The organism is Cribrihabitans pelagius (assembly GCF_048820915.1).
Lineage (GTDB): Bacteria > Pseudomonadota > Alphaproteobacteria > Rhodobacterales > Rhodobacteraceae > Cribrihabitans_A > Cribrihabitans_A pelagius.
The window spans coordinates 1-57,671 of sequence record NZ_JBMERR010000026.1 but is presented as its reverse complement, the minus strand read 5'-3'; the positions used below and the strand labels follow the sequence as shown (position 1 = coordinate 57,671).

Below are 57,671 nucleotides of genomic sequence, written 5' to 3'. Positions count from 1 at the left end.
GGTCGATTTCTTCAGCCCCGAAAAGCTCGCCGGTCAGGTTGCGGATGTGCTCGCCAATCCCGGCGATTACGCCCATCTGGGCCCGGCGGCCCGCGCCCATGCGGTGGAGAAGTATGACTTCCTCAGCCGCTGCCTGCCGGAGCATATCGCCCAGATCAATGCCCTCGTGCCGGAGGCACGGAAAATAAGACTGTAGCCGGAGGCACGGAAAATAAGTCTGTAGCCGGAGGCACGGAAAATACGACTGTAGCCCGAGGCACCGAAGATCAAAGGCTAGCGGGAGGCGCACAACTCCAGGCCTTGGCGCGGGCCGTGTCCCCATGCGCCGGGTCAAGGAGGCCGCCAGGCCCCGCAAAGCGGCGTGTCCTTGACGCGGAGGCTCCAAGCACATTTGAAAACGGCCTTGAAGACAGACCTGCTTTTCAAGGCCGTCTCAGCCAAAACCGCCGCGTAGCGGCGCCCAAGGCTTTTCGAAAAGCCTTGGCAAAAGTTTTCCGCAAAACTTTTGCGCCCCGCCCGTTTCCCCCGGTCCGCCCACCGGCCGGATGCGGGCAGGCCCCGGTCCCGCCCGCATCCGGCAAGCGGCGCGCCGCGGCCCGTGCCGCCGCCCGCCTGTGGCATTGTCCTGGCCCGCTCCTGGCTGGCATTACAGGCCGCCGGTTCGGGACCCGGACCCGGTCCCGGCGGCCGGCGCCGGCAGGTCTGATCCGCAGGCCGGCCCTAGAGGCCGGCGCTGCCAGGTCTGATCCGCAGGCCGGCCCTAGAGGCCGGCGCTGCCGCGGGCCGGGCCCGGGTCCGTCCCGGCGGCGGGCGGCGGCAGCTGTTCCGAGGCCCAGAGCGCCGCCTGGGTGCGGTTCTTGGCGCCGATCTTGCGGAAACAGGTGCGCAGATGCACTTTCACCGTGGCCTCGCAGATGCCGAGCTCATTGGCGATGCTCTTGTTGGTGGCGCCTTCGGTCAGCTTGGCCAGGATCAGCTGCTCGCGGTCCGACAGCCCGTGCGCATGCGGCGCGGGCGCAAGCCGCGGCCCCGGCGCGGCAGCAGCCTCCGCCGCCGGCCCGGCCCCCGCGCCGGTCCCGTTCTGCGGCCCGCCGGCGCCATGCAGCAGGATGCGGTAGCCGTCCTGCACCACCTGCAGCGCCGCGATCAGCGCATCGGCGGATTTGCGTTCCGGGATCACCGCCTCGGCATAGGCGCTGAGCCCGGCCTGGGTGGCGGCCGGGCAGCCGTCGCCGGTGACCAGGATCAGCAGCGCGCTGCCGTTGCGGGCGCGGAAGCCGCGCAGCGCGGCAAACAGCGCAGGTCCGGTGTCATGGCTGTAGTACAGCACCAGGTCGCTGCCGGGCAGTTCCGGCAGCTCCTCCAGGCTGCCGCGGCACAGGCCGGTCTGGTAATGATGCGCTTCACAGATGGACAGAAACATGTCTCTGAGAAGCCTGCTCTCCCCCACGATATGCACAGGCATTAAAAAACTCCCTTACTCGCAAATGCCGGATGCATGCATCCGGCCTGTCCCCCGGGGCCTGTTTCCCGGACGGCCGCACCCCTGCCGGCCGCCCTGCAGCGCTGCCACGCCCCATTCACACAACAACACCCTGCCGCCGCCCTTCGGGCCCCGGCCGCTGCTGCGGCCGTGTCCTGATCGTAAAAGCTAACATTCCGCGGCCCGGAGAAACCGCCCCGCCCCGCAATCCTGGGGAAAGGGCCTTGGGCCTGGCAGCGGCGGACGGGTGTCAAACACTTCTGATGCGCACTGCTGGACTTAAAGCGTAGCGAATCTGCCCATTCTTGTTAAGGAGCTTGACCAGCCCGGCCTGCCCTTTTCGGCTGCGGGCCCCGGGTGTGCGGCGCCGGATCCGGCTTAACCTCTGTTTTGCAAGCATTAAGCTATCGTAAAATATGCTGCGCCGCATTGTCTCCAAAGGAGAAACGCAGTGTTTCCCGCAGCCCGCTTACAATTTTAAGAAAGTCTCAACCAAGATCAACACAACCCCAGGTTTTTTAGATTCGGCGCCCCTGCCCCCTCCCGCTTACACCTATGGTGGTAACACCCCGCGCCCGGCCGCCGCTTCCGCGCCCGCCGCGCCGCCTTCGGCGTACCTCCTCTGCCCGATTTGCGGCAGCCTGCGCTGTGCTACCTTAAAGAGCATTCATTGCGATATGCCGGGGGGCAATAATGGTTATGTTGAGCACGTCCGCCAGTCAGGCGGGCCGGTTACTATTCTCTCAGTCTCTTCAACGACAAATCTCTTCTCTGAGCGCCACCGCACTGGTCCAGACCGGCAGCCGCACGGCGCCGGTGCTGACCATTTCGGACAGCGCCCGCGGCAGCGCCGGGCCGGATCCGCACCAGGCGCGGCTGTTGCGGCGCCAGCTGCGCCCGGGCGCGCCCTGCGGGCTGCGCAAGCGGCGGCGCCAGGGGGCGGCGGCGGCACAGCTTGCCGCCTGCCTGCCGCAGGAGCTGCAGCAGGAGTTCCTCGGCGGGGCCGGCTGGACGCTGTTCTCCTGCGCCTTCGAGGACGGCAGCGAGGATTTGATCGCGCTGAAGCTCGAAGGCGGCCCGCATGATGCCCATTGCGGCGACATCCTGCAGGCGATCTGGCCGGTGCTGCGCGAGGATTCCCTGCGCGAGCTGACCGGCGAGACCCAGGCGGCGGTGACCAGCGCGCTGCTGTGGACGATCTCCGAGAAGACCGACAGCGCGGTGCTGGTGCTTTCGGCCGAGGGCGCGCTGCTGCATTGCAACGGCAGCGGCCGCGACGTGCTCAAGAGCGGCCACCTGCTGCAGGAGCGCGGCGGCCGCCTCAGCTGCGCCAGCCCGGGCGAGACCGCGGGCTTTTACGCCGCGGTGGCGGAATGCGCCCGCAGCCGCCGCGGCGGCGCCCGCCAATCCGGGCCCGAGAGCCCGCCCGGCCAGCCCGGCCAGCCCGGCCAGCCCGCCCGCACGCGCGAGCTGATCCTGTTCCTCGAGGACCGCGAGAGCGGCATGCGGCTGCCGGTCTCGCTGACCCGCTACCGCTGCGCCGGCGCCGATGCGCCGCTGGTGGTGGCGATCCTGCCGCGCCAGCCCGACCGCACAAGGATCGAGATGCTGGCCCAGAAGATGGGGCTCTCGCCCGCCGAGGCACGGGTCGCGGCGCTGATTCAGCTGGGGCTTTCGAACCGCGAGGCGGCGCATATCGCGGGCCTCAAGGAGCAGACCTTCAACACCTATGCCAAGCGGGTGCTGGCCAAGCTGCAGGCCGCGGGCCGCGCCGAGATGGCGCAGCGGCTGACCTGGCAGGCCTCGCTGGGGAGAGCATCATGAACACGTTCAGCTCCGGCGCCCCCGTCCAGGGCCCGCCCGCCCCGGCCGGACAGCCGCAACGGGCGGGCGCCCGGAAACCGGGCCAGAAACACGGCCAGGCCGCAGGCCGGACACAGGGCCTGACAGGGGCCCAGGCAGGGGGCAACCCGGACGCAGCGGTGCAGCCGCCGCGGCTGAGCCCGGCGGTGCTGGCGCAGATCGCCAATGCCCTGCGCCAGGGCGGCGCCTCCGGACCGGCGCTGGCGGCCCAGGCCGATCTGGTGGCGCTGCACAAGCGCATCGCGGAGATGTTCACCACTTTGAACGAGGGCCTCGGCGCCCAGACGACCCGGAAGGCCGCCGCCGACCGCGCCGCGCTCGGCGCCCGCCTCGACCAGCTCGAGGCGGCGGTGGACCGGATGGAAGGCGCGCTCAGGATCGAGTTCGAGCCGGTGCTGAAGGCGGCCCTGGCGGAAGCGCTGTCCGACGCCGCGCCCGCGCCGCACCGCCGCTGGCGGGGGGGGCTGGCGGCCGCGCTTCTGGCCGCGGCCGCCCTGGCGGCCGGCGCCTGGTGGCACGCGCCGCTGCAGCAGGCTGCGGACACGGCGGCGCAGAGCCTGGCCGCCTGGCTGGGAAGCGCGGGCTGAAGCGCTGATTTTGTCCCCATTTGGGGGCAGCGCCGGCCTTGGATCTGCGCTGCAATACAACAGGAAGGCAACACGACGCCTTTTTGCGCCAGCCGCGCTCAGCGGCGGTGGCGCCGGCGGGGGCCTCACCCGGGCAGCAGCTGCTGCCCCGCCCTGAACAAGTTAACGAGGAGGAAGTTTACCATGGGTAAAAAAGACCAGAACCCCGATTGGGAGGTCTGCGATCCGACCTGCGATATCCGCTACAGCGATAACAAGTTCGATCCCGACTACAATGACGGCACCACCGAATGGGGCGGCACCGACGGCAATGTGATCGATCTCAACGACCACGATGCCGGCGACAATGCCTCCGCCGGGGCCGGCGATGACGCGGTCTACGGCAACGAGCGCAACAACCGCATCGATGGCGAGGAAGGCCAGGACTACATCGAAGGCCAGAACGGCCATGACGACATCCGCGGCGGCTCCGGCGACGACTACCTGTTCGGCGGCAACGCCGACGGTATCGGCAACCCGGCCGACCCCCGCGATGACGGCGACGACTGGATCGACGGCGAATCCGGCTGCGATTACATCGACGGCGAAACCGGCGATGACACCCTCCTGGGCGGCAAGCACAGCGACACCGTGTTCGGCGGCGACGGCGATGACCAAATCTTCGGCGACGATGCCGACGGCGACTACAGCTACAAGGACGGCGACCGCGGCGACTACCTCTATGGCGAGCTCGGCGACGACTGCATGGACGGTGAAGGCGGCGACGACTGGATGTGGGGCGACATGGGCCAGTCCGGCGAGACCCGCCAGGACGGCGACGACACCATGTACGGCCGCGACGGCGACGACCGGATGAACGGCCAGGGCGGCAATGACCGCATGGCCGGCGGGCTCGGCGACGACCTGGTGATCGGCGGCTCCGGCGACGACGAGATGTTCGGCGACGAGCGCCAGTCGCAGAACGACGACCTTGATTTCGGCGCCGACAACGGCACCGGCAACAAGACCGAGCAGGTCGACGGCGACGACTGCATCCTGGGCGGTGACGGCAACGACAGCATGGACGGCCAGGGCGGCGACGACACCATGTTCGGTGAAGACGACGACGACCTGATGCAGGGCGGCCGCGGCAACGACCTGATGGACGGCGGCGCCGGCCGCGACGACGTCAACGGCGGCGCGGGCATCGACACCATGCGCGGCGGCTCCAACAACGACGTGCTGGAAGGCGGCGCCCAGGGCGACCTGATCTTCGGCGACCATGGCGCGGTGAAGGGCTACAACATCGACTGGAGCTGCTGCGACGACGACGAGGAGAACGGCGCAGAGACAAACGGCCATGCCGTGCCCGACGGCCTGAAGGAAGTCGACTGCCCGGACTGCTACACGCCCATCGACGAGGGCCCGGAAGGCAATGACCGCATCCGCGGCGGCTCCGGCAATGACACCATGTTCGGCGAAGGCGGCGATGACGTGATCGTCAGCGGCCGCGGCGACGACCTGGGCTTTGGCGGCACCGGCAATGACCGCCTGTCCGGCAACCTCGGCAATGACACGCTGTTCGGCGAAAACGGCGACGACTGCGTGAATGGCAACGCCGGCGATGACGTGTTGTTCGGCGGCAGGGACAACGACACCGTGAAGGGCGGCAGCGGCGACGACACCATGGATGGCGGCAGCGGCAGCGACATCATGAAAGGCGGCACCGGTGAGGATGTCATGGACGGCGGCACCGGCAACGACCGGATGTACGGCGGGCGGCACAATGACGTCATGCGCGGCAACGACGGCAACGACACGCTGAAGGGCCAGGGCGGCGACGATTTCCTGGACGGCGAAGCCGGCAGGGACACGCTGGAAGGCGGCTTTGGCAACGACGTGCTGGAAGGCGGCACCGAGAACGACAAGCTGTTTGGCAACAGCGGCAACGACTGCCTCTACGGCGAGGAAGGCAATGACCGCCTGGACGGCGGCAACGGCAACGACTTCCTCGATGGCGGCGCCGGTGACGACACGCTCGCGGGCGGCTTCGGCACCGACTTCCTGAAAGGCGGCGAAAGCGATGACTGGCTGATGGGCGGCAACGGCAAGGATGTCTTCATCGTCGACCTGACCTGGGACGGCGCCAGCTTTGCCTCCACCGATGGCAGCGACGATATCAAGGACTTCGATATCGACCAGGACCACGACGTGCTGCTGTTCCGCGTCACCAACGTGGGCGGCGGCCTCGGCACCTCGGCGCAGGATGCCTTCGAGGAGCTCAATGAAAATGGCGGCGCCACGGTCACCGACAACGGCGCCAACACCACCATCGATGTGGGCGGCGCCTCGGTGAAGATCGTCGGGCTGACCGGCCGCGAGGCACCGTTCACCTCGCTCGGCCAGGACGCCATCCCGATCGGCGGCGTCGGCATCAACGCGGTGACCACCGGCGATGCGGGCTCTTACGAGGCGATCCGGGTGCTGGCATCCGACACTGGCTTCGATGACAGCTTCGACAACATCTGGGGTCACGCAGTCTGAGCCATAGGAACGGCGGGCCCGGGGCAACCCCCGGGCCCGTCCAGCCCTGGTTCAGGACAGCGATTTGGTCCCCGGCCAAGGATTGCCTCCTTGGACCAGGGCGCTGGTTTCCAGATTCATAACTTCACAATCGTGCAGCCGGGGGGCTACGACAATGAAGGTAAGACGGGTATTTGACGGCCAGAGGGGGGTGATCGCCGCAATTTTCACGGCGAGCATGTTTGTCAACCTCCTGGTGCTGACAGCGCCGCTTTATATGCTGCAACTGTTTGCCCGGGTCATGGCCTCGGGCAGCATTCCCACATTGATTGCTTTGACCGCCGGCGCAGCGATTGCGCTGGCGTTTTTCTTTCTCTTCGACATGATCCGCCAGCGCCTGGTGGCGCGGCTTGGCGCCCGGCTCGAGGCGCGGCTGAGCCCGGCGGTGCTGGAAGGGCTGATCAGCGGCCCGCCCGCCCTGCGCGGCGGCGAGCCGATCCGCGACGTCCAGGAGCTGCGCGGCTTTGTCACCAGCCCGCTGTTCATCGCGCTGCTGGATGCGCCCTGGGCGCTGCTGTTCCTGGCGCTGATCTTCGTGTTCAGCCCGGTGCTGGGGCTGGTGGCGCTGGCCGGGCTGTCGCTTCTGTTCGGGCTTGGCCTGCTGAGCGAGCTGCTGGCCCGGCGGCCGATGGACGAGGCCGGCAAGCATGCCGCCGAGACCAATGCCGCGGTGGAGGAAATGCTGCTGAACGCCGGGCTGATCCGCGCCATGGGCAAGACCGGCGCGCTGATCGGGCGCTGGCAGCTGAAGGCGTTTTCGGCGCTCCTGTTCAACACCGCCGCCACCGACCGCACGGCGCTGATCTCCTCGCTCGCCAAGGCGCTGCGCATGGGGCTGCAGATCGCGGTGCTGGGGGTTGGCGTGGTGCTGGTGATCAACAACCAGCTGACGCCGGGGCTGATGATCGCCGCCTCGATCCTCCTGGGCCGCGCCGCGGCGCCGGTGGAACAGTCGATCGCGGGCTGGCGCGGCTTCCTGAAGGCGCGCGCCGCGCACGGCCGGCTCAACGCCTTCCTGGCCCGGCTCGGGGAGACGCCGGAGCGCATCGCCCTGCCCGATCCCGAGGGCCGGCTGTCGGTGGAGGGCGCCAGCGTGCTGCTGCCCGGCCGCCCCGAGCCGCTGCTCCTGGACATCACCCTGAAGCTGGAGCCGGGCCAGTCGCTCGGGCTTGTCGGCCCCTCCGGTGCCGGCAAGACCACGGAGGCCGATGCGCTGGCGGCGCTGCTGCCGCTTGCGCGCGGCCATATCCGCATCGACGATGCCGCGCTCTCGGACTGGGATCCGGAGCAGATCGGCCAGCACATCGGCTTCCTGCCGCAGCGGGTCGAGCTGTTCCGCGGCACGGTGGCGGAGAACATCGGGCTGATGGACCCGGACGCCAAGCCGTCCGAAGTGGTGGCGGCGGCAAAACTGGCCCAGGTGCACGAGATGATCCTCACCCTCCCCGGCGGCTACAACGCCGAAGCGGGTCCGCGCGGCGAGTTCCTCTCCGCAGGCCAGCGCCAGCGCATCGGCCTTGCACGCGCCTTCTTCGGCAACCGCAAGCTGATCGTGCTGGATGAGCCCAACGCCAATCTTGACCCCGAGGGCGAAGAGGCCCTGGCCCGCGCCATTGAAGCCGCCTGCGAGCGCGGCGCGGTGGTGGTGGCGGTGACCCACCGGCTCAGCCTGCTGCGCCGGGTCAGCCATGCCGCCCTGCTGCAGCAGGGCCGGCTGATGCGCTTCGGCGAGGCGCGCCAGGTGATCCAGGCGGCGCTGCCCGACAGCGCGCGCGCCCACGGCGATCCCAAGATCGCCCCCTTCCGCCACCGCGGCGGAGAGGCCGGCGCCGGCAGCGGCGCTGCGGCCGCCCAGCAAGGAGCAGAGGCATGACATTGCAAGCGCATGATCCCAGGACCCCGGCCCGGCAGAGCGGCTTCCGCGACCTGATGCCCGCCGCCCGGGACCGCGGCGTGGCCCTGCCCGCGCGGCCGCCGGAACGGGTGCGGCGCCTGGTGCTCTGGCTGGTGGTCTGCGGCTTCGGCCTGTTCGGCGGGCTGGTGTTCTGGGCCACCCGGGCCGAGCTGACCAGCGCGGTGGTCGCGGGCGGCGCCTTCAACGTCGCGGGCGACCGGCTGGCGGTGCAGCATCTGGAGGGCGGCATCCTGCGCGAGATCAACGTCTCCGAAGGCGCCCGGGTCGCGGAGGGCGCGGTGATCGCCCGGCTCGACGGCCGCCGCGCCGCGGCGCAGCTGGCAATCCTGAACGGCCAGCTCGCAAGCCTTCTGGCGCAACAGGCCCGGCTCGAGGCCGAGCTCACCGGCGCGGCGCAGATGCAGATCCCGGCCGAGCTCGCCGCGCTGATCGCCGAGGTGCCGGAACTGGCGCAGCTGGAGGCGGTGCAGCGCGATGTGTTTGCCTCCAACCGCGCCCTGCACGAGGGCCAGATCGAGATCATCCGCGGCCGCATCAGCCAGCTCGGCGACCAGATCGCGGGCCGCGATGCCCGCATCCGCGCCACCGAGGAGCAGCTGGCGCTGGTGCAGGACGACCTCGCGAGCCTCGGGGCGCTGTTCGAAAAGGGGCTGGTGCCGAAGACCCGCATCAGCGACCGCCAGATGCAGCAGAGCGGCCTCCTCGGCACGCTCGGCGCCCTGGAAAGCGACCGCGGCAACGTGCTCGAACGCATCGGCGAGATGGAAGAGCGGCTGCTGCAGACCGGCCGCGACCGCTCCGCCCGCATTGCCGCCGAAAGCCAGCAGGTGCAGGAAACGCTGCTCGACCTGCGCCAGCGCATCGGCGCCACGCGCGACGTGCAGGAGCGGCTGGCGATCCGGGCGCCGCGCAGCGGCCGGGTGGTGGGGCTCAACGTCAACACGCTGGGCCAGGTGCTGGAGCCCGGCCAGACCGTGCTCGAGCTGATGCCCGAAGGCACCGGGCTGATCCTGGAAACCCGGGTGCCGGTGGCCGATATCGACGAGGTCGCCGAGGGCAGCCGGGCGCGGGTGCAATTGACCGCCTACAGCTTCCGCTCCACCCCGCCGGTCCAGGGCGAGGTGGTGATGGTGGCGGCGGGCAGCAGCACCGATCCGCAAACCGGCCAGTCCTACTATCCGGTGCACATCCGCATCGACGACACCGAGCTGGCAGCGCTGCCCAATGTGAAGACGCTGCCCGGCATGCCCGCCCAGGCGATGATCGAGACCGGCCGCCAGACCCTGGCCGACTACATCATCGGCCCGGTGCTGGCGAGCATGTCCCAGGCCCTGAAGGAGGGCCGCGGATAAAAGGCTGGAAGGAGGGCCGCGGCTAAGGGGGGATGGCCGCAGCCCGACCGGGCCCGCCCCAGCCTTGCGAGGCTGGGGCGGGCCTGTTGGTGTTTGCAGCCCCGCCTTCTGCCCTGCCGTGCCTCCGGCCCGGTTTCCTGCCCTGCACGCCGCCCTGCCCGCTGCCTCCCTGCCCGCGCGGGCCCGGCCGGCAGTCTCCCCTGCCCCCCCCTTTTTTTGTCCCGCAGGCCTGTCTCCGGCCCGCCGCTGTGCCCCCTCCGCGCGCGCTTCTGACCCACAGCAGCGCCGCCGCCGCCTTCCGCACCTTGCGGCTATCCTTTTGGCCAGCAGCGCCGGGCCGATGCCGCTGCTATAAACAAGACAGACAACAGATCAGACAGCATCAGCCAAAGGAGATCCGCATCATGGCCCTGATCAGCGCAGTTTCCGGTGCCGCCGCAGGCGCCGCCGCCGCCGCCGCCGGCTACTTTCTCTTCGCAGCTCCGCTGATCGCCCTGGTGGTGCTCTACCCGGTGGTGGGCGAGCTGGTCAGCCGCGCCGTGCAATGGGCCCTGGACCGCAACACCGCGGCAAGCCCGGATCACGCGCCCCGCCTGCCCTGCCCCTATTTCGGCTGACCCCGCCCGCCCGCTCCAGTCTCTCTGCCCGCCAAAGCCGCCCTGCCAAACGCTCCCCAGCCTCTCTCTCTCTCTCTCTCTCTCTCTCATTCTTCTCCTCTGTCCGGATCCCTCCCCCGGGTGCCCGGTCCGGCCTGCCGCCTCCCCCCCGGCGGCGCGGCCGGACCGGCAAAAAAGGACCGATCCTGCCCCGATGTTTCGCGCGCGAAACATTAGGGCAATACTGCTTACCTAAATCCGGAATCCTCAAAACAGGCTCTAACACGGGCTTTCAGCCCCTGCCCGCCCAGCACCGCCAGGACGTGCCACCGCCCCCGTCCCTTTTCCTGTCACGGCCCCTGACACGGCCCCTGGCCACTTTCTGGCCCAAAATACCCAAATCCCGCCGCCGCGCCGGGCGCGGCACCCGCGGGTGTGCGGCCAGCCCTCCGCGCGTCTTCCGGCCCCTCTTCCGGCCCGTCTCCCGGCGCAGCGCCCGCTATCCGGCGGCGCGTTTCCTGACCCAGCCGAGGAAGGCGGCATCGGCCTGGCGCAGCCGCGGGCTGCCGGTCCGGACCCACATGGCGCGCCATTCCGCCTCCAGCGCATAGGCATCGGCGCCGGGCATCAGGGCGCAGGCGCGTTCCAGCGTCCCGCGGCGCAGCACCGGCAGGTTCAGCGCCGCATGTCCCCCGCCCGCCTCCGCCGCCGCCTGTTTCTGCGAGAAGCGGATCAGATCGTCCGGCAGCTCCTCCAGCGCGTAGCCCGGCAAGGGCTGTGCGGCGATCATGTCGCGCAGCATCTTGCGGAACACCCGGCGCGGGCTGGCGGAGCCGGATTTCTTCAGCAAGGTCTCGACCGAGATCTGCCAGCCCTCCTGGCGGCCGCAATGCTTGCGCGCCAGCTCGTAGATGCGCCGCTCCAGCGGTTTCCTCAGCCGGAAGTAATCGCGGCTGAGCGTCAGCACCGATTTCGACAGCACCGCGCGGAAGAGCCATTCGGACAGCGTCACTGCGACGCTCACCATCCGCCCGCCCCGCGCTTTCCTGACGATCTCCCACGTCTCGATCAGCCCGAAGCCGGTGGTGACTTCCTTTCCCCCGGTCACGATATTGGTGGTGATGCGGGTGCCCGCGAGCCGCTCGAAGGCCTCGCGCAGGCGGCGGTAGGCATCGCCCGAGGTCTCGCGGTTGGTTGCGACCAGCAGGTCATGCGCGGTCAGATGCAGCGTCCGGCTCACCTGGCGGCCTGCGTTCAGCGCCGCCATCAGCTGGCTGATGCAGAAGATCAGGATGTCCTTGTCGTGGATCGTCGCCAGCCCCTTGACGCTTGGCGTCACGGTGATCTCGGCGCCATTGTGCTCGTAGTTGAGAATGCGCCGGTCCGGCCGGGTCCCGAGCGAGAACAGCGGATGCTCCATCGAGGCGAGGTCGTTCTTGGGGATTGCCCCGAAGATATCGCAGAGGAAGAAATCCCCCTGCCCCTCGGGAGGGAGGCCCCCCGCCGTCAGCTCTGCCGCCATCTGTCTGCCCGTATCCTGCCCCGGTTCCAACACGGCGCGCCGCCGGATTTCTCTGCGCTCCAGCCGACTCGCGGTATCGTGGTTTTGATTACACTCACCCTAGAGTTATCCCCAGCCCCGCACAACGGGGGTTCGGAATCGCCGCTTCGGGGGTTCAGAGTCGTTTGATCGGGGTTTCAGATTCACCGGCCCGGAAAAGGCGCAGGCTTTCGCCAATGAAAAAAGGGCTTTGCGGCGCCCCTCCTGCCCCTGTAACTAATAAATAACTCATATTTAACAGAGCAGAAAATTTTCCAGCGCTCGGAAACCTGCCGGTCCGCCCCCTGCAACCCCCGGATTTGCTTAGAAAAAGCAGGCGATGTGCGCATAATGCTTCCATGTGCCGCGTTTTTTGTTATTCTGCCCGAAACACCGCACATCAACGCGGGGCACACAGTCACAACAGGCCGGGCCGCAAGGTCCGGGGCAACAGCGGGCAGATCCTCATGGCCAGAGATATCCACAGGAAAGACCCCTTGAAGGGCAGCAGCAGCCTGCCGCCCTATTTCAACATCGACCCGGACGCGGCCCTGGCCGAACTGGGCGCGCCTGCCGACACGCCGGGCTTTGCCGCCATCGCCGAGGCCTGCGCCCGCGGCCGCGCCGATCTTGCCAGCCGCGGCCTCAACGAGGCCGGCCGCAAGTCGCTGCGCCTGTTCTCCACCTGGGAAATCACCCGCTACCTGATCCCGGTGGCGCAGGCGCATTTCCGCCGCGTGCTGAAGGCCAACCCCGATCTGCCCCAGGGCCGCAGCGAGACCGAGGGCGGCGCCAAGTGGTTCACCCTGGACGAGGTGCTGACCTTGCGGGCGCATTTTGCGGCGCAAGGCTCCAAGGCCAAGGACTACCGCCCCTACCGCCCCGAAGGCCTGCCCGCCAAGATGGTCGCTGTCGCCAACTTCAAGGGCGGCGTCGGCAAGACCTCGACCGCGGCGCATCTGGCGATGTCGGCGGCACTCGACGGCTACCGGGTGCTGGTGGTGGATCTGGACAGCCAGGGCTCCATGACCTCGATCTTCGGCGGCCGGGTGGAGGACGAATGGCAGACCGCCTTCCCGCTGCTCGCCCGCCACTACGGCACCCACCTGCGGCTGGAGAACCAGCGGCGGCTCGACCGCGGCGATCCCCCCCAGCCGCTCGATGCCGCCCTCGACGCGGCGATGGAGATGACGGCGGCCGACGTGATCCAGAACACCCACTGGCCCAATATCGATCTCATTGGCGCCCAGCTGAACCTCTACTGGGCTGAGTTCCAGATCCCGGTCTGGCGCATGGCGGCGCGGTCCTGGAAGCTGTGGGACGCGCTGACCGAGCGGCTGGAGGCGGACGGGGTGCTGGAGCAATACGACGTGATCTTCATCGACACCCCGCCCGCCCTTGGCTACCTCACCATCAACGGGCTGTCGGCCGCCGACATCCTCTTGGTGCCGATGGGCGCCTCCTTCCTGGAGTTCGACTCGACGGGCCGCTTCTTCGACATGCTGCATTCCACCTTCGCCTCGATCGAGGAAGGCGAGAACCTCGCCGCCCGCGCCCTCGGCCGCCCCGGGCTGGCGTTTGAATGGGATGCGGTGCGCACCGTGATCACCCGCTACGACAGCGCCCAGCAGGGCGAGCTGGCGGGTTTGATGCAGGCCTACATGGGCCCGGTGCTCAGCCCCCACAAACAGGATTACACCGCCCTCATCGGCCAGGCGGGCGAGCAGGTCTCGGGCATCTACGAGGCCGACTACCGCGATTTCAACCGCGAGACCTACGCCCGCGGCCGGGAGACCTTCGACGAGACCTATGCCGCCTTCAAGCGGCTCTTGCTCGGGGTCTGGCGGCGCGAGGAGCTGCAGGCGCAGCGCGCGGCCGAGTAACGCGCAGGCAAGCCCGCTGCCGCACCCTCGCGGCCCGGGCAGATGTGAGGACAGGACAGGACGGACCCGACCATGGCAAAACGCAAACGGCTCACCCCGGCGCAGACCGGTTTCCTGGCAGCGGCGCCAGACCCCGCTTCCGGGCCCGGCCCCCTGCCCGGCGCGGCCCCCGCTCCCCGCAGCGCAGGCCTGGGGGCCGGTGCCGCGCCGATTGCCCAGGTGGCCTCCGAAGCCTCGGCCCAGGCGGCGCTGCAGGAGCTGAGCAGCGAGATGGAGCGCGCCCGCGCCCGGGGGCTGATGATCGCGGAGCTGCCGCTTTCGGCAATCGACGAAAGCCACCTGGTGCGCGACCGCATCGAGCAGGACGAGGGCGAGCTTGCGGCGCTGATGGCCTCGCTCAGCGCCCGCGGCCAGCAGACCCCGGCCGAGGTGGTGCCGCTCGAAGACCCCGCGGGCGGGATGACCCACGGGCTGATCTCCGGCTGGCGCCGCCTCACCGCGCTGCGGCGGCTGTTCGAGGAGACCGGGGAGCCCCGCTTTGCCACCCTGAAGGCGCTGGTAATCCGCCCCGAAAGCGCCCAGGACGCCTATCTGGCGATGGTCGAGGAAAACGAGATCCGGGTGAATCTCTCGCATTACGAGCGCGCCCGCATCGCGGTGCGCGCCTGCAAGGAAGGCGTGTTCACCAGCCGCAAATACGCGCTGCAGGGTCTGTTCGGCAACGCCACCCGCGCCAAGCGCTCCAAGATCGGCAGCTTCATCGCCGTGGTCGAAGCCCTGGATGCGGTGCTGTTCTTCCCCGCCGCAATCAGCGAGAAGCTGGGCCTGGCGCTGGCCCGCGCGATCGAAGCAGATCCCACCTTCGCCCCCCGCGCCCGTGCCGCGCTGCAGGCCGCCCCCCGCCCCGATGCGGAGACCGAACTGGCATTGCTGAGCCAGCTGGCCGAAGGCGCGGAGCAGGCTCAAACTCCCGCAATAGAGCCTGATAACTCCGCCACAGCCTCCCCTGCCCCTGCCCCGGCGCCCGGACCCGCGCCCAGTCCCGCGCCCGCGCCGCCGCTCAGCCGCCCGCGGGTGCGCGGAACAGGGGACTGGGACGCGGCCCAGCCGGGCGAGCGCATCGCCCTTGCCGCCCCCAAAGGGCTCAGCGCCGGCTACGTGCCCGGCGAGCAGCGCATCGAAATCCGCGGCGAGGGCGTGAACGCCGCCCTGGTGGAAGCGCTGCAGGACTGGCTGAAGCGTCTCTGAGCAAAGCCACCCTGCTCTTTCATCTTGCCGTAAATACTCCTGCCGGAGGCACAGGGCTTTCCCGCGGGAAGCCCTGTTTCCGTCTCTGCACCGGATCTTTGGGCAGCTCCAATATACAGGTCAGCAAGGGTGACCAAATGTTTCGCGCGCGAAACATTTGGTCCGATGCGGCCCTATTCCTCTTTCAGCTCCAGGCTCTGCGGCGCACTGCCGCGGCCGACGCCGGTGTAGCTCTCGAACCCGGCGCGGCGCGCCGTCCTGGCGGAATAGATGTTGCGCAGATCCGCCATCCGGGGGCTGCGCATGGCGCCTGCCATCTTCTTCAGATCCAGCGCCCGGAACTCGTTCCACTCGGTCAGGATCACCACCAGATCCGCCGCTTCGGCTGCGGCATAAGGGTCTTCTTCCCAGGTCACCCCGGGCAGCAGCGCCTCGCCCTCGCTGCGGCCCTGCGGGTCGACCACCCGCACCCGCGCGCCGCCGCCGATCAGCGCGGGCACGATGGTGAGGCTGGGGGCTTCGCGCATGTCGTCGGTATTGGGTTTGAAGGTCACCCCCAGCACCGCCACCGTCTTGCCGTTGAAGGCGCCCCCGCAGATGTCGCGCAGCTTCTCCACCATGCGCAGCTTCACCTCGTCATTGACCCGCATCACGGTCTCGGTGATCCGCATCGGGAAGGCATGGTCCTGGCCGATGCGCGCCAGCGCCGCGGTGTCTTTGGGGAAGCACGACCCGCCGTAGCCCGGCCCTGCATGCAGGAACTTGTTGCCGATGCGCCCGTCAAAGCCGATGCCGCGGGCCACTTCCTTGACGTCGGCGCCGGTGCGCTCGCAGAGCCCCGCGACCTCGTTCACGAAGGTGATCTTGGCGGCGAGGAAGGCATTGGCCGCGTATTTGATCATCTCGGCGCTTTCCAGCCCGGTGGTGAGGATCGGGAAGTCGCGCAGGTAGAGCGGCCGGTAGATCTCCGCCATCACCTCGGCGGCGCGGCTGCTCTCGACCCCGACGACAACCCGGTCGGGGCGCATGAAGTCCTCGATCGCGGCGCCCTCGCGCAGGAACTCGGGGTTGGAGGCAACGTCGAACTCGGCCTCCGGCCGGACCTTGGCGATCAGCTCGCGCAGCTTCCGGTTGGTGCCCAGCGGCACGGTGGATTTGGTCACCACCACCGCGTAATCCGTGAGCGCTGCGGCAATCTCCTCGGCCGCGGCCATCACATAGGTCAGGTCGGCATGGCCGTCGCCGCGCCGCGCCGGGGTGCCGACCGCGATGAACACCGCCTCGGCCCCGTCCACCGCCGCCGCCAGATCGGCGGTGAAGCTGAGCCGCCCGGCGGCGACGTTCTTCTCCATCAGCGTTTCCAGCCCCGGCTCGTAGATCGGCACTTCGCCCGCCGAGAGCCGCGCGACCTTGCGCAGATCCTTGTCGACGCAGACCACGTCGTGGCCGAAATCCGAAAAACACACCCCCGAGACCAGGCCCACATACCCGGTGCCAATCATCGCAATGCGCATGCGCTGTCCCTTTTCCCCGCAAATTTTTCCGCCGCACCGTGCCGGGCGGCGGTTTCCTGTTGACGTAGAAGGATACAGGCGGGGGGAAAGGGCGCAAACCGGAATCTGACGCAGCGCCCCGCGGATGGCAGGAAAGGTCCGGTTCGGACCAAATGTTTCGCGCGCGAAACATTTGGTCACACTTGCTGACCTATTTGGCAGCTGCCGGCGGCCGGGCGCTCCGCCTTCCGAAAGAAAGGCGGAGGCCTGCGGCGCGGGCTTTTATCAAAAAAGAAGGCAGGGGGGCGCAGACCCGGAGGCAGGCCGGGGCAGGGTGCTCCGCTCAGGCGCCGTAATACTCCCGGTACCAGGCGGCAAAACGGGCCACGCCCTCGGCGACGCCGACCTTTGGGCGGAACCCGGTGAGCTGGCTGAGCAGGCTGGTGTCGGCCCAGGTGGCGGGCACATCGCCGGGCTGCATCGCCATCATGGTCTTCTGCGCCTCGATCCCCAGCGCGGCCTCCAGCGCGGCGATGTAATCCATCAGCGCGGTCGGCTGGCCTGCCCCGATATTGACCACCCGGAAGGGGGCCACGGGGCTCAGGCTGTCCTGCGGCGACACCGGTTCCTTGCCCGGCACCGCCTCGATCAGCCCGGTGATGCCCGCGGTCAGATCGTCGATATAGGTGAAGTCGCGCTGCATTTTCCCGTGGTTGTAGACCTCGATCGGGCGGCCCTCGAGCATCGCGCGGGTGAACTTGAACAGCGCCATGTCGGGTCGGCCCCAGGGCCCGTAGACGGTGAAGAAGCGGAACATGGTGACGGGCAGGCCATAGAGATGGGCATAGGAATGCGCCATCGCCTCGGTTGCCTTCTTGGTGGCGGCGTAGAAGGACATCTGGTGGTCGGCCTGCTGGCGCTCGGTGAACGGCATCTCGGTATTGGCGCCATAGGCCGAGGAGGTGGAGGCCATCAAAAGATGCGCGGGCGGATGCGCGCGCGCCGCTTCCAGCAGTTCGAAACTGCCCGCCAGGTTGGCCTCCAGGTAATCGCGCGGCGCGTCGATGGAGTGGCGCACCCCGGCCTGGGCGGCGAGGTGGATCACCGCCTGCGGCTGGCGGCGGGCAAAGAGATCCCTGAGCAGCCCCGGGGTCTCCAGCTTGCCGATCACCGGGGTGAAGCCCGGGTATTGCTCCAGCCGCGCATGGCGGCGCTGTTTCAGGGTGACGTCATAATAGGGCGACAGGCAGTCGAGCCCGGTGACCTGCCAGCCCGCGCTGAGCAGCCTCTCGCAGAGGTGGTAGCCGATGAAGCCGGCCGAGCCGGTGATGAGAGCGGTTTGCATGGGGTTCAGGTTGCGGTTTCCCGGGCGGCTGTCAAATGCTTCCTGCCGGGCAGGGGCGGCAAAGGGTTTGACAGCGGCCGGCATTTGTGAGTTTTGCCCCCAGCAGTCCCGCAGGCCAGCCGTCAGGAGCAGAGACCCCACCGTGAGCACAGCAGAAGCACTCAGCCCCGCAGCGCAGCCGTCCGCCGCGGAGGCCGCGGGACAGGACGCGGCGGAACAGGGCGCGGGCCGGCTGGTGGCGGTGGTGGTGACCCACAACCGGCTCGGCAAGCTGAAGGTGACGCTGGCGCGGCTGCTCGCGAGCCCGCCTGCGGAGCTGGCCGCGGTGGTGGTGGCGGACAATGCCTCCACCGACGGCACCGCGGCCTGGCTGGCGGCGCAGGGCGATCCGCGGCTCGATGTCTGCTCCTCGGCTGAAAACCGCGGCGGCGCCGGCGGCTTCGAGATGGGCATGCGCCGGGCGATGGAACGCCACGATCCGGACTGGCTGGTGGTGATGGATGACGACGGCCGCCCCGCGCCGGGGGCGCTGGCGGCGTTCCGCGCGCTGCGCGCGCACCGTGGCAATGGTAATGACGGCGGCAAGGACGGCGGCGGCTGGGATGCGGTGGCGGCGGCGGTCTATTTCCCGGACGGGCGCATCTGCGAGATGAACCGGCCCTCGCGCAACCCGTTCTGGCACGCCCGCGAGTTCCTGCGCACCCTGCTGGGCGGCGGGCGCTCGGGCTTTCACGTGCAGCCTTCGGACTACGAGGGGGAGGGGATGCAGATCGATGTCACCTCCTTTGTCGGCTTTTTCATCTCGGCGGCTGCGGTGCGGCGCACCGGCTACCCGGATCCGGACCTGTTCCTCTATGGCGACGACGGGATCTACACGCTGGGGCTGAGCGCCGCGGGCGGGCGCATCGGCTTTGAGCCTTCGGTGCGCTTCGAGCATGATCTTTCCACCTTCCAGGGCAAGGGCGGCGGCGCGCAAAACCCGGATGCGGCGCAGCGCGGCCGCTTCGTGCCGCTGTGGAAGGCCTATTACTACCACCGCAACCTCTTGCTTTTGTACCGGATGGCGGCGGGCTGGCTGTTCTGGCCCGCGCTCTGCGTGGTGCTGCCGAAATGGCTGCTGAAGGCGCGCCAGCATGGCGGGGACCGGCGCGTCTTCCTGCGGCTGCTGGCGCATGCGGTGCGGGACGGGCTGCTGCGGCGCACCGCGGTGCCGCATGCCCGGGTGCTGGAGCTGGCGGGCGAAGGCTGAGCCCGGCCGGGGACGCGCCCCCGGCCGCGCCCGGGGCTTCGCTGTCCGGCCGGCTGCCGCGGCTCAGCGGTTCAGGATGTCGCGGTGGAAGCGCCCCATCAGCACCAGCCCCAGCGCCAGCAGCAGCAGGCTGATGAGCAGCACATAGGTCACGTTCACGTAAGCCGCGCTATAGGTGGGGTAGAAAGCGGTGCGCATCAGCCCGGTGACATGCATCAGCGGGTTGTACCACAGGATGTCCTGCGCCAGCGGCGGCAGGTCGTCAAAGAGAAAAATGACGCCCGAGGCGAGGAACAGCGGCCGGGTGAACACCGACCAGGCCACTTCCCACAGCGGATAAAGCCCCATCAGCACGCAGTTGAGCGTGCCCACCCCCAGACCGAGCGCCATCGCCAGCATCATTGCCAGCACCGCGGGCGGCAGGTCCAGCACCGTGCGGCTGTCGATCACCGAGAGCACCCCGGTGAGCAGCAGGATCGCCACCAGAACGCCGGTCAGGCTGTTGAGGAAGAACCGCGCCAGCACCGCATCCAGCCAGGTCACCGCCGGGAATTTCAGCAGCGGCTTGGAAAAGTTCAGCGCCCGGGCGGTGGTATTGGCCAGCGTGTTGTAGAGGTCGAACGGCAGGTAGCCGGTGGCGTAGAACAGCAGGAAGCTGCTGCCCAGCGACGGGTTGCGGATCACCAGCGAGAAGCCGAGGCTGAGGAAGAGGATCGCCGCCAGGGGCTCCAGCACCGCCCAGAGGTAGCCGCCGGGGGTGCGCCCGTAGCGGGTCGACATCTCGCGCAGCACCAGGGCTGCGATGGTGCGCAGGGCGGCAAAGCGGCGCGCCGGGCCGGCCGCGGGCGGCACGGCGGCAGGCGGCACCGCGGGCGGTGCGGCGGCGGCGTCAGGCGGTTGGCCTTGGCGCCGGGCAGCGGTGGCTGCGGGCGTGGTGCTGGTCATGAATCCCCATTGTGAATATGCGCCGTGCAGGCGATAATATGAAAGAAACACGAGGCAATTACAAACGTCCGCAGGCTGGGAAACGCAGACCATGACACAAGATCGCCCGGCAGCGCGCAGGGAGGCTGCCGTCCAATTCCGCAGCGGCCGCAAGGCCGCCGGCAAACGCGCGTCCGCCAGCGCGCAGGATGCAGACGCGCAGGACGCAGACGCGCCGGAGCGCGCGGACACTCCGGACAGCCCCGGCCCCCTCGACCTCACAGAAGCCCGGAATGCCCTGACGCGGCGCCGGCGCGCTGCAAGGGCCGCCCGCAAGGCAGGCAAGCAGGCCGGGCCGGCCGCCGGCGGCGGGGCCAGCGGCACGGCCGGTGAAGGTGCCAGTGAGGCGGCCGGTGAGGCGGCCGGTGAAGGCGCCGGCCGGGGCGGCGGCAAGGCGCCCAAGAAGCTCAAGAAGCTGCGCCGCAAGGTGCAGGCGGCCGAAGCGGCGCAGGCGGCGCTGGAGATCAAGGCGGCCGGCCTGGAAGCGCAGATTGCCGGCACCCCGGCCTATCCGCTGGCCCGCCCGGCCCATATGAAGCGCCGCCACCGCGGGCTGATCGCCAGTTTCGTGCTGATGGTGCTGGCGCCGCTGGCGGCGGCGGTGTTCTACCTGTTTGCGGTGGCCGAGGACCAATATGCCTCCACCGCCGGCTTCACCGTGCGCAGCCAGGAAAGCTCGGGCGCCAACGACCTGCTTGGCGGGCTGGCCAATTTTGCCGGCAATACCGCCGCCTCGGACAGCGACATCCTTTACGAGTTCATCCAGAGCCAGGAAATGGCGGCGGCGGTCAGCGCCCGGATCGACCTGCGCGCCCATTACAGCCGGCCCTGGCCGGACGACTGGGTGTTTGCGCTCTGGCCCGGCGCCACCCTGGAGGAACTGGTCTGGTACTGGCAGCGGGTGCTCAGGATCTCCTATGACAGCGGCTCGGGGCTGACCGAGGTGCGCGTCACCGCCTTTGACCCGCAAACCGCCCAGGCGATTGCCCAGGCCGTAGTCGAGGAAAGCCAGATCCGCATCAACGCGCTCAACAATCAGGCCCGCGCCGATGCGATGCGCTATGCCGAGGCCGATCTGGCGGAGGCGCTGGAGCGGCTCAAGGCGGCGCGCGAGGCGCTGACCCAGTTCCGCACCCGCACCCGCATCGTCGACCCCGAGGCCGATATCCAGGGCCGCATGGGGGTGATGAACAACCTGCAGCAGCAGCTGGCCGCGGCGCTGATCGAATACGACCTTCTGCGCGGCTCGGTGGCCGAAGGCGATCTGCGGCTGAAGAAGGCGCAGCAGCAGATCGAGGTGATCCGCGAGCGCATCGACATCGAGCGCCAGACCTTTGCCTCCAGCAATACCGACACCGGCGCGGTGGGCGAGGACTACCCCTCGCTGATTTCCGAGTTCGAGCGCCTCACGGTGGACCGCCAATATGCCGAGGAAGCCTACCGCGCCGCGCTCACCGCGCGGGAGACGGCGCGCGACGATGCCGCCCGCCAGAGCCGCTATCTCGCCACCTATATCAAGCCGTCCCCGGCCGAAGAGGCGGAATACCCGCGCCGCTTCGTGCTCTCGGGGCTGGCCGGGCTGTTCCTGCTGCTGACCTGGGCGATCTCGGCGCTGATCTTCTATTCGATCCGCGACCGCAGCTGAGAATATGCGTAAGGAGGCATGTGTGATGAGACGGTTGCCTGAGACCGGGACAGCGGAGGGGCGCCTTGCGGGCCTTGCTGCGCACTCCCCTGGCGGCAGGATGCTGCGGGGCAGCGGCCCGGGATGATCCGCTTTGAGAACCTGACCAAGAGCTTCCGGCTCAAGGGCGAGCGCAAGGTGGTGATCGACCACCTGAACCTGACGCTGCCCGCGGGCAAGTCGCTGGCGCTTCTGGGCGGCAACGGCGCGGGCAAGTCGACGCTTTTGCGGATGATCGCCGGCACCCTGCGCCCGGACAGCGGCAGGGTGGTCACGGACGGCAGCATCTCCTGGCCGGTGGGGCTGGGCGGCTCGTTCCACAAGGATCTGACCGGCGCCGAGAACGTCCGCTTCATTGCCCGCATCTATGGCGTCGACACCGATGATCTGGTGAATTTCGTCGATGACTTTGCCGAGCTGGGCAAATTCTACCACATGCCGATGCGCAGCTATTCCTCCGGCATGCGCTCGCGGCTCACCTTCGGCGCCTCGATGGGGATCCGTTTCGACACCTATCTGGTCGATGAGGTGACCGCGGTGGGCGACCGGTCGTTCCGGCGCAAGAGCAGCGCGGTGTTTGCCGACCGGATGAAGCATTCCAGCGCCATCATGGTGAACCACTCGATGAACCAGGTGCGCCAGTACTGCGATGCGGGCATCGTGCTGGAGCGCGGGCGGATGCGCTATTTCGACGACCTGGAGGAGGCCATCGCGGTGCATGAGGCGATGCTGAACTGACGCCCCTGCGGGACATGCGGGGATAACGCCCCTGCGGGGCATGCCGGGGTGAGCCGTCCCGCGCCCCGAACGGCACAGCGGCCGCGAAACCGCTGCAGGGCGGCAATGAGCAATTTATTTTCCCGCGCTGCTCCAGTATGCAGCCTGCAGTCCGGGATAGTTGATGGGGTAGGGCGTGACGGTTTTGGCGGAACAAACGGACGCGGCGGAATTCACCACGCTGCAATCACTGATGTGGCCGGAGGCCGGCGTGTGCACCGAGCGCGACCTGTTCGTGCGGGTGCATGGCAAGGCCGGGCCCGCGGAGGCGGGCGGCCTGCGCTTTTTCGAGGACAGCCGGGCCGAGTTCAACACCTGGTTCAACCTGTTCAACGCGGGCACCTGGCAGCGCCATTGCGGCCTGCAGAGCCTGTATCTGCTGCTGCAGGGCAGGGGCCGCTTTGCGGTCACCGTCATCCTGGCCCGGCCCGAGCACTCCTGGGACCGGCTGGACCGGATCGTCGAGCTGGATGATGGCCCGGTGCGGCTGGACCTCGGCGCGCTGCTGCCGCCGCCCGGCGGCAAGGGGGTGATGTTCTTCGAGCTGCAGGCGATCGGGACGGAAGCCGAACTGGCGGACGCCGCCTGGCAGACCGCCGACGCTCCGCGCCGCCAGCCGCAGCTGGCGCTGGCGGTCACCACCTTCAAGCGCGAGGCGGCGGTGGCGCGCACGGCGGAGCGGTTCTGCGCCTTCCGCGAGACGTCCTGGATGAAGGACCGCGTCGAGCTGATCATCACCGACAACGGCCAGTCGGTGGAGCTGCCGCCGCGCGACGGCGTCACGGTGATTGCGAACGAGAACCTCGGCGGCGCCGGCGGCTTCACCCGCGGCCTCTTGGAGGCCCGCGCCCGCGGCGCCTCGCACTGCCTGTTCATGGATGACGACGCCTCGATCCACATGCAGAGCCTGGAGCGCACCTGGATGCTGCTGGCCTTTGCCGAGGACGCCGCCACCGCGGTGGCGGGCGCGATGATCAGCGAGCAGCACCGCTGGGCGGTGTGGGAGAACGGCGCCCGCTTCTTTACCCGCTGCCAGCCGCAGCACATGGGCTGCGACCTGCGCGACTTCTGGCAGATGGCGGATATGGAATGGGAGGTTTCCGGCGCCGCCCCCGAAGGGCTTTACGGCGGCTGGTGGTATTTCGCCTTCCCGGTGGCGCAGGCGGAGCACCTGGCGTTTCCGTTCTTCGTGCGCGGCGATGACGTCAGCTTCTCGATGGTCAACCGCTTCAATATCGTGCGGCTGAACGGGGTGGTCTCCTATCAGGAAAGCTTCACCGACAAGGAGAGCCCGCAGACCTGGTACCTGGACCTGCGCAGCCACATGGCGCATCATTTGAGCCTGCCGCAGCTGGAGGTGGGCGCCAGGGGCGTGCTGAAGATCGCGCTCTGGTTCTTCCAGCGCAACCTGCCGCGGATGCATTACGATACGCTCGCCGCGATCAACCTCGCGGTCGAGGATGTGATGCAGGGGCCGGAGTTCTTCGACCGGAACGCGGACATGGCGCAGCGCCGGGCGGAGATCAAGGCGCTGACCGGGGCCGAGGCCTGGCAGGAGCTGACGCCGGAGACCAGCCTGCCGCCGGTGCGCCACCACCCGCCCGCGGCCTGGCGGCGGCACCTGATGAAGCTCAGCCTCAACGGGCTGCTGCTGCCGGGATTTGCCCGCTTCGGCCGCAAGATCACGCTCGAGGCGCAGAACCGCGGCCATCTCGGCCATGTCTGGGGCGCGGCGGAAATCACCTGCCTCAATGCGGAGCGCACGAAATTCTACACCGTGCGCCATTCCAAATCCGCCGCCTGGCGCGAGCTGAAGCGGTTTGCCGCAAATGCCCGCGCGTTCCTGAAGGCGTATGACCAGCTGGCCGCCGCCTACCGCAGCCGCTACGGCAGCCTGACCAGCGAGGCCTACTGGCAGGACAAGCTGGGCCTCGGCGCCGGGCAGGCGCGCCCGGCGGCGGAAGCGGAGCGCCCGGCGGCGGAATAGGCCCCGGCCCTTCCGGCCGGGCCGCGTTTGCAGACCCGGGCGCCGGCCGCAGGGGCCGGGCCCGGGGCGTGCGGGCCTATTCTTTCTTTTCGGCTTGTTCGGCTTTCCGTTCCGCCCTTTCAGCCGCCTGATGGGCAATCACCGCCTGCATCAGCGGGGTGACAAGGTCGCGCATCAGCGCGTAGCTGTCGGCGGGCAGCTGCATCCGCGCCAGCGGCGCATCGGCGCCGGGCAGCGGGTCGAAGAACAGCGCCTCGCGGCCGAAATAGCGCTGCGCGACGGCGCGGTTGCCCGCGGCATACTCCGCCATCACCGCGGCGCGCTGCTTGGGCGGCATCAGCCGCTCGGACTGTTTCTTGCCGCCGCCGTTCAGGGCCTTGTCGATTTCGGCGCAGGCCTGGGTCAGCACCCCGCGGTAGCCGGTGGGGGCCTCGTCCAGCGGCAGGCAGCGCATGAATTCCGAGATCGCGGGCGAGAAGCTTTCGTTGATATGGGCCGGGGCCCGGAAGCCCTCCCGGGCGGTCAGGCCGATGCTGTCGCAGAAGGTTTCGATCGGGCCGCCCTTCATCTGGCCGCGCTCATGCACGTTCAGGATGATGTTGTCCTGGCCGAACAGCGTTTCCAGATGGCGCAGGTAGCGGTCGTAGTGGATCCAGTGGAAATCCTCGCGCATCGCGATGAAGTCATCGAAGGTGCAATGGCTCAGCTTCTTGTTCCATTGCCATTTGATGTTCTGGAAGAACCAGCTTTCCAGCCAGCTGTCCTGGCGGCGCAGGGTGAAGACCAGTTTGACGTCGAACCACTCGCGGAACGCCGCCAGCACGGAGAGGTCGCGGCGCATGCAGATGTCCTCGTCGCTGAGGATCACCGTGTGGATCGGATGCGGCCGCTTGCCGGCCCGCTCGGTGAGGGTCCGGGCCACGTCGGCCGGGCTGCGCTCGCCGCTGAACAGGCTGTTGATCAGCTTCAGGTGGCGGCGGACCTTGAACGGGTAGAGGAAGCCTTCTTCCTGAAGCTGCCCGAAATTGGCATGAAGATATTCCTGCAGGGCAGAGGTCGCGGTCCGGTGGGCGCCGATATGAAGGATCAGTGTGCGTTTCAACCTGGGTACCTGTGATGTTCTGCGGCCTCGAAGGGGCATTGTGTATATTGGGGGATGGACTAGCTGTTTTTTTCCGGAAGCGCCAAAGGAAATTTCCCGTTCCGGGCGGCTTTCGGCTGCGCCAGGATGGCGGTGATTTCATCCAGAAGCTCCCAGACCGCTTTTGCGTTCTGGCTGTGCGCCGGGGAGCGGTTCTCGATATCTTCGGGATCGCGTTGAGAAACCGAAACCTGGTATTCCTGGCGCCAGGCTTTGGGCATTTTCCGGATCAGGGCGGCAATGCCGGTGACCGCGTTCTCCAGCCCGGTTCTCTGGCGGGGAAGGAAGTGGGCTTCGGGAGAGAAATCCTGCGCCGCCGGGGAGGCGGTGCGGTGGCTGCGCAGCAGTTCTTCTTCCAGCACGGGCTGGCCGAAGAACTGGCTGTCCAGGGCCCTGGCGTCTTCCCGGAACGCCTCCAGAAGGTGGCTGGCGCTGGCCTGGTCGAGCGCGGGTTTTTCGCCGCTGCGCCCGGGCGCAGCGGACAGCTTGCGCTGCAGCGCGCCGCCGACGGCCAGCCTGTGGTGGTCCGCCAGCTCCTGCCCGCGCAGTGTCTGCTGGACCAGGCGCAGCCCCGCCAGCTCCGCCACCGAGAGCGCTTCGTTGACCGTCTCCAGGGGCAGCAGCTCGAAACCGCCGGTGCCAAGGGCGTGATAGAAGAAATCGGACACCGCATCGCCATCGCGCAGCGCGCTGCGCACAAAGGGCCGCAGGATCATGCCGCTGCCGAAGACCGCGCGCCAGGCCGGGAACCGCCTGGCATAATAAAGCGTGGGCACGGTGGTGATGAAGCGGCAGAACTCCGGCAGCGTGCCGTCGAAGCTGCCGGTCTTCAGCCGCTGGCCATAGGCGGAAACGGCGCGCGAGGCATGCGGGCGCACATAAGAGATCGTGCGCACGGGCAGGCCGGGGAAATAGGTCTCCAGCACCTTCTGCAGGCGGTGCGGGCTGCGCCGGGCGAGGAATTCGGTGGAGATCACGCCGGTGCCGCCCTCGCTGGCACTGAACCAGTCCCTGAGGCCGCCGAACTGCGCCTGCACAAAATCAGCCCCGGCGGTCTGCCGCAGCGCATTGGCAAGCGGCGCATTGTTGAGATGCTGCTGCGGCACCAGCCGCGCCGTGCCGCAGCGCCAGGCCCCGGCGTTCAGCACCGCTTGGATCGAGCTGGTGCCGGTCTTGGGGTCTCCGGTGTGGATGAGCAGGTCCTGTATCACCGGCGCCTCCGCATCAGCTGCCGAAGCGGGCGAAATCGAAGCTGCTCCAGCGGTCCTCGTCCTGCTGGGCCCAGCTTTTGTCGCTGGTCTTGTGGGCATGCCCCCAATGCGCCGGGTCGAGCGTGAAGTCCGGGGCGAAGAAACCGGTGAGCTTGGCAATGGGATCGGCGGTGATGTCGAACTCCAGCAAACGCCCGGGCTTGTCCGCGAAATAGGCCCGGACATTGGCGTGGTGGGTGTCGAAATCCCGCGCCCAGCGGGCAAACACCTGCTCTTCGCTCTCGTTGTGGAGCGCCATGTGCTTGGACAGGTAGAGCCCGTTCGTATGCCGGGCGCGGCTGCGCAGCCACTTGGCCTTGCCGCGGGTGTTGAGGATGAATTTCGCCTTCGGGTAGGCCTCGGCAATGGCCTGGAACTGCTTGAAGTTCTCGTAATGGCGCTTGGCGCGGATCAGTTCCAGGTCGAAGAAGCCGGAGAACCGGTCAAGCCCGGTGAAGGCGGGCCTGCCGGCTTTCAGATTGCGGTGGATCCTGGCCTGGTAGGGCGGCTTTTCCTTCCGCCCCTTGCCCTTGGACCAGTTGCAATGCAGCGCGTTGACGCCGCTGCGGTTGAACAGCCGGGTCAGCGACAGGGTGGCGCATTTGTTGAAGCCGATCTGCACGGCGATGGGGCGGTCTTGCGGCGCTGCGGCGTCAGTCATTGGAGGCGGTCCCGGTGTCGTTGGAGAGGGAGTAGCCGAAATATTCCCAGGCCCGGACCAGGTTGCGCGTCCGGTAGCTCCCGGGGAACCCGGCAATGTATTTGGCGTTGGAATTCTTCACTTCGCTGAAACGCTCTGCCACCGGCAGCGGGGCGGCGCGTTTTTCAAGACCGCAGAAGGCGGCGATCCGCTCTGCCGTGCCGGCCGGGTCTTCGCAGAAGTCTTCGTAGCGGGCCAGGATGCAATCCTCGCCAAGATCCTGGAAGGCCTTCATATAGGCGGTGTTCCAATGCGCCATGAGCTGCGCGACCGGCAGCTTGTGCCACTTGCGGGTGGACAGGGTGACGGCCCGGGGATCCCGGGTCCAGACGATGAAGCGGGCCTCTGGAAACAGGCTGCGGAAATAGGGGATGCGCACGATATTGGGCGGCGATTTCTCCAGCAGCACCGGCGAGTCCCCGCTGGCCCAGCTGTCCCATTGCGCCAGCAGCCGGCTGGCGGTCTTGCGCGCCCGCGCGGGTTTTTTCAGCGGGGCAAACTGCATTTGCGGATAAAGGGCAAACGCGCCCGGCCCGCCGAACGGGCGCTCGGCCATGTAGACATCCTGCAGGAACTGGCCTTCGTTTTCCGGCACTTTGACGGATTGAAAGCAGCTGACGCTGTAATGGGCGCAGAGATAGTCATGCAGCAGCGTCGTGCCGCTGCGGTGCAAGCCGCAGATGAAGACCGGGCGTTTGAGCCGCACCGCTTCGCCCGGCCGGGCCCGGACCCGGCGGCGCTTCACCTGGAGGCTGGATTTTCCGAGAGTTTCCAGCGTTTTGCGCGCCTGGCTGAACTGCCCGTCCTGCAGCTGGCGGTGGATCGTGCGGGCGGTTTCCTGGGCTTCTGCCGCCGCCGCTTGAGGGGAATATGCTGATTTCTTCATCGGTGCCCTGCTGTCGGTGCCCTGTCATCGGTTGGGGCGCGGCCTGCCGCCCGGTTCTCTCATAGCGGCTTGTGCGCCGCCGCTCCAGCAGGTTGTTGGGCGCCGCCGCGGCGGCCTATAGCGCCGCGGCAACACTGCCCGGGATATTGCTCTTGATGCACCCGGGAGGGGCAGGTAGCAAGGATGCGGCAGGTACTCCCTTGACGCAGGATCGCACAGTTTTGAAGAACCAGATTATCGGGATCGTTCCCTTCTCCTATGCGGCGTCCGACCGGTTCCAGGCGGCGCGGGACCATCCGGACGAGGCGCAGCTGCTGCGCGCCTTGTTCGAGGAGCCCCGGATTGCCTTCCGCTTCCGCATGCTGGAGCTGTTGAACGCGCATTCGCTGCAGGCGCAGGGCGACCGGGATTTTTCGGTGGTCTACCTGGTGTCCGCGCGGATGCCGCCGGAACACCGCCAGCGCCTGGAGCAGATCGTTTCGGGGGTGCCCGGGGTGCGCATCGTGGCGCTGCCCCAGATGCCGCTGGCCGACGCGGTGCGGCGCGCCTTCGAGCAGGTCATCGACCCTCAGGCCGAACATGTCAGCCTGTTCCGGCTGGATGACGACGATGCGCTGGCCGTGGATTTTGTCGCCAGCCTGCGCCGCCGCGCGCGGCGGCTGATCAAGGCAGGGATGATCCAGAAGCCCACGGTGCTGAGCGCCACCCGCGGGGTCTACTGGAAGAACGACGGCAAGGGCGGCTCGCAGCTGATCGACATCTGCGACCGGGTGCCGCTGTCGATGGGCTACACCATTGTCAGCCCGCGCGAAGACATCGGCCATCACTATCTGAAGGGGCACCGGGACGCGGCGATGTTCTACCCCTGTTTCATGGATCCCTCGCGGATCATGTATGTGCGCTCGGTGCACGGCGACAACGACGGCGGCATCTCCAACCTGAACCGCGGCCAGGTGCTGGACCCCGCCCGGGCCCGGCAGGTCCTGCGCCGCCGCTTCGATCTGGATGCGGACCTGCTGCTGGCGCCGGAGGGCGCGCTGGAGGGCAAGACCTTCAGCCAGCGGAGCTGACACAATTATATCCGCGGGCGGCAAACGGGAGCGGCTGGCACCATGATCAAATCTCTCATTTTTCACATCGGGGATCCCAAGAACGGGACTTCTTCGATCCAGCGCGCCCTGTTTGACCGGGCGTGGCGCTGCGATCATGTCAGCATCGCCCCGCAGCAGGAACTCAATGCATCCGGACTGGCCAATACCCTGTTGAAGGACGGCAGGCCGGAGCGGCGCCGGAAGCTGTTCCAGCAGAAACGGGAATGGGCGTGCCGGGAAGAGGCGGACCTTGGCGTGATCTCGGCCGAATTCTTTGCCAAGGTGCCCCCGCAGCTGCTGCAGCGCTGCTTGCAGACGCACCTGCCGGAGCACGCCGCGGGGGCGCGCGTCCTGGCCTATGTGCGGCCGCATGCGGCCTGGGTGATTTCCGCCTATGGCACCCGGGTCAAGACCGGCGGCAGCCTGGGCACGCTGCCGGAGTTCGCGGCAAAGGTCTCGCGGCGCAACTTTCTGGAGTATACTGCGAGATTTTCGCGCTGGGAGCGCGCCTTTGGCAGCCGCTTTACCCTGCGCCCGTTTGTGCCCGCGGAACTGCACCGCGGGGATGCGGTCGCAGACTTCTTTCAACAGATCCTCGAGGGGGCGCCTTTTGCGCTGCAGGATGCGCCCGCGGCGGCCAATGCCTCCCTGTCGGTGGAAGAGATCGCTGCCATGCGGGTGATCCAGGAGGCCTGGATGCGCCGGGAGGTGCCCAAACCCCTGCGGCTGGCCTTGGGCGGCGCCCTGGGACGGGCGCTGGAGGCGCAGCCCGCGGACCGCCCCCGCAGCAAGCTGCGGCTTGACCGGGCAAGCGCCGGGGTCATCCGCACGCGCTTTCTTGAGGATGCGCGGGCTCTGGACGGCGCCTTTTTTGGCAAGCCCCTCATGGCTGACGCGCTGGACGGGGCTGTGGAGGCCGCGCTGCCAAAGCCGCAGTCTCTGGACGCGGAGGCATATTTCACCGCCGCGCAGCGGGCGGAGATGCGGGAGGCGGCCGCGGCGCTGGTGCCGCCGCTGCTGGAAGACGCCAAGGCCTGGCGCAATGACTACCGGTTCCGCAAGGCGCCGGGCGCCACCTACGGCAAGGCCGCTGCCGGCCGCCGGCAGAAGGCGCGGATCGATGATGTATGGGCGCAGCTCAGCCGCCTCGCGGGGCTCATGGGCGAGGCGCAAACCGAAGACAATAAGGTGACCACATGAATTTTCTATGCGTGGGCGCGGGGCTTTCCGGCGCCGTCATTGGCCGGCACCTGGCGGAAGCCGGGCATCAGGTTACCGTGGTGGACAGCCGCCCCCATACCGGCGGCAACTGCCATACCGAGCGCGACGCGGAGACCGGCGTGATGGTGCATGTCTACGGGCCGCACATCTTCCACACCGACGACGCCGGGGTCTGGGACTACGTGAACCGATTCGAGACCTTCAAGCCCTACAAGAACCGGGTGAAATCCACCACCCGCGGGCTCACGGGCGAGCGGGAGGTATTCTCGCTGCCGGTGAACCTGCACACTATCAACCAGTTCTTCCGCAAGACCCTGCGCCCCGAAGAGGCGCATGATTTCATCACGCAGGAACAGGCCGATACCTCGATCGAGACGCCTGAGACCTTCGAGGAGCAGGCGCTGCGCTTTGTCGGCCGCGACCTCTACGAGGCCTTCTTCAAAGGCTACACGATCAAGCAATGGGGCATGCACCCCTCCGAGCTGCCGGCCTCGATCCTGAAGCGGCTGCCGGTCAGGTTCAACTACGACGACAACTACTTCTTCCACACATACCAGGGCATGCCGGAGAACGGCTATACCGCGATGATCGAAAAGATCCTTGATCATCCGGGCATCACCGTAAAGCTGGAGACCGAATTCACCGCCGGTATGGGCGCAGGGTACGACCACGTGTTCTATTCCGGGCCGCTGGACGGCTATTTCGGCTATGAGCTGGGCCGGCTCGGCTACCGGACGCTGGATTTCGAGCGTTTCACCCACCAGGGCGACTACCAGGGCTGCGCGGTGATGAACTACGGCGAGGAAGAGGTGCCCTATACCCGGATCACCGAGCACAAGCATTTCAGCCCCTGGGAAAGCCACGAGGGATCGGTCTTGTACCGCGAGTTCTCCCGCCTGGCGGAACCGGGCGACATCCCCTACTACCCGATCCGCCAGGTGAAGGAGAAGGCGCTGCTGGCCGATTACGTCAAGCGCGCGGAAGAGACCCGCGGCGTCACCTTCGTGGGCCGGCTGGCGACCTACCGCTATCTCGACATGGATGTGACCATCCGCGAGGCGCTGGACACCGCGCGCGGGTTTTTGCAGGCGGCGGAGAAGGGGGAGACGATCCCGGCGTTCTTCACTCCGCCGCTGTGACGGTTACAGACCTTCCCGAAGACGGCTGAGGATGGCCGCGGGGCGTGTTCTGCGCCCCGGGCCACTCAGTCCATGTAGGTTTCGATGAAGGTGGAAATAACGGCCCGCACCATGTCGGACTGCACATGGCGGATGTCATGGCGCCAGGCTTTATCCTGCGGGCTGTTGGTCACCAATTCGTAGCTCGGGAAGTAGTCGACAAAATCATACTGCGCCTGAACCTCATGGGCCACGGTGCGCAGGGTGGATTTCGAGTAGCTATTGGCAACTATGATGTCCTGATCGGTGAAGGTGCGGTTCAGCGGCACCGGGGAGACCGTAAGGATGATCTTGACGTCCTTGCGGCTTTTTTCGCGGATCAGCTCGATCAGTTTCCTGACCGATTTCAGGTTTTCGGCAAAATCCGTGCTGACAAAGCGGAAGCGGTTGGTTTCCCGCGCGAACTTCCAGTGAATGGGGGCGACATTCATGGGAATGTCCAGCTCGGTGTCCCACCAGACTTCCGTCAGGCCCAGCGTGAGAAAGACCACATCCGCATCCTGAATCCGCTTTACGCATTTGCGGACGATTTCGGAGACGGCGAGGGCATCGCTGTGGCCAAGGGTGCGCAGGCGGTGCAGCTGGGGATTGAAGTACTGGCCCGGGGTGGCTTCGATCAGCCCTTTGCCGGGCAGTTCCTTATCGTTCAGGCACTGCTCCAGTTCCACCAGCATGGAATGGGTGGTGAACTTGGTCATGATCGAGGAATTGTCGCCATTGAGCTGTTCGTCGCAGGCGGCGGGCAGTTCTCCGATTTGCGACAGGACCTGCTTGTTCTCCCTCTGAAAGGCTTTTTCGATTTCCCGGGCAAAACAGGAGCCAATCATGTAGAACGCCATGTCCGGCGAGAGCTTGAACTTGGGAGTGTGCCCCAGCTTGATGTAATCACCCGTTGTAAGACGCGTTGCCGCATCATGCGGGGCATGGCCTTCTGTTTTGAATTTCTTGTCCAGGCCGCGTGCCCAGGTGTTCATTTTACGCATGATAAGTTCCTGCTGATTTAGCTTGCCTGCCGAAGCGATGGGGTTTGCCGCCGAAGTTGGGCCAAGCGCGCAGTCTGCGCAAGCGTTCTTTCGGCGCCGGGCTGCTCGGGCATTCGGGGGATCTACGGCCGCCGGGCCCAGAGGTTCAGCGACCCGCCCCAGACCTGTTCCGGGGCATTAAGCGGGTGCGGCGGAGAGGCGTTGCCTGCCCGGGTGATCATATGGTCAAACCCGTTGCGGTCCAGAACGCCCAGCAGGCGGGCCAGGTTGGATTTCGGCAGGCCGGTGCCGAAATGCAGCTCGATGAACATGTTGCGGATGCCGTCCATGCGCCCGTCAAGCGCTTCGATGATGCCGTATTCGGCGCCTTCCACGTCGAGCTTCAGGAAATCGACCTGGCGCCCGGCGATGAGGCCGGGAAGATCCACCTGCCGCACGGTCAGCTGCTCGGTCTCATGGCCCAGGTCCGACAGCCGGGACGACGTGCTGGAGCCCATCGGCATATCGGCATTGGCATAGAAGGCGGTGGTTCCGGTACTGGTGCCTGCGGCCGCCTCTTCAAGAGTGACATTGGCCATGCCGGTCCGCGCGATGTTCTCCCGGAACACGGCGGCATTTGCCGGGTTGGGTTCGAAGGCGAGGATTTCGGCACCGGGGTGGCGCCGGTTCAGCAAATAGGAGGCCAGCCCGTAGCAGCCGCCGGCATCGATGATGAAGGGTTTTTCGCTGGCGGCGTCGAAGTTGTACTGCACGTTGCATATGATCTCTTCGAGCTGCACCGCCAGATCGTAGGTTTTGCGGAAGCGGAACGGGCCGCCCTTGAGGGAAATCTCGCTTTCCCCCTTGAGCAGCATGTTGAGGAACCGGGTCTTCTGCCGGGCCGCGGGCTCCGGTTTTCCGCGCCAGGGCTGAGCGGCCAGGCGGTCTCCCTCGCGCACCGCCGCGGGGGCGAGGTGTTTGCGCAGTTTTTGCCAGAAGTCCGCTGCCGGTGCCGGCAGAGCGGTCTCTTCTAAGCCGGTCTCGGGTCCGCAAGGCGCTGCCGCTGAAGCCAGTTCCGCGGGCGGGGCTGAATCGGGGGCTGAATCGGGGACTGGATCTGGGTCCGGAACCAGCGGGCTGGCACGGCCGGCGCTGTAGCGCCAGGTAATGCCCTTGCGCAGAACCTTTGCCGGGGTGCCTGCTGCCAGGCACTGCCCGGGGATGTTCCCGCTGACCATCGCGCGGGCGCCAATGGCGGCGCCTGTGCCGATGCTGCTGCCCTTGAGCACCAGCACGTCTTCGGCGATCCAGACATGGTCGCCGATGGAGATGTCCCCTGCCGGGTTCACCATTTTTCCGCTTTCCAGGTCAATGATATGGTGGGAATCGCTGGTGCGCATCTTGACGCTGGCAATGAGGCAATGGTCTCCCACTGTGATTGTGCGCCCGGCGCCGGACAGGTTGGCCCAGAACGAAGAGCGGCACAACGTGCCCGTGCCGATCCGCACCCGGGTGTTGTCGGACAGGAAGTAAAGCCGCAGGGCCTTGAAATGGCAATTCTCCGCGATTTCCAAATGGCAGTTCCGGGCGTTGAACACGACTTCGAAAGTATCAGCCGTGACGCTGGAGTGGATATCTGCGATGCAACCTTGCGCTTGGTCCTTGTAAATAACGGTGTCGGACAGCCCCATGCCGTTCTCCTGTTATGCGGTGATTAGGCAGATTGTGCGGATTGGCCGCCCGGCGCCGCCGCCATGGCCAGCAGCGAATGGCTGAAGTCGGACAGGCTGTAGTTGAACAGGCCCTTGTCATCATATTCGGAAGAGATGACGTAGTATTTCAGCAGCCGTGCGATATGGTCCAGCAGGAGCCGGCGCCGGGCGGCGCTGTCCCGGTCCGCCAGCGCGGCGCGCAGGGCCTGCTCCAGGCCGGCCCGGTAAGGGGCTTCGTGAGCCAGGCCCGATCCGCTGAGCTGGATCCGCCCCATCAGCACCACGGGGGTGTCGTGCATCAGGGCCATATAGGCGCTTTGCGAGACGATGGTGGCCAGGGCATCGGTATGCTGCAGCAGACTGACCAGATCGGCGCGCTTGTCCACCTCTGTCAGGCAGTCGCTGTAATCTTCCAGCCCCTTGGCGGTATGTTTGAGCGAGGGGTGCGCCTTGTAGAGGATGTGCCAGCCGTTCTTGCGGGCCAGCGGCAGCAAGGCTTGGAGGCCGGCCTCGGAACTGATGAAATCACCGGTGTGCAGAAGGGTGCGGCGGCGGGTGTAGGGCTGCAGCCCGGTTTTGAAGTCGTTGATCCCGGCATAGAGGATCTTGGGGCGCGGGTCGGCTGCCAAGGGCGCGGCCAGGCCCGCTTCGGCGGCGCTGATACCGCCGGATTTGCGGTTCAGCCGGTGCGCCACGGCATGCTGCAGGTAGGCTTCGGCAGCGGCCGTCTCGGCGGCGCCGGCCGGCAGGGCCTTGAAGGCTTCCGGCGCCCGGCTGATCCAGCTTTCCCCCATCTGGCCCTGGAATTCGAAACACCAGGAGCCGGGAAGGACGCCGTTTTCCCCGAACAGGACCGGCACGCCTTTGCGGCTGCACCAGTCGGCGATGGCGTAGTGATAGGCATTGAACTGATGCCACAGGATCACCAGGTCAGGCCGGAACCGGTCAAGCTCCTGCTCAATGTACTGGCGGTACATGAGCATGGAGGTATAGCAGTCCCGGGCGCTTTTCCTGGGGTGGTCGTATTGAAAGGCGGCGGCTTGGATGCGCAGCACCCGCTCGTTGGGGTCGATCCCCGGATGCAGCGTGACACCGGCGCCTTTCATGGAGCGTTCGATCAGGTTGGGCAGAACCAGGTTGAGCGCCACCGTATCCAGCGGGCGGCGGCTGGTGCGGCAAACCTCGGCGCCGCCCGCCTTGAGATCTTTGAGCAGGGCCTCAATCTTGGCAAGGCGGACCGGGTCTTCCCCGTAATCGCTGTAGAAGATGCGCGTCATGGCCGCGTTCCCGTGCTGTTCCGGAGCGGAAGGGCCTGCAGTTTTTCAAGCGCCTCGGCGGCCGTGCGGCTGTAGCGGGCATACCGGCTGGCGAGGTCCCGCAGCTCGGCCTCACTCATGACCCCGTAGGAGAGTTCGGGCTCGTGGCAGCCGTCCAGATAGACCTTCCGGGCCAGCTCGAACTTCTCCCGGCTGAAACCGGCGGCGGCTTTTGCGGCGGGGGTTGTGTCCAGGATGTGCTGCAGGTTCTGGCTGAAGCTGTTCAGGCTGGCGGTTTCCAGAACCCGCGGCGCGGCGCTGCGGATACGGTCCTGGTGTGGCAGGCGCAGCAGTTCGGAAATCTTGGCGCGCAGGGCTGCGGTGTCGCCCCATGGCACGAAATGCACGTGATCGCTGTTGAATTCCTGCAGAACCGGAAGGTCGTAGGCGATGCAGGGGGTGCCCATATAGCCGGCTTCGACGGGCGGGTAGCCGAAGCCCTCGAAGAGCGAGGGGAAGATCATCAGTTCCGACTTCGCGATTTCTTCGTATTTTTGCCGGTCCGAGATCATGTAGAGCAGCTTGAGCGACAGGCCTGCGCCCTCCAGCCGGGCGCGGAAGGCGGCCAGGGTTTGCGCATCCGGCAGGTCTGACGTCCCTGCGATCAGAGCCAGGGTATAGCCCTGCATTTCCGGTGTGATGCAGTCGAAGACCGCATCGATGTTCTTGTGCGCGCTCACATTGCCGAACCGGCTGATGAGGACGATTTGCTTTTCGCGGCTGAAATTCTGCTGTTTGACCAGATCGGCGACCGGGCTGTTGATCGCCGGCGGCGCGGCGGCAAAGGCCGGGGCGTGGAACAGGGTCTGGTAATAGCTTTCCGCAAAGGGGATCGCGGTTTCGGCGGAGGACAGGACGATGTCGGAAAAGCAGCTGGCGGCAAACCAGTTGTCGGCATCCGCCAGTTTCTTCGGGGCCGGGGAAAGCGCGTTGAACCAGTTCGGGCTTTCGAAATTGATGAACACGGTCTTGGCGTTGCAGGACTGGGCCTTTTCGAAGACGCGGTAATACATGCCGGGATTGCGCGACCCGTCCGGCAGGATGACCACATAGTCGAAATGGCCTTCCGGGGCGCGCAGAAAGTCATTGATCCAGTATTGGACCCTGGCATGGCCGGGGCTGCTGGACAGGTCCCCGGACCAAGGCGGCATATTGTTGGTCCAGACAACGACTTCGCCGCAAAAACCGGCCATGGCTTCGGCCAGCATCGTGCCGTGGTAGCGGCCGCCGGAGAAATGGCGCCGGTTCATCTGCATGACCACCAAAGCCCGCTTTCCGGCGGTCCCGGAACCTTCGGGCACGGCTGGTCTCAATTTCCGGAGGCCGTCTGTCCGGCCGGTTTCGAAACAATGCGGGGCAGCGGGGCGGGCATGCACGGCAGGGGTGAAGGAGCCGGCCAGTGCAAAGAAGGACTTTCCAACCGCCTCGCCGGCCATGAAGCTTTCCTGGACTGACGCCAGGTAGCGGTCTTCGGTTGCCTGCGCCCGGTTCACGGCAAAGGTGGGATGCGCCAGATGGCCGCTATTGACGAGGTCGTGGTACTGAGCGGCCTTGGAGTGGGCCCAGAAGTCTTCATTGTTGTCCGGGTTCGGATCCCGGCCATCCAGGCCCAGCAGGTAGACCGTATCGCTGAACGTGGCCGCAACCGGCAGCATGTGGATATTCAGGGTGCTGTCGAACCGGGGCAGGGCCCAGTTGTTTTCAAGATCGGTGTTCAGCCCGCTGAAACGCTGTTCGCACAGGATCACCCGGTCCCGGATTTCAGGATGCTTTTGGATCAGCAGGAAGCCGATGGCGGCGGACGTAAAGAAATAGATCCCGCGCTCCTGCAGAACCTTGATCAAATCCGCACGGAAGGTTTCGGCATATTGCGATACGCCGAAATGGCTGACGGCATCGCCGGCGCAGATGAACGCCGGCTGAATGTGGTCCAGGAGCGCGTCATTGGCCACGATGGAGTTGCAGGCGACGGTCATGCAGCTGCTGAAGTCGAATTCGAATGCACGGTCGACCGAGGGGCCGGTGCCAAAGACCGCGCTGCAGGTCTTTCCGGCTTCGCGCTGCTCCTGCAGCGCCGTGCGGAACCGCTGCTGGCTTTCCTGCAAGAGCGCGGCCTTTTCCGGTTCCGGCAACAGCATCCAGGGGCTGCGGCAGTAATTTCCGTATTCCACCGATGCCGGGTCATGTGTCGCCACGGTGATGATGTTGGGCTTGCCCAGCAGGCGTGCGAGATAGCGCTGCAGCCCCGGCGGCAGCGGGCGCCAGACCAATATGGTTTGGGCCCGCATCAGCGCCTCCAGGTAAGCGTCGCCGGGGGCGGTCAGCTCCAGTGTTTCCGTATCCAGGCTGCGGCTGGCAAAATAGTCCGGAGCCGGGGCGATATCTGCCTTGGCGCCGGGGCCTGCCAAGGTGACCTTCGTCACTGGCGATCCGCTGCCTGTCAGGTACCAGCCCGCCCGGTGAAAGTGGTCCGACAGCGCCGCCGTGCCGTCAAAGGCCGGGAAATAGCAGATTTCACCGGCTTCTTTGGACGGCTTGGAGCGGGCCGCCAGTTGCTGCTTGAGGGTGACAAGATCGTCCAGGCTGAGGGCGCCCTCTGCAGGGGCCGTGTTCTGCCGGACGGAAGGCGTTGTTGCTGTCACACGCCTCGGAGAATCCTTGGCGGCAGTTACCGCCGCGGTGGCGGTGTTCGCGGGGTTGCCGGTTTCCGTGACCGTCATTTCTTCTTTGTCCCGCATCCCCGCGGCGGCGAAGCTCAGCTTCACGGTTCTTTCGCCCTTTGCATTGGGGACCGAGACCCAGCTGTGCAGTTCCCGGACGGGAACCCCCCCTGACAGCGTAACCCCGAAAGCCAGATCTTCGCGTTCTGTTGTGATCAGGCCGTCGATCATGCAGAGGCTGCGCAAGGGGCTGTAAGTGCATTTCCTGATCCGGAAGGATTCCTTTTGCGGAGCAGCACCGGGCTGAACCCGGATGATGGCCTTGTCGTGGAAGTGAGAGCGTTCGGCCGAAGCATAGACGGCCCGGACGCTGGCATTCTCCGGCAGGTTTTCAACGGGAATCCTGACCCGCCAGCCGCTGCGCTTATTGCCGTATTGCGGGTATTTTTTGAAAACGTCCTGCCGTTCCTCCGAGCCGGAAGAAACCTCTGCGGCGATGTTCGTGCCGTTCACGTGCAGAAGAAGATCGAAGCTGGGTTCGGGGGTCAGGCACCAGCCGTTGACTTCCAGAACGCCCGTGCCGGCGTGAAAGGCGGCTTTTGAAATGCGAAGCTCCGTGCTCAGCCCGGCAGAATAGTTTTCTTGAGCCGCAGAGGAGCTCTCTTCTTTCGAGAGGGAAAGAACATGTTCATAAGAAATGGGTCCGGGCGTGGCGCCCGCTTCAGGCTGCACCATGCCACCAGCATTTTTTTTCTTGAGAAACATCGATTTATCCTGAGCTTTTAGTGGTTTTCGGAGCGCTGTTTGCAGCGGCCTCCGCAGCTGTCCGGGTCTGCAGCACCGCATCCAGATCCGCCCGCGGGAAGGTCTCCAGCTTGGAGAAGCGGCTGGCGTTGTAGATCCTGACCCCGATGCTGTCGCAGTAATCCTTGGCAAACTGGTAGGAATGCTCCAGCCGGTCCAGGACCGGGTAGTGCCATTTTTCGCCCGGTTTGCGGTAGTCGGGGTGGAAGTGGTTGACCTCGCCTTCCGAGACCAGGGCGCCGCCCTCCCGGGTCTTGGGCTCAACATAGCTGTGGTCCAGGCCGAGAATGTAGATCTCCTTGAAGCCCATGTGCACGGCCATCTGCAGCATCGAGTAGGTGATGGTGGAGCCCCAGCAGATGCCTTTGGTCAGATCGGCGGAAAATTCCCGGAACGGCGAGCGGTTGTCGGCGGGCGGCAGCCAGCGGGCATAGTGGTGATTGGCCTGCCGCGGCAGGTAGGGCAGCATGTGATGGGCAAAGATCTTGGTGGTGCGGTCCACCGCCAGGATCTCGGCCCGGCAGTTCTGCGCCACCAGCAGGTCCTCGACCGAATAGAAGGTCGGGCGCCACTCCGTCTCGTCGAAACAGAGGTAGATCTTGTTGGCGGCAAAGGTGATCTCGTCCTTCAGCAGCTCCAGGTCGCTGACCGTGAGGCTGGGGCCGTTGCCCAGCACAAAGCAGCGCTGCCCCAGGTGGCGGTTGCGCAGGGCGTTGAAGAAGGCGTTGTCCTCATCGGTGACCGGGGCGCGGGCCCGGGCGGCGGCCTGCGCGGCACCGGCCTGCAGGTGAGCGGCCTGCTGGTGCAGGTCCTGCAGGGCCAGGCTCTCCGCGCTGCCGGGCTGCAGCGGCGGCCGGGTGCCGAACTTGCCGTAACCGGCCCAGAACGCCTGGGAGGTAAGATGCGGCTTGGCGGCCTGGTAGGCCCGGGCCGTGGCGGGCAGCTTGCGGGCCGCCGCCTGGCGCAGGCGGCGCAGGGTGAGCATCTGCCGCAGGGCCCGGCGGGAGTCGCGGGTGACGGTAAAGCCGATGCCCTTGTCCGGGTTCCAGTAACTGACCTGCTTGCCGCGGCGGCAGTCGGTTGCCTGCGAGGGGCGGGTGGTGTCGATGGCCACCTGTTCCTTCAGGGGCAAAAAGTGGTTGTTCCAGGTCCGGGCGTTCAGCCGGGCGGTGCGGGCCGAGGCGGGGGGTTCCAGCCCGTTGACGGCCGCAGCGCCCTCCGGCGGCGCCGGCATGGGGGCGTTCTTCTCATCCGCCACGGTGCGGAACACCCCGGCCAGGATCTCCTTTTCGTTGCGGATGAGATATTCCGGCCCGTTCAGGAAATGCCGCATGGCGTCCAGAAGCAGCTGGGCATGCTCGTATTTGCGGGCCGAGACAAAGCCGCGCACCAGCCGGTCGTATTCCATGGCAAAGCCCTGCGGATCGTCCAGCCGCCCTTGCTGGGCCAGCAGCACCCAGCGGTTGCGGAAGCGGAAATACTGCATGGCGGCGGAGTATTTCTCTTCGAAATCGTCGTGCAGCACCCAGAAGGAGAAGGGGATCACCAGCTCCACCCCGGCATCGCGCAGCCGCAGCCCGTATTCCACGTCGTCCATTTTGATGAAGAACGGGTAGGGCAGGCCGATCCGGTGCACGTCGCTGACCGCAAAGCAGCTCCACCACCAGCCGGTGCTGTCGGGCGCGCGGTCCATGGCCAGGAAGGCGGGAATGTCCGCAGTGTCCAGCCCGGCGCCCAAGGCGCTGTCGCTGGGGTGCACAGACTGGCGGTATTTGTGGCCGAAGCAGGCGCTGTGGCGCGGGATCCTCTGCTCGGAGGAGGCCGGGTACATCGGTGCGCCCACGTGAAAGCCCGGCTTCAGGAAGCGCATGAAGGCGGTGTTGCGGGCAAACATCTCCGGGTGCAGGTAGATGTCGTCGTCCAGCAGGCAGACATGGGTGAACCCCTGTTGCGCCAGCGCCCCGTAGCAGCTTTCGTAAATGCCGCGCCCGAACCCGCCGGCGCCGCCGGTGTTGTTGTTGGGCAGGACCGTGACATCGGCATCCGGCTCCACGCCGCAATCGTTGCTGCCCTGATCGCTGCCGTTGTCGATCACCGTCAAATGCGCGGCGGCCTGATCGCGGTGGCGGCGCAGGTAGTCGCGAAAGACCCCCGCGTTGTACTGCACATATTCGGCCCGCTTGAAGGTGCAGAAGATGTAATTGATCCGCAGCTGCGGCGCGGCCGGCTGGTCATCGGTGGCGAAGAGGATGTCGAAATTGGCATCCGGGCTTTCCTCTTCGACCACCGGTAAGAGGGCGCCTTCAAGGCCGCTCACGCACAGATCCGGGAAAAGCTGCGTGCCGGTGCCGTCCTGCTCGGCCCGGGCCAGGTCGGTGGCGGTGCCATCGGCGGTGATGTGACGCAGCACCACGCGGACCCGGCCCGAACGCACCACCAGGCGGGTGCCAAGCCAGGTCAGGCAGGTGGCGCGGCGCCAGGCATCCAGATCGAAGGCGTTGACCGCACTGGCGCCGAATTCCCGCACATAGCGCTGCAGCGGGTAGACTCCCCGGACCGGGCTGAACCGGGAGGCGGCGGCGGCGGGGCGGGGGGCGGGCATATTCATTGGTTTACACTGCACTCATGGTTTGCAGGCCGCGGGGGCGGGCCGGACCTGTCTCTTGTTACCGGGGCTGCCATAGCACCCGGGGTTCCGGGAGACCATGGACCGCAGTCTCTGCGGCAAAGGTTTGGCCGGCCGTTGCCTGCCAGTCTGCCCGCTCTGCGGGCAGTTTCTGGCGGGCGGTGGTGACATAAAGCGTGGTGAGATCCGGGCCGCCGAAGGCGGGGCAGGAGGTATGGCCGGTGGGCAGCGCGACGGCGCTCAGGAAGCGGCCCTCCGGGCTGTAGCGCGCCACCCGGGCCGAGCCCCATTGCGCGCTCCACAGGCAGCCTTCGCTGTCGATGACGGCGCCATCGGGCTTGTGTTCGGGGTCCTCTGCGGTGGCGCGCAGGTCGAGAAAGACCGCCTTGTCCCCGGCCGGCCAGCCGGTGTCCGGGTCGACCGGCTGGCGCCAGATGATCCGGGTCCGGGTGTCGCTGTAATAGGCGCAGGCGCGGGCCTGGTCGAAACAGATTGCATTCGGGGTGGTCAGGCCGCTGTCCAGCTCCCGCAGCTCGCCCCGGGCCCAGCGGTACAGCCTGCCCAGGCCCGGCTCGCCCGCCTTGCCCATGGTGCCCATCCAGAAACCGCCCCAGGGGTCGGCGCGGCCGTCGTTGGAGCGGGTCGCCGGAGTGTCCGCCTCGATTTCGCAGAGCATCTCCTCGGTGCCGGTCTCCAGGTCGAAACGGCTGAGGCCGGTTTCGCCGGCGATCAGCAGCCGGGTGCCGTCGATCCAGCCTGCGGCGCTCACGTGGCGGCCGAATTGCCACTCCAGCGCCTGCCCCCCGCGGCGCGACAGCAGCGTGCAGTTCATGATGTCGAACCAGAACAATTGCTGCCGCAGCGGGTGCCAGAGCGGGCCCTCGCCCAGGGTGCAGCTGCGGCTGTCAAAGACGGCGGCGGTCATGCGGTTTCCTTTTCCGGTGTTTCCAGCGGGAACAGGCTGTCAAAATCGGCCCGCTCGAAAACCTCGAGCCGGGTCCGGCGCGAGGCGTTCAGAATGCGCACACCGCGTGCGGCGCAGCGCTCGCGGGCGCGGGCATAGGAGACCTCGAGCACCTCCAGGTTCGGCTGGTGCCAGCGCTCGCCGGCCTCCCGGTAGCCGGGGTGGAAGTGGTTCTGCTCGCCCGCGTGCAGATAGGTGTTGCCCTGTTTCTCGCCGGGCAGCACGTAGCTGTGGTCGAGCCCGATCAGCACGATCTCCGCGCAGCCCATGAACAGCGCCATCTGGATCTGGCTGTAGACGATGGTCGAGCCCCAGCAGATGCCGTGGCTGAGATCCTCGCTGAACGCCGGGAAATCCGGGTCCGACAGCGGGTCCGCAAAGGAGCGCGGCGGGCGGAAGGGCACAAAGACGGTGTCGGCGGCGTGGTAGCCGAAGTCGCGCACATTGGCCGGGAAGATCTTCAGGCTGCCCTCCAGCCCGCTGATCCGCTCCCAGTTGTTCTGGATCACCAGGTGGTCCTCGACCGAGTAGTAGGCCGGCCGCCAGGCGGTGTCCTCATAGGCGAGGTAGATCTTGTTGGAGGCGAAGGTCACGCTGTCCTGCAGCCGCTCCAGGTCGGAGACCCGCAGGCTGGGGCCGTTGCCGACGATCACCGCGCGCGCGCCCTTGTGGCGGTTGCGCAGCAGGCTCAGCAGGATGCCGCTGGCCCGGTCCTGGTCGGCATGGGCCCGGGCGGTGTCGAGCAGGCGGTTGTGCTGCAGCCGCTGCTCCAGCGCGCCGAACTGCCCGGCCCAGGCGGCCTGCTGGCTGCGGTGGCGGCTGTCGGCCTTGAGGTGCAGCGCCGCCAGGCCCTGCTGCTGGGCGGCGGCGTCCAGGCCGGGGCCGGCCAGGGCGGAACCGGTCAGGGCGGGATCGGCGGGCGGGCGGTTGCCGCTCACCTGCGACCAATAGGCAATGGTGCCCAGGCGCGCCCGGGCGGCGGCGCAGTCTTCGGCGAGCTGCGGCAGGCGGGCGAGGGCTTGGGACTGCCGCCGCAGGCGGCGGTGCAGCCGCCAGGACCGGAACGGGGCGCGCAGGGGCGGCAGGGCCGGGCGGCGCGCGGGCAGGACCATTGCTTCCGGCCCGGCCAGGAAGGCCTCCATCTCATCCATCAGCGCCCAGGCGCCTTCTGCGCCTGCGGCATCGAGACGGCCGCGTACCGACGCGGAAAATTCGCTTTGCAGGGCCTTCGGATCCGTCAGCTCTCCCTGCAGGGCCCGGAGGGTCAGCTCTGCGCCATAGCCGGGGGGAGCTGAAGCCGCGGGCGGGGACGGCAGGAAGGACAGCGGGGCGGCCGGCGTCAGGCCCGCGCGCTGCAGGCGGGTGCTGTATTCGCGTTCCGCCAGCGCAAGCGGGAACGGGCAGGGCAGCCCGTTGCGGTGCACGTCGCGCACCTCCAGGCAGCCCCAGTCCCAGACCCAGCCCGCCGGCCTGCCGGGCGCCTCTGCGCCGCTGGCCGCGGGCGGGGCGCAGAGCAGGAACCCGGGCCGCAGGAAACGCATGAAGGCGGCCGCGCGGGCGAACATCTCGGCATGCGGCGGCTGCCCCTCGCGCAACAGGCAGAGATGGGTGAAGCCCTCTTCCGCCAGGCTGCCGTAGCAGGCCTCGTAGAGGCCGCGGCTGGTGCCGGGCAGGCCGGTGGCGTCATTGGCGATCCAGGTGAGGCCGCCGGCCGCGTCTGCGGCGGCCCGGTTTTCAGCAGCCTGCGGAGCCGCGGCGGGGCCGTTGTTCATGAGCAGCAGATGCCCCGCTTCCGCGGCGCCGTGCGGCGCGTGCTCCTCCTGGAAACGGCCAAAGGCCGCCGCCGCCGCCGCCAGCTCCGGGCCGGTGCCTTCGAGGATGAAGGCGGTCCTGGCCGCGGGCAGCGGCGGGGCTTCGTTGGTGCCGAAGCAGAGATCGAAGACCGCGTCCGGGGAGGCGCTTTCGATGACCGGCAGCAGCACGCCCTCTGTCTGCGCGGTGGCAATCGGCGGGCTGAAGGCCGATCCCGGCTCCGGGCAGGCCAGGCGGCAGTATTCGTGGTGGCTGCCGTCCGGCCTGATCTGGCGCAGGCTGACACTCACGGCGCCCTGAAAGACACAGAGCTCCACGCCAAAGGCGCCGAGCGCGCTGGCCCGGGCCCAGGCCTGCACGTCGAAGGCATTGGCGGCATCGGCGCCCGGGCCGGGGATATACCCCTGCAGACGGTGTCTTATGCCGCGGCCATGCATCGGAAGCACCGCTCAGGCAGTCAGATGCTTGAACAGGTTCTCGAGCGTATTGGCATGCACGTATTCGATCGCCTCGATGGTGCTGTTGGCGTTGTGGCTCGACACCGCGACATTCTCGAATTGCAGCAAGGGATGGTCCTGCGGCAGCGGTTCGCTCTCGAAGACATCCAGCGCCGCCGCGCCGATCTTGCCCGAGCGCAGCCCGGCCGCCAGCGCGGCCTCGTCGATCAGCCCGCCGCGGGCGACATTGACCACGATCACCCCGTCCCGGGCGCGCTCGAAGGCAGCGCCGTTCAGCAGGTGGTGGTTGTCCGCGGTCTGGTTGCAGCACAGGCAGATCACATCCGCCTCCGCCAGCAGCTGATCGAAGGAGATCAGGGCGGTGCCGTCCGGCGCGCTGTCCATATAGGGGTCATGGGCAATCACCTGCATGCCGAAGCCGCGGGCGCGCTGGCCCACGCCCTGGCCGATGGCGCCATAGCCGACCACCGCCATGGTCTTGCCGGTGAGGCCGGGGAAGCGGCCCTTGGGCCAGCCGCCCTGGCGCACCAGCCGGTCGGTGCGGGCCAGCCGCCGGGTCGCCGCCAGCAGCAGCCCCATGGCATATTCGCTGACCGCATCGCGGAAGGCCCCGGGCGAATTGCAGACCGGCACCCCGAGCCGCCTGGCGGCCGCCAGGTCGATCGAGTCGATGCCGGTGCCCCATTTCGAGATCACCTTGAGCCGCGGCAGGCAGGCCTCCAGCACCGCTGCCGTGATCTGGTCGTCGCCGGCCAGCCAGCCGTCGAACTGCCCGGCCAGTTCAAGGCATTGCGCCTCGCCCATGAACTGGTCCACCGCGGGCCAGATGGGCTCTGCGCCGCGCGCGCGCAGCAGCGCGTCGAAGCGCTCCCGCTCGTTCAGCATCATGATGTTGGATACCAGTACCTGCATGGCCCGCCCGCCTGTCTTATTGTCTTATTTCTTTCCGAGCACGCTCAGCAGCGCTTCGGCAATGTCGAGATCCTGCTGGGTCTTGATCACATGACCGGAGATCGGGTCAACCGGGTAGAAGGCGATTTTGCCGTTGTAGGTGCCGATGCCGCCCGCCTCGACCGCGCCGATGTAGGGTTTTGCGCGCCAGCCGGTGATCGACCAGGTCACCCGCTGGGTCGGCTTGAGCTCCTGCGAGTTGGTTTTTTCGGCAAAGGTGAAATTGACCGGCGCGTCCTGATAGGCCACCTCGATCTGGTCCTCGATGCAGGAGAGCATCACGTCGGCGTCGGAGGCGATGAAGGCCTCGGCAAAGGACTGCACCTCCGCGGCGCTCAGCAGCGGCGCGATCGAATGCACCTGGATCAGCAGGTCGCAGTCCACGTTCTTCAGGAAGTCGTAGACAAACTGCTCGGAGGTGGCGACGGAATTGCCCAGCTCTTCGGGGCGCTGGTAGAACTTGATGCCGTACTGTTCCGCGAACTGGCCGAATTCGGCGTTTTCCGAGTTGATGTAGATCTCGTCGAACAGGCCTGCGGCCCGGCATTTTTCGACCGCATGGGTGATCAGCGGCTGGCCCGCCAGCGGCGCGAGGTTCTTCTTCTTCAGGCGCTGGCTGCCCATGCGGGCGGGGATCATGGCGACGGTTTTCATGGGGCTGTCCTTAGTCTGGGGCGCCGGGGGCGGCGGCCGCGCGGGCAAAGAGGGGGGCGAAGCTGTCAAACAGGCCGGGGGCGGCGCAGAGGCTGTGCTGATCCGCATCAATGGCCGGGCCGGGGCGCTCCGGGACGGCCGGGCGGTAGCTGCCATAGGCAAGCCCGGCCTCGCGGGCGATGAGCGCGCCGGCCATGTCGTCCCAGCCCTTGGCCTCGCGGCTGGCCACCAGGCTGACCCGGCCGGCGGCCGCATAGCAAAGATGCAGCGCCTGGCTGCCGAAGTTGCGCAGCTTGAAGGCGCCGAGCAGCTCCCCGAGGGCGCCGGGGGCGCGGGCGGCCAGATCCTTCAGCAGGCCGGAGGACACCACCGCCAGCCGGGCCTTGTGGGCGCGCGGTTGCAGCGGTGCCCCGTTCAGGAAGGCGCCGTGCCCGGCCACGGCGGAGTAAAGATCCTTCTGCGGCACGTCATAGACGGCGGCCAGGACCGGTTCCCCGGCCGCCAGCAGCACCACCGCCACGCCGTAGGCGGGCAGGCCGGCGACAAAGTTCACCGTGCCGTCGAGCGGATCCACCAGCCAGCAGGGGCCATCACCGGTGATGGCGGCAAAGCCTTCCTCGCCCGCCACCGCGGAGCCGGGCAGCAGCGCCGCCAGCTCCTGCTCGAGCCGGGCCTGCATGGCCAGATCGATCGAGGTGACCAGGTCCAGCCCGTCGCTGCCCTTGTCCCGGGTGACGGCCTCCTGGGCAAAGATCTCCTGCACCAGGAGCGGCAGGAGGCTGCAGAGAGCGTCGTGCAGCCCCGCGGGCAGGTCCGTGCCCATGCGTCAGAATTTCCGCTCTGCGATCAGGTTTGCGTCCATGTTGGTCATGCGCAGGTACTGGGTCAGGATGTGGATGAACGCCATGTGGATGTCTTCCACCACGCCGTAGTTCTGCGCGTTCACATGGGCGTTCAGATCCGCCAGCTCGCGCGAGCGGCCGCCGGAGAAACCGGTGAAGGAAATCGAGGCCATGCCCTTTTCGCGGGCCACCTGCAGGGCGCGCACCACGTTTTCGGAATCGCCGGAGGAGCTGACGGTCCAGACCAGGTCGCCGGGGCGGCCCATCGATTGCAGCTGGTAGGCAAAGACCTCGTCATAGGAGATGTCATTGGCCAGCGCCGAATTCATCTCGGTATGGGCGGCCAGCGACATCACCCGGGGCATCAGCTCGGTGTCGGTGCGCACGCATTTCAAAAAGTCGCACAGCGAATGGTTGGCGATACCGGCGGAGCCGCCGTTGCCGCAGATGTAGATGAAGTTGCCATTGCTGATGGTTTCTTTGACCAGGGCGGCGATCTTGTCCAGCACGCTCAGGTCGCTGGCCTGCACCGCGGCAGCCAGGGTGGCGAAATATTCGGAGGCAAAACCGGCGCAGCTGTCGAAGGGGGCCGTCGGGAAAAGGGCAGTCATTGTGCGGGAAGTCCTGTTAGGTTTGGAGGGCAAAGCGCATCACGCCGGATTTCAGGCTGCGCTGAAGCAGGATTTGCAGATCGCGCAGCCGGTCCTTGCCGGCCTCCCGGAAGAAGCTCGACCAGAAGGGGATGTGGTCGTTCTGCGCGCTGTTGAAATGCTGTTCCAGCAGCACCGCATCGCGGCGGCCGGGGGTGGAAGCCTCGAGGATGGTGAAGCCGGTGTCCCGGGCCAGCGTCTCGAAGCCCTTGACGGAAAACAGGTTGAGCCGGTCCAGCGGGATGAAGCTGGGGGAATCCGCGCCCAGGATTTCATACTCCAGCCCGTCGGCGCAGGAGGTGCCGACGAAGACAATGGTGCCTTTGGCGGCGTTGTCGCGAATGGTGCGCAGCAGCTGAGCGGGGTCCGCCACCCGGTCCATTTCCGCCTGCACCAGCACTGCCTTGGGCGCGTGTTCGCGCAGAACCTGCCGCAGCTGCCCGTAACCGTCTCCGGCACCGGTTTCCAGCGGCAGGAAGTGCCAGCTGCGTTTGTGGCTGAGGCGGCTGGCGGCGTTTTCGAAGCCGGGCGCCTGAGAGCAGAAGCGGTAATCGAGAACCGTTTCCAGCCGGCTTTCGCTCCGGGCTTCTGTCAGGCTGATCCAGTTCAGCAGCGAGATAAACTCGAAATCGCGGTCCTGCCCGCTGTCCTGCGGCAAGACCGCGGGCAGCTCCTGGCGCAGCCGGTCCAGCACCTGCTGGGCAGGCACTTTTGCGGAATAGATGCTGTTGCAGCCCTGGCAGCGGTGGAAGGGCAGGAAATTACGGCTGAATATCCGGCTTTTTGCGATGTCCTCGCCGCAGGCGGCACAGCTGCTGCGGTCGTGCCAGGCAATACTGTCATCCAGCTGCACATCGGCCAGCGCCCGGTTGCGGGCCAGCCGGTAGAGCTCGGGCTTGCGCCCGGTGACGGTGGAAATGTCAGGCAGGTGGTCGAGGAAGACGGGGGTTTGCATTGGTCTTGGAGCCCTTACTCGGCAGCGCTGATGGTCCGGCTTTCCAGCCCGGCCTGCCATTCCGGATCGGCGGCATAGATTGCTTCCACCAGCTCCATGACCTCCAGCGCCTGCGCGGAGGTGCCGCTGCGGACCGGCACGCCAGCGGCAATGGCGGCATGGAATTCGGCGGCTTCCTTGTCCCAGGACAGATCCTCGGTGAAGCGGATCTCCTGGCATTCCGGGTTCGGGATCGGGTTGCCGTCCTTGTCCAGCCGGTTCAGCGCCACCGTCAGCACCTCGGTGCCATAGCTGCCCGAGGCCGACAGGATCCCGTCCACCGAAAGGAAGCCGTTGCGCATGTAAAGCTCGAGCCGGAAGGTGTGCTGCCACTGGGTGGCCGAGGAATGCACCGAGGCGACGATGCCTTGCGGGTTTTTCATCAGCGCAAAGGCATTGTCCTCCACCGGCACCTCGGTCCAGAAATTGCGCTGCACGAAGGACTGCACTTCGGTGAACCGGCCGGCAAACATCTGGAACAGGTCCAGCATGTGAATGCCCTGGTCGATCAGGATGCCGCCGCCGGACTGGGCGGGGTCGTTGCGCCAGTTCTGGGCATAGTTCGGCCCGCCGGCCTTGCCGTAGACGCCGCGCATGAAATAGAGATCGCCCATCGTGCCCGCATCGATCAGCTTCTTGGCTTCCTCGATGGCGTCATGCATGCGGTGGTTGAAGCCGAACTTCAGCACCAGCCCCGGATTGGCCGCCTCCGCCGCGCGCATGCAGCGCACGTCCTGGGAATTGCGCCCGGGCGGTTTTTCCGAAAACACATGCTTGCCGCGGGCCAGCGCGTCGCAGACCACATCCGGGATCATCATGTTGGGCACGCAGCAGACGATGACATCGGGGTCATAGGCGTAGACCGCCTGCGGGTCGGTCACCATGGGGATGGTGGCCTGCGGATCCACCTGGGTGTCGCAGGCCGCCACAACGGTGAACCCGCCATGCCGTTCCATGGCCTCATGGCGGATTCGGCCCATTTTGCCATAGCCAATAATGGCAGTGCGTAGCGGCATTGCAAGATTCCCGTATAGGTTGTCCATCCGATATGTAGCACACGTGCGTCCATGTGCCAAACAACCGATGGTGCGACTGTCCCGATGTATTTTTTTGCGACCTTACTGTCCGCGATTCAGGGATGCAAGGCACTGCCGGAGGCTTTCTATTTCCTCTTCCGGTAGAAGGAGCTAGGGTGCGCCGGGGCCCTGCGCGGGCCCGGAACGGAACGGGAGACTGTCATGAATCACCTGGTCAGCGCGCTGCTGCACGCCCGCGCCTCGGGCGCCGCGGCCCGCCTTACCGCGGCCGACTTGCCGTCCTCGGCCGCAGAGGCCTATGCGGCGGGACTGAGCCAGGCGGCTGAGCCGGCGGCCTGGAAGATCGGCGGCGCCAATCCCTGGTCGCGGCAGGTCTTTGCCAATACGGAGGTCTTCTTCGGGCCGCTGGCGCCGGGGGAAGTGGCGGTGGAAACGGAGGCGCTGAGCCTGGCCGGGCTGCACGCGCCGCTGGCGGAGCCGGAACTCATGCTGGAGCTGGGGGACGATCCGGGGGCGGCGCAGCCGTTCCGGCGCATGGGGCTGGGCTTCGAGATCCCGGCCAGCGTCCTGCCGGAGGCGCTGAAGCCCGCCCTGGCCGGGCAGATGGCCGACCGGGCCGGGGCGGGCGCGCTTTGGGTCGGGGCGGTGCAGGCGTTTGACGCGGCGCGCTGCGGCAGCACCTTCGTGTCGCAGTTCCGCCGCAACGGCGGCGCGGCGGCGGCAGGCTGCGGCGCAAACATCATCGCCGGCCCGCTGGGGGCGGCGCAGGAGTTCCTGGGCCTGGCCCGGCGCTATGGCATGCCGCTGGCCCCGGGGCAGTGGATCGCGACCGGAGGGCTGAGCCCGGCGGTGCCCGCCGCGCCCGGGGATCTGCTGGAATGCTCCGCGATGGGCCTGCAGGTGCGCCTGCGGCTGGCCTGACCGTCCCGTCAGGCTGCGGACAGGGCCAGCTGCCCGCAGCCTGACGGGGCCAGCCGGGCGGCCAGTGCGGTTTCGCCTGCAAATTTCTCTTCCAGATAGGCGAAGTCGCCGGGGGTGTAGAGCGCGCGGTAACCGTCTGCGAACTTGGCGCGGCCCCTGTTGTATTCGGGCAGTTCCGCATCCCGCACACCGAACTCTGCCATGCGTTCCCGGTACCAGCCGGCGAGACCGTCGTAGCTCACGAAATAATCCGGCAGGACCGCCCCGTCTCTGCCCTGGCAGAAACGGTCCAAATGCTCAACTTCTTCCATGTAGGGACTGCGGATGTAGTCTGAGAAGCTCATGTTCTCGGCCCAGGCATATTTGGTGCCGGTTCTCTTGTTGTAGCGTTTGGCGTGGAAATAGAAGGACCCCACCCGGTCCCACCAAGGCCGCAGCGAGATCAGATACACAGTGAAATTGTTTCGCTCCCCGGGCAGCTTGTCCAGAATCTCGGCCACCGGTGAGTGTTTCCAGACCCCCCCGCGGCGGCGGGAGCGGGCGCTTTTGTCTTCACCCTCAGGGGTGTAGCCCCAATATTCCACGGAATGTGCCGGCAGGTTCTCGATCATGCCCTTGCAGACGGATGTGCCCCCGCATTTCTTCATGTGGGCAATGATGATCTTGTTGTTGATGACGAGCAAAACGATCTCCGGCCAAGTCTGGCGTTCTTATTGCCATCTGCGCGAACGGGCGCAACTCATTTTGCGGCAGGCTGTTTTGCGGCAGGCTGCACGGGGGTTGCAATGTCCCGGCATCCGCGGGACAACCGCCGGAAACGCAATGGCGGCCAAAGGATTTGATTATCTATGATCACCCCCATTCTTCTCTGCGGCGGTTCCGGCACCCGGCTGTGGCCGCTGTCGCGTAAGAGCTACCCCAAGCAATTCGTGCCGCTCACCGGAGATGAGACGCTGTTCCAGGCGTCGGCCCGGCGGCTGTCGGGGGAGGGGTTTGCGGCACCCATGGTGCTGACCAATTCCGATTTCCGCTTCATCGTCACCGAGCAGCTGGCGGGCGCCGGGATCGATCCCGGCGCGGTGCTGATCGAGCCGGAGGGGCGCAACACCGCGCCCGCGGTTCTGGCGGCGGCGCTGCGGCTCGCGCAGAGCGATCCCGATGGTCTGATGCTGGTGGCGCCCTCGGATCACGTGGTGCCCGATGCGGCCGCCTTCCGCGCCGCGGTGCAGGCGGGCGCGGCGGCGGCGCGCGAGGGCCGGCTGGTCACCTTCGGCATTGCCCCGGACCGGCCGGAGACCGGCTATGGCTACCTCGAGCTGACCGAGGCGCCGGAGGATTTCGCGCCCCGGCCGCTGCGGCTGCGCCGCTTTGTCGAGAAACCGGACCAGGCCAGCGCCGAATCCATGCTGGAGTCGGGCCAGTACCTGTGGAACGCCGGCATTTTCCTGTTTTCGGTGCAGGCCATTCTCGCGGCCTTCCGCGCCCATGCGCCGGAGCTGATGGCGCCGGTGCAGGCGGCGGTGGAGCAGGGCCTGCCGGATCTCGGCTTCCTGCGGCTCGACCCCGAGGCCTGGGCGGGGGCGGCTGACATTTCGATCGACTACGCGGTGATGGAGAAGGCGGAGAACCTCAGCGTGGTGCCCTTTGCCGGCGGCTGGTCGGATCTCGGCGGCTGGGATGCGGTCTGGCGCGAAGCGGCGCGGGACGGCGATGGCGTGGCGCTGAGCGGCAATGCCACCGCGATCGATTGCACCGGCAGCCTGCTGCGCTCGGAGGATGACAATCTCGCGCTGGTCGGCATCGGGCTGGAAAACATCATTGCCGTGGCGATGCCGGATGCGGTGCTGGTGGCCGATGCCTCCCGCGCCCAGGACGTCAAACAGGCGGTGGCGGCGCTGAAGGCCAAGGGCGCGCGCCAGGCCACCGCCCTGCCCAAGGACCACCGCCCCTGGGGCTGGTTCGAGAGCCTGGCCGTGGGCGGCCGCTTCCAGGTCAAGCGCATCCACGTGCACCCGGGGGCCGCGCTGTCCTTGCAGAGCCACCACCACCGCTCGGAGCACTGGATCGTGGTCGAGGGCACCGCCAAGGTCACCGTGGACGATGCGGTGAAGCTGGTGACCGAGAACCAGTCGGTCTACATCCCCCTGGGCGCGGTGCACCGGATGGAGAACCCCGGCAAGCTGCCGATGGTGCTGATCGAGGTGCAGACCGGCGCCTATCTGGGCGAGGACGACATCATCCGCTACGAGGATGTCTATGCCCGCGGCCAGGGCGCCAAAGGGTAACGGGCCAAGGGATAAAGCCTGCCGGCTGCCGCCTCAGCGGACCAGCCATTCCTCCACTTCCGCGGAGACCGCCCGCATCCGGATCCAGCCCGGCGCCACGGGCTGGCCCCGGCGCAGGCGCAGCTTGCCCAGAAGACCCGCCAGCGCCCATTCGGGGCGGGCGGCGCGGGGCACATAAGGCCGCGACGGATCATAGGCGGGGTTGTCCAGCGGGCGGCCCTCGGCATCGCGCCGCAGCGCGCCGTAATCGTCGCGCAGCCAGCGGTGCTTCCAGGCGCCCATGTCGCCGTCGCCGATCACCGCCGGGGTGCTGCTGATCACGCCCGCCGGGGTCTCGCCGGGCTGCGCCGGGCGGATCCTGGCGCCTTCCAGCACCACGCTGAGGCCGCGGCGGTCCTCGGCGCCGGGGTTGCCATCGGCCCATTCGAACCATTCCGCGTAATCGGCGCCGCCGCCGGTCCAGGCGCCGGCGCAAGCGCCGTTGCCATCGGCGCCGAGCCGGAAGGCGGGGGCGGTGCCGCCTGCCAGCAGGTAGTCGCCGCTGCCGCCCGCGATCTCCAGATGCGCGCCCGGGCTGGCGGTGCCCAGCCCGACATAGCCGCTGGCGGCGGCCACCTTCAGCGCCTCGGTCCAGGCGCTGCCGTCGGCAGAGACCTTGACCGAGAAATCGTCATTGCCCGCCAGCCCCATCTCGGCCCGGCCGCTCCAGTTCGACTGGAACAGCAGCGACGCGGTCTCGGCGGCGGCGGATTTGTTCACCTTGAGCTGATGGCCGCCGCCGCCATGGCTGAGCAGGGTTGCAGGCCCTGCCACCGACAGCGGGTTGTCGGCATCGGCGCTGGTGCCCACCCCGAGCCGGGCGAGGTTCTGGGTCTCGGCCGCGGGCAGGATCCAGGCGCTGCCGTCCCAGACCCTGAGCGCGCCTTCGGCAATACCCCAGGCGCGCCAGCCCGGGCGGGGGGCGAGGAACAGCCAGCCCTCGCCCTGCCAGACCGCGATTTCCTCCGCGTGGCCGGCCCAGGCCGCCTGCGGCGCGGCCCCCAGCGCATAGGCCGCGCCCGGGGCGGGGCTCGCCGGCGGCACCTCCGCGCCGAACTCCGCGACAACCAGTTGCACCAGCGCGTCGAGCATCCGCAGGGCTTCGTTGTGGGTCACGTGTTTCTGCGCCTGGGAGGGCATCAGATAGGGCAGGGCGAGGATCGGCGAGGTCTGGCTCATCGGCGGGGCTCCTGTGGCGCGGCAATGCGGGTTCGGCGGGTGCGGCGCCAGACTGGCGCCTTGCGCCTCAATTCCGCGCTAAGCCGCCGCCCGGCTGCGGCGCAACGGGCGGGCGGATGCGCGCGCGGGCAGGCGGGGGGGCAGGCAGGGGCAGGCGGGCAGAAAGGCGGGCGGGCAGGCCTCCCGCCCCGTCCCTGCGCTCCTGCGCCCCTGCGCGCAATTGTCTTCAACCTGTAAACAATCGCCCCGGTTTTGCCCGGTTTGCTGCCCGCAATCCGGTCTGTTGCGCCCGCAGGTTGCGCTCAAGGACGCATCGCATAGGAGCGCGCGCTATGGCATTGGCATTCACCGGACGGCTGGCAGCAGAAGACCTGATCTTTGGCACCGATCTGCGCGATATCGAAATCGCGGTGCAGGATGGCGCGGCCACGCTTTATGCCATCACCGGGATGAACGGCGGCATCAGCCGCTGGCAGCTCGACGCCGGCGGCGCCCTGGCCGCGGCGGCGGGCCGCAGCCTGCACGGGGCCGCGGACCTGCAGACCGGCGGCTTCCAGCTGGCCGAGGCCGGCGGCGGGCTGCGGCTGATCCGCGAGGCCACCAGCCAGGGCGAGCTGGCCTTCCACCGGCTGCTGCCGGGCGGCGGCCTTGCGGATCAGGGCGGGCAAGCGCTGGCGGGGGCCGATGCGGCCGGCTTTGCCGCCCTCACCGTGGCGCAGCTGGAGGGCGGCAAATGCGCGGTCTACGGCACCGGCGCGGGCAATGGCCGCCTGCAGGGCTGGCGGCTCGGCGGCGAAGGCCGGGCCGAGGACCGCACCGGGGCCGCGGGCGGCGAGGCGCCTTACCAGCTGCCCGGCGCCACCCGGCTGGCGGTGGCCGAAACCGCGGAAGGTTTGGTGCTCCTGGCGGCGGACAGCGCAAGCGGCGGGCTGGTGAGCTTCCGCATCGATGCCCGCAACGGCGCGCTGAGCCCCGCGGCCGCCCTGGGCGCGGCGGAAGGGCTGGCGGTTGCGGGCATCACCGCGCTGGAGGTGTTTGAGGCGGACGGCCAGGCCTGGGCGCTGCTGGGCGCGGCGGGCAACGGCAGCCTCACCCTGGTGCAGGTCGGCGGCAACGGCGCGCTGACCTTCGCCGATCAGCTCAGCGACACGCTGGCCACCCGCTTTGGCGGCGTAGAGGCGCTGGAGGTGGTTGTGGCGGACGGCGAGGTGCTGGTGCTGGCGGCGGGTGCCGACGACGGGCTCAGCCTGCTGCGGATGCTGCCCGGCGGGCGGCTGGTGCATGTGGAGAGCCTGGCAAATGCCGCCGGTCTGGGGCTCGCCAATGTCACGGCGCTGGAGGCGGTGGTGCTGGATGGCACCCTGCAGGTCTTTGCGGCCTCGGGCCAGGGCGGCATCAGCCAGTTCAGCCTGGATCTGGAGACCCTGGGCGCCTCCCGCGCGGCCGGCGCCGCGCGGGAGGCGCTGCGCGGCACCGATGGCAGCGACGTGCTGGCCTCGGGCGCGGGCGGCGGCTGGCTGACCGGCGGCGCGGGCGGCGATGTCTTCGTGATCGGCCCCGCGGCGGGCCGGGTCACGATCCGCGATTTCACCCCGGGCGAAGACAGCCTCGATTTGTCGCTGTTTGCGGGCCTCTACAGCCCGGCGCAGCTGGAGGCGCGCGAAAGCGGCACCAGCCTGCTGCTGCAGGTGCAGGACACGCAGATCGAGCTGGTGAGCGGCGGCGGCCAGCCGCTCACCCTGGAAGGTGTCTTTGGCCCGGCGCTGCGGTTCACCTTCCCGCACCGTCAGGGCCTGGCGCCGGCGGGCGGCCAGGAGGGCGGGCTGCGCTACGGCACCGGCGGCAATGACCAGCTGGCGGGCAGCCGCGGCAGCGACCGGCTGGACGGGCTGGGCGGCGATGACGCGCTCAAGGGCGGCGGCGGCAAGGACCGGCTCTGGGGCGGCGAGGGGGAGGACCGGCTCTGGGGCGGCGGCAAGGCCGACCTGCTCTGGGGCGGGGATGAGGACGATTTCCTCTGGGGCCAGGGCGGCAAGGACCGGCTCTGGGGCGGCGCGGGGGAAGACCAGCTGAAGGGCGGCAACGGCAAGGACCGGCTCTGGGGCGGTGAAGCGGATGACCGGATCGAGGGCCAGGGCGGCAAGGACCGGCTTTGGGGCAATGGCGGCGGCGACCGGCTGGAAGGCGGGGCGGGCGCCGACAAGCTCTGGGGCGGGTCCGGCGCGGATGTGTTTGTCTTCGCCCGGGGCCACGGCCGGGACCGGATTGCGGATTTCACCCCCGGTGCGGATCTGATCGATCTGACCGGCCTGGGCCGCGCCGCGGCGCAGCGGTTCTCGCAGCTGGAAATCAGCCGCCAGGACGGCGGCACGCTGATCGATACCGGCGCAGGAGAGATCCTGCTGGAGGACCTGCGCCCCCGCCAGCTGGATGCGGATGACTTCCTGTTCTGACACCGCGTGCCCGGACACTAACCGGCCTCCGGGCCATGGCTGGGCACGAAGGCCATTTCGGTATCACAATATGCGCTCATCCTCTGGGCGGCTTGAAACAGCACGGGCCTGCGTGCGTCCTTGACGATTGCAAGCGCCTGATCGCGATGCGGCCCCAGGGGATTGTCGGCAATCATCTTGTCCGTGATATCCTCCCAGCCGTCGAGTTCATCCAGAATCGAGTCCAACTCGCAGGGGCACAGACCGGTTACCCGCTGGATTTCGTCGAGAATTTCGAGCCCGTCTTCGGAAAGCGTCTGCGGGCTGGCCCAGCCATGTTTCAAACTTTCGATCTCGT

Annotated in this window: 44 protein-coding genes (1 of these 44 running past the window's edge); 19 read left to right on the top strand and 25 right to left on the bottom strand. The window is 67.6% G+C overall.

All coding sequences use genetic code 11. From position 1 onward, the window contains the following. On the top strand, positions 1-196 hold the final stretch of the coding sequence (locus ACOHX0_RS19245; RefSeq protein ID WP_420678798.1) for a glycosyltransferase family 4 protein. Its footprint begins 1,046 nt before the window's first position; only the last 196 of its 1,242 coding nucleotides appear in the window; its start codon lies beyond the left edge, outside the window; the stop codon is at positions 194-196. Between the two features lie 564 nt (positions 197-760). Here the strand turns inward: ACOHX0_RS19245 and ACOHX0_RS19240 are convergent. Next, positions 761-1,423: a helix-turn-helix transcriptional regulator gene (locus ACOHX0_RS19240; protein ID WP_420678797.1), complete on the bottom strand. Its 663-nt coding sequence runs from the start codon at positions 1,421-1,423 to the stop codon at positions 761-763. 876 nt (positions 1,424-2,299) lie between these two features. Here ACOHX0_RS19240 and ACOHX0_RS19235 point away from each other — a divergent pair. The 6 genes from ACOHX0_RS19235 (at position 2,300) to ACOHX0_RS19210 (ending at position 10,379) form a co-directional block, all read left to right on the top strand. Next, positions 2,300-3,307: a helix-turn-helix transcriptional regulator gene (locus ACOHX0_RS19235; protein ID WP_420678796.1), complete on the top strand. Its 1,008-nt coding sequence runs from the start codon at positions 2,300-2,302 to the stop codon at positions 3,305-3,307. Then, the gene (locus ACOHX0_RS19230; RefSeq protein WP_420678795.1) at positions 3,304-3,933 is read left to right on the top strand and encodes a hypothetical protein; all 630 of its coding nucleotides are present in this window, start codon (positions 3,304-3,306) and stop codon (positions 3,931-3,933) included. The genes ACOHX0_RS19235 and ACOHX0_RS19230 overlap by 4 nt, the downstream gene beginning before the upstream one ends. A gap of 183 nt (positions 3,934-4,116) precedes the next feature. Continuing rightward, entirely contained in the window at positions 4,117-6,456 is a 2,340-nt protein-coding gene (locus ACOHX0_RS19225) for a calcium-binding protein (RefSeq protein ID WP_420678794.1), read from the top strand. A 154-nt stretch (positions 6,457-6,610) separates the two neighbouring features. Beyond that, a complete protein-coding gene (locus ACOHX0_RS19220) occupies positions 6,611-8,368 on the top strand; it encodes a type I secretion system permease/ATPase (RefSeq protein ID WP_420678793.1) in 1,758 nt (585 codons plus the stop codon). Continuing rightward, a complete protein-coding gene (locus ACOHX0_RS19215) occupies positions 8,365-9,762 on the top strand; it encodes an HlyD family type I secretion periplasmic adaptor subunit (RefSeq protein ID WP_420678792.1) in 1,398 nt (465 codons plus the stop codon). Before ACOHX0_RS19220 ends, ACOHX0_RS19215 begins: the two co-directional genes overlap by 4 nt. A 404-nt stretch (positions 9,763-10,166) precedes the next feature. Then, a complete protein-coding gene (locus ACOHX0_RS19210; RefSeq protein WP_420678791.1) occupies positions 10,167-10,379 on the top strand; it encodes a hypothetical protein in 213 nt (70 codons plus the stop codon). A gap of 478 nt (positions 10,380-10,857) precedes the next feature. Here ACOHX0_RS19210 and ACOHX0_RS19205 read toward each other — a convergent pair whose 3' ends face one another. Further along, positions 10,858-11,880, bottom strand: coding sequence for a replication initiator protein A (locus ACOHX0_RS19205; protein WP_420678790.1), 1,023 nt, complete (start codon positions 11,878-11,880; stop codon positions 10,858-10,860). 485 nt (positions 11,881-12,365) lie between these two features. Between ACOHX0_RS19205 and ACOHX0_RS19200 the strand changes: the two genes are divergently transcribed. Next, complete coding sequence (locus ACOHX0_RS19200; protein WP_420678789.1) at positions 12,366-13,781, top strand: AAA family ATPase; 1,416 nt, start codon at positions 12,366-12,368, stop codon at positions 13,779-13,781. A gap of 72 nt (positions 13,782-13,853) precedes the next feature. After that, positions 13,854-15,029, top strand: a complete 1,176-nt coding sequence (locus tag ACOHX0_RS19195) for a ParB/RepB/Spo0J family partition protein (RefSeq protein ID WP_420678788.1) — start codon at positions 13,854-13,856, stop codon at positions 15,027-15,029. 173 nt (positions 15,030-15,202) lie between these two features. On the opposite strand, the gene ACOHX0_RS19190 is transcribed toward ACOHX0_RS19195, so the two are convergent. Both ACOHX0_RS19190 and ACOHX0_RS19185 read right to left on the bottom strand, forming a co-directional pair. Next, positions 15,203-16,543: a UDP-glucose dehydrogenase family protein gene (locus ACOHX0_RS19190; protein ID WP_420678787.1), complete on the bottom strand. Its 1,341-nt coding sequence runs from the start codon at positions 16,541-16,543 to the stop codon at positions 15,203-15,205. A 322-nt stretch (positions 16,544-16,865) separates the two neighbouring features. Beyond that, positions 16,866-17,867: an NAD-dependent epimerase/dehydratase family protein gene (locus tag ACOHX0_RS19185; protein WP_420678786.1), complete on the bottom strand. Its 1,002-nt coding sequence runs from the start codon at positions 17,865-17,867 to the stop codon at positions 16,866-16,868. Between the two features lie 142 nt (positions 17,868-18,009). On the opposite strand from ACOHX0_RS19185, the gene ACOHX0_RS19180 reads away from it, so the two are divergent. Continuing rightward, positions 18,010-19,116, top strand: coding sequence for a glycosyltransferase (locus ACOHX0_RS19180; protein WP_420678785.1), 1,107 nt, complete (start codon positions 18,010-18,012; stop codon positions 19,114-19,116). A gap of 63 nt (positions 19,117-19,179) precedes the next feature. Here ACOHX0_RS19180 and ACOHX0_RS19175 read toward each other — a convergent pair whose 3' ends face one another. Continuing rightward, the gene (locus tag ACOHX0_RS19175) at positions 19,180-20,061 is read right to left on the bottom strand and encodes an ABC transporter permease (RefSeq protein WP_420678784.1); all 882 of its coding nucleotides are present in this window, start codon (positions 20,059-20,061) and stop codon (positions 19,180-19,182) included. 91 nt (positions 20,062-20,152) lie between these two features. Between ACOHX0_RS19175 and ACOHX0_RS19170 the strand changes: the two genes are divergently transcribed. The 3 genes from ACOHX0_RS19170 (at position 20,153) to ACOHX0_RS19160 (ending at position 24,548) form a co-directional block, all read left to right on the top strand. Beyond that, a complete protein-coding gene (locus tag ACOHX0_RS19170) occupies positions 20,153-21,745 on the top strand; it encodes a KpsE/RkpR family capsule polysaccharide export protein (protein WP_420678783.1) in 1,593 nt (530 codons plus the stop codon). Positions 21,746-21,868: 123 nt separating this feature from the next. After that, entirely contained in the window at positions 21,869-22,522 is a 654-nt protein-coding gene (locus ACOHX0_RS19165; protein ID WP_420678782.1) for an ABC transporter ATP-binding protein, read from the top strand. Positions 22,523-22,706: 184 nt separating this feature from the next. After that, positions 22,707-24,548 carry a glycosyltransferase gene (locus ACOHX0_RS19160; RefSeq protein WP_420678781.1) on the top strand — a complete coding sequence of 614 codons (1,842 nt, stop codon included), beginning with the start codon at positions 22,707-22,709 and terminating at the stop codon, positions 24,546-24,548. Positions 24,549-24,624: 76 nt separating this feature from the next. On the opposite strand, the gene ACOHX0_RS19155 is transcribed toward ACOHX0_RS19160, so the two are convergent. The 4 genes from ACOHX0_RS19155 to ACOHX0_RS19140 are packed head-to-tail and all read right to left on the bottom strand — an operon-like array spanning position 24,625 to position 28,525. Then, on the bottom strand, positions 24,625-25,650 hold the full coding sequence (locus tag ACOHX0_RS19155) for a hypothetical protein (RefSeq protein WP_420678780.1): 1,026 nt from the start codon (positions 25,648-25,650) through the stop codon (positions 24,625-24,627). A 59-nt stretch (positions 25,651-25,709) separates the two neighbouring features. Next, on the bottom strand, positions 25,710-26,900 hold the full coding sequence (locus ACOHX0_RS19150) for a hypothetical protein (RefSeq protein ID WP_420678779.1): 1,191 nt from the start codon (positions 26,898-26,900) through the stop codon (positions 25,710-25,712). Positions 26,901-26,913: 13 nt separating this feature from the next. Continuing rightward, a complete protein-coding gene (locus ACOHX0_RS19145) occupies positions 26,914-27,600 on the bottom strand; it encodes a sulfotransferase (RefSeq protein WP_420678778.1) in 687 nt (228 codons plus the stop codon). Continuing rightward, positions 27,593-28,525, bottom strand: coding sequence for a sulfotransferase family protein (locus ACOHX0_RS19140; protein WP_420678777.1), 933 nt, complete (start codon positions 28,523-28,525; stop codon positions 27,593-27,595). Before ACOHX0_RS19140 ends, ACOHX0_RS19145 begins: the two co-directional genes overlap by 8 nt. A 221-nt stretch (positions 28,526-28,746) precedes the next feature. On the opposite strand from ACOHX0_RS19140, the gene ACOHX0_RS19135 reads away from it, so the two are divergent. The 3 genes from ACOHX0_RS19135 to glf are packed head-to-tail and all read left to right on the top strand — an operon-like array spanning position 28,747 to position 31,976. Next, positions 28,747-29,595, top strand: a complete 849-nt coding sequence (locus tag ACOHX0_RS19135; RefSeq protein ID WP_420678775.1) for a glycosyltransferase — start codon at positions 28,747-28,749, stop codon at positions 29,593-29,595. A gap of 42 nt (positions 29,596-29,637) precedes the next feature. Next, complete coding sequence (locus ACOHX0_RS19130) at positions 29,638-30,816, top strand: hypothetical protein (protein WP_420678774.1); 1,179 nt, start codon at positions 29,638-29,640, stop codon at positions 30,814-30,816. Continuing rightward, positions 30,813-31,976, top strand: a complete 1,164-nt coding sequence (gene glf, locus ACOHX0_RS19125; RefSeq protein WP_420678773.1) for a UDP-galactopyranose mutase — start codon at positions 30,813-30,815, stop codon at positions 31,974-31,976. Before ACOHX0_RS19130 ends, glf begins: the two co-directional genes overlap by 4 nt. A 65-nt stretch (positions 31,977-32,041) precedes the next feature. On the opposite strand, the gene ACOHX0_RS19120 is transcribed toward glf, so the two are convergent. The 13 genes from ACOHX0_RS19120 to ACOHX0_RS19060 form a co-directional block, all read right to left on the bottom strand. Further along, positions 32,042-32,998, bottom strand: coding sequence for a GSCFA domain-containing protein (locus tag ACOHX0_RS19120; protein ID WP_420678772.1), 957 nt, complete (start codon positions 32,996-32,998; stop codon positions 32,042-32,044). Positions 32,999-33,120: 122 nt separating this feature from the next. After that, a complete protein-coding gene (locus ACOHX0_RS19115; protein WP_420678771.1) occupies positions 33,121-34,668 on the bottom strand; it encodes an FkbM family methyltransferase in 1,548 nt (515 codons plus the stop codon). Positions 34,669-34,691: 23 nt separating this feature from the next. After that, positions 34,692-35,966 (bottom strand): capsular polysaccharide export protein, LipB/KpsS family, encoded by a 1,275-nt coding sequence (locus tag ACOHX0_RS19110; protein ID WP_420678770.1) that lies wholly within the window; start codon positions 35,964-35,966, stop codon positions 34,692-34,694. Beyond that, complete coding sequence (locus ACOHX0_RS19105) at positions 35,963-39,430, bottom strand: glycosyltransferase (protein WP_420678769.1); 3,468 nt, start codon at positions 39,428-39,430, stop codon at positions 35,963-35,965. The genes ACOHX0_RS19110 and ACOHX0_RS19105 overlap by 4 nt, the downstream gene beginning before the upstream one ends. A gap of 4 nt (positions 39,431-39,434) precedes the next feature. Then, positions 39,435-42,077 (bottom strand): glycosyltransferase, encoded by a 2,643-nt coding sequence (locus ACOHX0_RS19100; RefSeq protein WP_420678768.1) that lies wholly within the window; start codon positions 42,075-42,077, stop codon positions 39,435-39,437. 58 nt (positions 42,078-42,135) lie between these two features. Next, complete coding sequence (locus ACOHX0_RS19095; protein WP_420678767.1) at positions 42,136-43,020, bottom strand: SMP-30/gluconolactonase/LRE family protein; 885 nt, start codon at positions 43,018-43,020, stop codon at positions 42,136-42,138. Further along, entirely contained in the window at positions 43,017-45,308 is a 2,292-nt protein-coding gene (locus tag ACOHX0_RS19090; protein WP_420678766.1) for a motility associated factor glycosyltransferase family protein, read from the bottom strand. The genes ACOHX0_RS19095 and ACOHX0_RS19090 overlap by 4 nt, the downstream gene beginning before the upstream one ends. 12 nt (positions 45,309-45,320) lie before the next feature. Next, positions 45,321-46,241: a phosphoglycerate dehydrogenase gene (locus ACOHX0_RS19085; protein WP_420678765.1), complete on the bottom strand. Its 921-nt coding sequence runs from the start codon at positions 46,239-46,241 to the stop codon at positions 45,321-45,323. A gap of 24 nt (positions 46,242-46,265) precedes the next feature. Beyond that, positions 46,266-46,934: an acylneuraminate cytidylyltransferase family protein gene (locus ACOHX0_RS19080; protein WP_420678764.1), complete on the bottom strand. Its 669-nt coding sequence runs from the start codon at positions 46,932-46,934 to the stop codon at positions 46,266-46,268. Between the two features lie 10 nt (positions 46,935-46,944). Beyond that, positions 46,945-47,757, bottom strand: a complete 813-nt coding sequence (locus ACOHX0_RS19075; protein WP_420678763.1) for an inositol monophosphatase family protein — start codon at positions 47,755-47,757, stop codon at positions 46,945-46,947. 3 nt (positions 47,758-47,760) lie between these two features. Next, on the bottom strand, positions 47,761-48,387 hold the full coding sequence (locus tag ACOHX0_RS19070) for an SIS domain-containing protein (protein WP_420678761.1): 627 nt from the start codon (positions 48,385-48,387) through the stop codon (positions 47,761-47,763). A gap of 16 nt (positions 48,388-48,403) precedes the next feature. Then, entirely contained in the window at positions 48,404-49,381 is a 978-nt protein-coding gene (locus tag ACOHX0_RS19065; protein ID WP_420678760.1) for a class I SAM-dependent methyltransferase, read from the bottom strand. 14 nt (positions 49,382-49,395) lie between these two features. Next, entirely contained in the window at positions 49,396-50,436 is a 1,041-nt protein-coding gene (locus ACOHX0_RS19060) for a Gfo/Idh/MocA family protein (RefSeq protein ID WP_420678759.1), read from the bottom strand. A gap of 222 nt (positions 50,437-50,658) precedes the next feature. Here ACOHX0_RS19060 and ACOHX0_RS19055 point away from each other — a divergent pair, with 222 nt between their 5' ends. After that, positions 50,659-51,378, top strand: a complete 720-nt coding sequence (locus tag ACOHX0_RS19055) for a hypothetical protein (RefSeq protein ID WP_420678758.1) — start codon at positions 50,659-50,661, stop codon at positions 51,376-51,378. 8 nt (positions 51,379-51,386) lie between these two features. Here ACOHX0_RS19055 and ACOHX0_RS19050 read toward each other — a convergent pair whose 3' ends face one another. Next, positions 51,387-52,061 (bottom strand): hypothetical protein, encoded by a 675-nt coding sequence (locus ACOHX0_RS19050; RefSeq protein WP_420678757.1) that lies wholly within the window; start codon positions 52,059-52,061, stop codon positions 51,387-51,389. 165 nt (positions 52,062-52,226) lie between these two features. On the opposite strand from ACOHX0_RS19050, the gene ACOHX0_RS19045 reads away from it, so the two are divergent. Further along, positions 52,227-53,663, top strand: a complete 1,437-nt coding sequence (locus tag ACOHX0_RS19045) for a mannose-1-phosphate guanylyltransferase/mannose-6-phosphate isomerase (RefSeq protein WP_420678756.1) — start codon at positions 52,227-52,229, stop codon at positions 53,661-53,663. A 33-nt stretch (positions 53,664-53,696) separates the two neighbouring features. Here the strand turns inward: ACOHX0_RS19045 and ACOHX0_RS19040 are convergent, their stop codons facing one another. Continuing rightward, entirely contained in the window at positions 53,697-54,881 is a 1,185-nt protein-coding gene (locus tag ACOHX0_RS19040) for a DUF2793 domain-containing protein (protein WP_420678755.1), read from the bottom strand. A gap of 332 nt (positions 54,882-55,213) precedes the next feature. On the opposite strand from ACOHX0_RS19040, the gene ACOHX0_RS19035 reads away from it, so the two are divergent. Beyond that, complete coding sequence (locus ACOHX0_RS19035; RefSeq protein ID WP_420678754.1) at positions 55,214-57,334, top strand: calcium-binding protein; 2,121 nt, start codon at positions 55,214-55,216, stop codon at positions 57,332-57,334. Between the two features lie 17 nt (positions 57,335-57,351). On the opposite strand, the gene ACOHX0_RS19030 is transcribed toward ACOHX0_RS19035, so the two are convergent. Beyond that, positions 57,352-57,671 (bottom strand): hypothetical protein (locus ACOHX0_RS19030; protein ID WP_420678753.1); only part of this gene is annotated, 320 nt, incomplete at its 5' end.

What these genes read in the sequence shown, in the direction of transcription:
- ACOHX0_RS19240 (WP_420678797.1), bottom strand. Translation starts at nt 1,423, where the DNA reads ATGTTTCTGTCCATCTGTGAAGCGCATCATTACCAGACCGGCCTGTGC.
- ACOHX0_RS19230 (WP_420678795.1), top strand. Translation starts at nt 3,304, where the DNA reads ATGAACACGTTCAGCTCCGGCGCCCCCGTCCAGGGCCCGCCCGCCCCG.
- ACOHX0_RS19225 (WP_420678794.1), top strand. Translation starts at nt 4,117, where the DNA reads ATGGGTAAAAAAGACCAGAACCCCGATTGGGAGGTCTGCGATCCGACC.
- ACOHX0_RS19220 (WP_420678793.1), top strand. Translation starts at nt 6,611, where the DNA reads ATGAAGGTAAGACGGGTATTTGACGGCCAGAGGGGGGTGATCGCCGCA.
- ACOHX0_RS19215 (WP_420678792.1), top strand. Translation starts at nt 8,365, where the DNA reads ATGACATTGCAAGCGCATGATCCCAGGACCCCGGCCCGGCAGAGCGGC.
- ACOHX0_RS19210 (WP_420678791.1), top strand. Translation starts at nt 10,167, where the DNA reads ATGGCCCTGATCAGCGCAGTTTCCGGTGCCGCCGCAGGCGCCGCCGCC.
- ACOHX0_RS19205 (WP_420678790.1), bottom strand. Translation starts at nt 11,880, where the DNA reads ATGGCGGCAGAGCTGACGGCGGGGGGCCTCCCTCCCGAGGGGCAGGGG.
- ACOHX0_RS19200 (WP_420678789.1), top strand. Translation starts at nt 12,366, where the DNA reads ATGGCCAGAGATATCCACAGGAAAGACCCCTTGAAGGGCAGCAGCAGC.
- ACOHX0_RS19195 (WP_420678788.1), top strand. Translation starts at nt 13,854, where the DNA reads ATGGCAAAACGCAAACGGCTCACCCCGGCGCAGACCGGTTTCCTGGCA.
- ACOHX0_RS19190 (WP_420678787.1), bottom strand. Translation starts at nt 16,543, where the DNA reads ATGCGCATTGCGATGATTGGCACCGGGTATGTGGGCCTGGTCTCGGGG.
- ACOHX0_RS19185 (WP_420678786.1), bottom strand. Translation starts at nt 17,867, where the DNA reads ATGCAAACCGCTCTCATCACCGGCTCGGCCGGCTTCATCGGCTACCAC.
- ACOHX0_RS19175 (WP_420678784.1), bottom strand. Translation starts at nt 20,061, where the DNA reads ATGACCAGCACCACGCCCGCAGCCACCGCTGCCCGGCGCCAAGGCCAA.
- ACOHX0_RS19170 (WP_420678783.1), top strand. Translation starts at nt 20,153, where the DNA reads ATGACACAAGATCGCCCGGCAGCGCGCAGGGAGGCTGCCGTCCAATTC.
- ACOHX0_RS19165 (WP_420678782.1), top strand. Translation starts at nt 21,869, where the DNA reads ATGATCCGCTTTGAGAACCTGACCAAGAGCTTCCGGCTCAAGGGCGAG.
- ACOHX0_RS19145 (WP_420678778.1), bottom strand. Translation starts at nt 27,600, where the DNA reads ATGACTGACGCCGCAGCGCCGCAAGACCGCCCCATCGCCGTGCAGATC.
- ACOHX0_RS19140 (WP_420678777.1), bottom strand. Translation starts at nt 28,525, where the DNA reads ATGAAGAAATCAGCATATTCCCCTCAAGCGGCGGCGGCAGAAGCCCAG.
- ACOHX0_RS19130 (WP_420678774.1), top strand. Translation starts at nt 29,638, where the DNA reads ATGATCAAATCTCTCATTTTTCACATCGGGGATCCCAAGAACGGGACT.
- glf (WP_420678773.1), top strand. Translation starts at nt 30,813, where the DNA reads ATGAATTTTCTATGCGTGGGCGCGGGGCTTTCCGGCGCCGTCATTGGC.
- ACOHX0_RS19120 (WP_420678772.1), bottom strand. Translation starts at nt 32,998, where the DNA reads ATGCGTAAAATGAACACCTGGGCACGCGGCCTGGACAAGAAATTCAAA.
- ACOHX0_RS19115 (WP_420678771.1), bottom strand. Translation starts at nt 34,668, where the DNA reads ATGGGGCTGTCCGACACCGTTATTTACAAGGACCAAGCGCAAGGTTGC.
- ACOHX0_RS19110 (WP_420678770.1), bottom strand. Translation starts at nt 35,966, where the DNA reads ATGACGCGCATCTTCTACAGCGATTACGGGGAAGACCCGGTCCGCCTT.
- ACOHX0_RS19105 (WP_420678769.1), bottom strand. Translation starts at nt 39,430, where the DNA reads ATGTTTCTCAAGAAAAAAAATGCTGGTGGCATGGTGCAGCCTGAAGCG.
- ACOHX0_RS19100 (WP_420678768.1), bottom strand. Translation starts at nt 42,077, where the DNA reads ATGAATATGCCCGCCCCCCGCCCCGCCGCCGCCGCCTCCCGGTTCAGC.
- ACOHX0_RS19095 (WP_420678767.1), bottom strand. Translation starts at nt 43,020, where the DNA reads ATGACCGCCGCCGTCTTTGACAGCCGCAGCTGCACCCTGGGCGAGGGC.
- ACOHX0_RS19090 (WP_420678766.1), bottom strand. Translation starts at nt 45,308, where the DNA reads ATGCATGGCCGCGGCATAAGACACCGTCTGCAGGGGTATATCCCCGGC.
- ACOHX0_RS19085 (WP_420678765.1), bottom strand. Translation starts at nt 46,241, where the DNA reads ATGCAGGTACTGGTATCCAACATCATGATGCTGAACGAGCGGGAGCGC.
- ACOHX0_RS19080 (WP_420678764.1), bottom strand. Translation starts at nt 46,934, where the DNA reads ATGAAAACCGTCGCCATGATCCCCGCCCGCATGGGCAGCCAGCGCCTG.
- ACOHX0_RS19075 (WP_420678763.1), bottom strand. Translation starts at nt 47,757, where the DNA reads ATGGGCACGGACCTGCCCGCGGGGCTGCACGACGCTCTCTGCAGCCTC.
- ACOHX0_RS19070 (WP_420678761.1), bottom strand. Translation starts at nt 48,387, where the DNA reads ATGACTGCCCTTTTCCCGACGGCCCCCTTCGACAGCTGCGCCGGTTTT.
- ACOHX0_RS19065 (WP_420678760.1), bottom strand. Translation starts at nt 49,381, where the DNA reads ATGCAAACCCCCGTCTTCCTCGACCACCTGCCTGACATTTCCACCGTC.
- ACOHX0_RS19060 (WP_420678759.1), bottom strand. Translation starts at nt 50,436, where the DNA reads ATGCCGCTACGCACTGCCATTATTGGCTATGGCAAAATGGGCCGAATC.
- ACOHX0_RS19055 (WP_420678758.1), top strand. Translation starts at nt 50,659, where the DNA reads ATGAATCACCTGGTCAGCGCGCTGCTGCACGCCCGCGCCTCGGGCGCC.
- ACOHX0_RS19045 (WP_420678756.1), top strand. Translation starts at nt 52,227, where the DNA reads ATGATCACCCCCATTCTTCTCTGCGGCGGTTCCGGCACCCGGCTGTGG.
- ACOHX0_RS19040 (WP_420678755.1), bottom strand. Translation starts at nt 54,881, where the DNA reads ATGAGCCAGACCTCGCCGATCCTCGCCCTGCCCTATCTGATGCCCTCC.
- ACOHX0_RS19035 (WP_420678754.1), top strand. Translation starts at nt 55,214, where the DNA reads ATGGCATTGGCATTCACCGGACGGCTGGCAGCAGAAGACCTGATCTTT.